Source organism: Candidatus Pantoea soli, from assembly GCF_007833795.1.
GTDB lineage: Bacteria > Pseudomonadota > Gammaproteobacteria > Enterobacterales > Enterobacteriaceae > Pantoea > Pantoea soli.
Genome location: NZ_CP032702.1, coordinates 57,672 through 115,342, shown reverse-complemented (window position 1 = coordinate 115,342; position 57,671 = coordinate 57,672). Strand labels below are relative to the sequence as shown.

At 59.8% G+C, this 57,671-nt stretch carries 43 protein-coding genes, 1 tRNA gene and 2 other RNA genes (2 of these 46 cut by a window edge); 20 read left to right on the top strand and 26 right to left on the bottom strand.

Going from position 1 to position 57,671, the window contains the following annotated elements; translation table 11 throughout:
• The 3 genes in view from bcsG to bcsE are tightly spaced (each overlapping or abutting the next) and all read right to left on the bottom strand, a layout consistent with a single transcriptional unit that may run on beyond the window.
• Positions 1–631 carry the 5' end (the start) of a cellulose biosynthesis protein BcsG gene (gene bcsG / locus D8B20_RS00500; RefSeq protein WP_145886142.1) on the bottom strand. Its footprint begins 1,007 nt before the window's first position, so the window shows 631 of its 1,638 coding nt (coding positions 1–631); its start codon is at positions 629–631; its stop codon lies beyond the left edge, outside the window.
• Positions 624–812: a cellulose biosynthesis protein BcsF gene (gene bcsF / locus D8B20_RS00495; protein ID WP_145886140.1), complete on the bottom strand. Its 189-nt coding sequence runs from the start codon at positions 810–812 to the stop codon at positions 624–626. Before bcsF ends, bcsG begins: the two co-directional genes overlap by 8 nt.
• Positions 809–2,353 (bottom strand): cellulose biosynthesis protein BcsE, encoded by a 1,545-nt coding sequence (gene bcsE / locus D8B20_RS00490; protein WP_145886138.1) that lies wholly within the window; start codon positions 2,351–2,353, stop codon positions 809–811. The genes bcsF and bcsE overlap by 4 nt, the downstream gene beginning before the upstream one ends.
• 190 nt (positions 2,354–2,543) lie before the next feature.
• On the opposite strand from bcsE, the gene bcsR reads away from it, so the two are divergent.
• The 5 genes from bcsR to bcsC are packed head-to-tail and all read left to right on the top strand — an operon-like array spanning position 2,544 to position 11,758.
• Positions 2,544–2,747, top strand: coding sequence for a cellulose biosynthesis protein BcsR (bcsR, locus tag D8B20_RS00485; protein ID WP_145886136.1), 204 nt, complete (start codon positions 2,544–2,546; stop codon positions 2,745–2,747).
• Positions 2,738–3,469: a cellulose biosynthesis protein BcsQ gene (gene bcsQ, locus D8B20_RS00480; protein WP_145886134.1), complete on the top strand. Its 732-nt coding sequence runs from the start codon at positions 2,738–2,740 to the stop codon at positions 3,467–3,469. The genes bcsR and bcsQ (D8B20_RS00480) overlap by 10 nt, the downstream gene beginning before the upstream one ends.
• Positions 3,466–6,072 carry a UDP-forming cellulose synthase catalytic subunit gene (bcsA, locus tag D8B20_RS00475; RefSeq protein WP_145886132.1) on the top strand — a complete coding sequence of 869 codons (2,607 nt, stop codon included), beginning with the start codon at positions 3,466–3,468 and terminating at the stop codon, positions 6,070–6,072. The genes bcsQ (D8B20_RS00480) and bcsA (D8B20_RS00475) overlap by 4 nt, the downstream gene beginning before the upstream one ends.
• A gap of 15 nt (positions 6,073–6,087) precedes the next feature.
• Entirely contained in the window at positions 6,088–8,385 is a 2,298-nt protein-coding gene (gene bcsB / locus D8B20_RS00470) for a cellulose biosynthesis cyclic di-GMP-binding regulatory protein BcsB (protein WP_145886130.1), read from the top strand.
• Entirely contained in the window at positions 8,378–11,758 is a 3,381-nt protein-coding gene (gene bcsC, locus D8B20_RS00465) for a cellulose synthase complex outer membrane protein BcsC (RefSeq protein WP_145886128.1), read from the top strand. The genes bcsB (D8B20_RS00470) and bcsC overlap by 8 nt, the downstream gene beginning before the upstream one ends.
• A 54-nt stretch (positions 11,759–11,812) precedes the next feature.
• Here the strand turns inward: bcsC and D8B20_RS00460 are convergent, their stop codons facing one another.
• The 18 genes from D8B20_RS00460 to D8B20_RS00375 form a co-directional block, all read right to left on the bottom strand.
• Positions 11,813–12,817, bottom strand: a complete 1,005-nt coding sequence (locus D8B20_RS00460; RefSeq protein WP_145886126.1) for a family 8 glycosyl hydrolase — start codon at positions 12,815–12,817, stop codon at positions 11,813–11,815.
• A gap of 9 nt (positions 12,818–12,826) precedes the next feature.
• A complete protein-coding gene (gene bcsD / locus D8B20_RS00455; protein ID WP_145886124.1) occupies positions 12,827–13,273 on the bottom strand; it encodes a cellulose biosynthesis protein BcsD in 447 nt (148 codons plus the stop codon).
• A complete protein-coding gene (locus D8B20_RS00450) occupies positions 13,273–17,073 on the bottom strand; it encodes a cellulose biosynthesis protein BcsC (protein WP_145886122.1) in 3,801 nt (1,266 codons plus the stop codon). Before D8B20_RS00450 ends, bcsD begins: the two co-directional genes overlap by 1 nt.
• Before the next feature lie 11 nt (positions 17,074–17,084).
• Positions 17,085–19,970 carry a cellulose biosynthesis cyclic di-GMP-binding regulatory protein BcsB gene (gene bcsB, locus D8B20_RS00445; RefSeq protein ID WP_145886120.1) on the bottom strand — a complete coding sequence of 962 codons (2,886 nt, stop codon included), beginning with the start codon at positions 19,968–19,970 and terminating at the stop codon, positions 17,085–17,087.
• A complete protein-coding gene (gene bcsA, locus D8B20_RS00440) occupies positions 19,967–22,072 on the bottom strand; it encodes a UDP-forming cellulose synthase catalytic subunit (protein WP_145886119.1) in 2,106 nt (701 codons plus the stop codon). Before bcsA (D8B20_RS00440) ends, bcsB (D8B20_RS00445) begins: the two co-directional genes overlap by 4 nt.
• Positions 22,073–22,132: 60 nt before the next feature.
• Complete coding sequence (gene bcsQ / locus D8B20_RS00435; protein WP_145886117.1) at positions 22,133–22,933, bottom strand: cellulose biosynthesis protein BcsQ; 801 nt, start codon at positions 22,931–22,933, stop codon at positions 22,133–22,135.
• Complete coding sequence (gene bcsO, locus D8B20_RS00430; protein ID WP_145886115.1) at positions 22,924–23,661, bottom strand: cellulose biosynthesis protein BcsO; 738 nt, start codon at positions 23,659–23,661, stop codon at positions 22,924–22,926. Before bcsO ends, bcsQ (D8B20_RS00435) begins: the two co-directional genes overlap by 10 nt.
• A gap of 485 nt (positions 23,662–24,146) precedes the next feature.
• Entirely contained in the window at positions 24,147–25,157 is a 1,011-nt protein-coding gene (dppF, locus tag D8B20_RS00425; RefSeq protein ID WP_145886113.1) for a dipeptide ABC transporter ATP-binding subunit DppF, read from the bottom strand.
• Entirely contained in the window at positions 25,147–26,133 is a 987-nt protein-coding gene (gene dppD / locus D8B20_RS00420) for a dipeptide ABC transporter ATP-binding protein (RefSeq protein WP_145886111.1), read from the bottom strand. Before dppD ends, dppF begins: the two co-directional genes overlap by 11 nt.
• A 12-nt stretch (positions 26,134–26,145) precedes the next feature.
• A complete protein-coding gene (gene dppC, locus D8B20_RS00415) occupies positions 26,146–27,048 on the bottom strand; it encodes a dipeptide ABC transporter permease DppC (protein ID WP_145886109.1) in 903 nt (300 codons plus the stop codon).
• Positions 27,049–27,057: 9 nt separating this feature from the next.
• Positions 27,058–28,077 (bottom strand): dipeptide ABC transporter permease DppB, encoded by a 1,020-nt coding sequence (gene dppB, locus D8B20_RS00410; RefSeq protein WP_145886107.1) that lies wholly within the window; start codon positions 28,075–28,077, stop codon positions 27,058–27,060.
• Between the two features lie 197 nt (positions 28,078–28,274).
• A complete protein-coding gene (gene dppA, locus D8B20_RS00405; RefSeq protein ID WP_145886105.1) occupies positions 28,275–29,885 on the bottom strand; it encodes a dipeptide ABC transporter periplasmic-binding protein DppA in 1,611 nt (536 codons plus the stop codon).
• Between the two features lie 831 nt (positions 29,886–30,716).
• A non-coding RNA gene (locus tag D8B20_RS00400) (RtT sRNA) lies at positions 30,717–30,845 on the bottom strand.
• A 33-nt stretch (positions 30,846–30,878) separates the two neighbouring features.
• Positions 30,879–31,007: non-coding RNA, RtT sRNA (locus D8B20_RS00395), on the bottom strand.
• A gap of 33 nt (positions 31,008–31,040) precedes the next feature.
• Positions 31,041–31,117: transfer RNA gene (locus D8B20_RS00390), tRNA-Pro, on the bottom strand.
• A gap of 122 nt (positions 31,118–31,239) precedes the next feature.
• A complete protein-coding gene (gene eptB, locus D8B20_RS00385) occupies positions 31,240–32,934 on the bottom strand; it encodes a kdo(2)-lipid A phosphoethanolamine 7''-transferase (protein ID WP_145886103.1) in 1,695 nt (564 codons plus the stop codon).
• A 263-nt stretch (positions 32,935–33,197) separates the two neighbouring features.
• On the bottom strand, positions 33,198–33,632 hold the full coding sequence (locus D8B20_RS00380) for an organic hydroperoxide resistance protein (protein WP_145886101.1): 435 nt from the start codon (positions 33,630–33,632) through the stop codon (positions 33,198–33,200).
• Between the two features lie 94 nt (positions 33,633–33,726).
• Entirely contained in the window at positions 33,727–34,191 is a 465-nt protein-coding gene (locus D8B20_RS00375) for a MarR family winged helix-turn-helix transcriptional regulator (RefSeq protein WP_145886099.1), read from the bottom strand.
• A gap of 62 nt (positions 34,192–34,253) precedes the next feature.
• Between D8B20_RS00375 and D8B20_RS00370 the strand changes: the two genes are divergently transcribed.
• Entirely contained in the window at positions 34,254–34,847 is a 594-nt protein-coding gene (locus D8B20_RS00370) for an HD domain-containing protein (RefSeq protein ID WP_145886097.1), read from the top strand.
• A 45-nt stretch (positions 34,848–34,892) separates the two neighbouring features.
• Here the strand turns inward: D8B20_RS00370 and D8B20_RS00365 are convergent, their stop codons facing one another.
• A complete protein-coding gene (locus D8B20_RS00365) occupies positions 34,893–35,189 on the bottom strand; it encodes an HTH-type transcriptional regulator (RefSeq protein ID WP_128599560.1) in 297 nt (98 codons plus the stop codon).
• A gap of 470 nt (positions 35,190–35,659) precedes the next feature.
• On the opposite strand from D8B20_RS00365, the gene D8B20_RS00360 reads away from it, so the two are divergent.
• The 6 genes from D8B20_RS00360 to D8B20_RS00335 all read left to right on the top strand — a co-directional run bounded on the left by D8B20_RS00360 (position 35,660) and on the right by D8B20_RS00335 (position 42,793).
• Entirely contained in the window at positions 35,660–37,267 is a 1,608-nt protein-coding gene (locus D8B20_RS00360) for a gamma-glutamyltransferase family protein (RefSeq protein WP_145886095.1), read from the top strand.
• A gap of 102 nt (positions 37,268–37,369) precedes the next feature.
• Positions 37,370–38,086, top strand: a complete 717-nt coding sequence (locus D8B20_RS00355; RefSeq protein ID WP_145886093.1) for a DUF3053 domain-containing protein — start codon at positions 37,370–37,372, stop codon at positions 38,084–38,086.
• Between the two features lie 434 nt (positions 38,087–38,520).
• Entirely contained in the window at positions 38,521–40,455 is a 1,935-nt protein-coding gene (locus D8B20_RS00350; RefSeq protein WP_145886091.1) for a PTS mannitol transporter subunit IICBA, read from the top strand.
• Positions 40,456–40,548: 93 nt separating this feature from the next.
• Positions 40,549–41,697: a mannitol-1-phosphate 5-dehydrogenase gene (gene mtlD / locus D8B20_RS00345; protein ID WP_145886089.1), complete on the top strand. Its 1,149-nt coding sequence runs from the start codon at positions 40,549–40,551 to the stop codon at positions 41,695–41,697.
• A gap of 65 nt (positions 41,698–41,762) precedes the next feature.
• Positions 41,763–42,308, top strand: a complete 546-nt coding sequence (gene mtlR, locus D8B20_RS00340; RefSeq protein ID WP_186454392.1) for a mannitol operon repressor MtlR — start codon at positions 41,763–41,765, stop codon at positions 42,306–42,308.
• 122 nt (positions 42,309–42,430) lie between these two features.
• A complete protein-coding gene (locus D8B20_RS00335) occupies positions 42,431–42,793 on the top strand; it encodes a YibL family ribosome-associated protein (RefSeq protein ID WP_145886087.1) in 363 nt (120 codons plus the stop codon).
• Between the two features lie 6 nt (positions 42,794–42,799).
• Here D8B20_RS00335 and D8B20_RS00330 read toward each other — a convergent pair whose 3' ends face one another.
• From D8B20_RS00330 to D8B20_RS00320, 3 genes are all read right to left on the bottom strand, one after another.
• Complete coding sequence (locus D8B20_RS00330; RefSeq protein WP_145886085.1) at positions 42,800–43,762, bottom strand: VirK/YbjX family protein; 963 nt, start codon at positions 43,760–43,762, stop codon at positions 42,800–42,802.
• A gap of 536 nt (positions 43,763–44,298) precedes the next feature.
• Complete coding sequence (sodA, locus tag D8B20_RS00325) at positions 44,299–44,916, bottom strand: superoxide dismutase [Mn] (protein ID WP_145886083.1); 618 nt, start codon at positions 44,914–44,916, stop codon at positions 44,299–44,301.
• 190 nt (positions 44,917–45,106) lie between these two features.
• The gene (locus tag D8B20_RS00320) at positions 45,107–46,447 is read right to left on the bottom strand and encodes an aspartate aminotransferase family protein (protein WP_145886081.1); all 1,341 of its coding nucleotides are present in this window, start codon (positions 46,445–46,447) and stop codon (positions 45,107–45,109) included.
• Positions 46,448–46,617: 170 nt separating this feature from the next.
• Between D8B20_RS00320 and D8B20_RS00315 the strand changes: the two genes are divergently transcribed.
• Complete coding sequence (locus D8B20_RS00315; RefSeq protein ID WP_145886079.1) at positions 46,618–47,394, top strand: DeoR/GlpR family DNA-binding transcription regulator; 777 nt, start codon at positions 46,618–46,620, stop codon at positions 47,392–47,394.
• Here D8B20_RS00315 and fdhD read toward each other — a convergent pair.
• On the bottom strand, positions 47,391–48,215 hold the full coding sequence (gene fdhD / locus D8B20_RS00310) for a formate dehydrogenase accessory sulfurtransferase FdhD (RefSeq protein WP_145886077.1): 825 nt from the start codon (positions 48,213–48,215) through the stop codon (positions 47,391–47,393). The genes D8B20_RS00315 and fdhD overlap by 4 nt on opposite strands.
• A 140-nt stretch (positions 48,216–48,355) precedes the next feature.
• Between fdhD and fdnG the strand changes: the two genes are divergently transcribed.
• The 7 genes from fdnG to selB form a co-directional block, all read left to right on the top strand.
• A complete protein-coding gene (gene fdnG / locus D8B20_RS00305; RefSeq protein ID WP_145890320.1) occupies positions 48,356–51,403 on the top strand; it encodes a formate dehydrogenase-N subunit alpha in 3,048 nt (1,015 codons plus the stop codon).
• Positions 51,404–51,415: 12 nt separating this feature from the next.
• Positions 51,416–52,315 (top strand): formate dehydrogenase subunit beta, encoded by a 900-nt coding sequence (gene fdxH / locus D8B20_RS00300; RefSeq protein ID WP_145886075.1) that lies wholly within the window; start codon positions 51,416–51,418, stop codon positions 52,313–52,315.
• Positions 52,315–52,956: a formate dehydrogenase cytochrome b556 subunit gene (gene fdoI / locus D8B20_RS00295; RefSeq protein ID WP_145886073.1), complete on the top strand. Its 642-nt coding sequence runs from the start codon at positions 52,315–52,317 to the stop codon at positions 52,954–52,956. The genes fdxH and fdoI overlap by 1 nt, the downstream gene beginning before the upstream one ends.
• Positions 52,956–53,882: a formate dehydrogenase accessory protein FdhE gene (gene fdhE / locus D8B20_RS00290; RefSeq protein ID WP_145886071.1), complete on the top strand. Its 927-nt coding sequence runs from the start codon at positions 52,956–52,958 to the stop codon at positions 53,880–53,882. The genes fdoI and fdhE overlap by 1 nt, the downstream gene beginning before the upstream one ends.
• Before the next feature lie 113 nt (positions 53,883–53,995).
• On the top strand, positions 53,996–54,607 hold the full coding sequence (locus tag D8B20_RS00285) for a glutathione S-transferase (RefSeq protein WP_145886069.1): 612 nt from the start codon (positions 53,996–53,998) through the stop codon (positions 54,605–54,607).
• Positions 54,608–54,614: 7 nt separating this feature from the next.
• On the top strand, positions 54,615–55,994 hold the full coding sequence (gene selA, locus D8B20_RS00280; protein WP_145886067.1) for an L-seryl-tRNA(Sec) selenium transferase: 1,380 nt from the start codon (positions 54,615–54,617) through the stop codon (positions 55,992–55,994).
• Positions 55,991–57,671 carry the 5' portion of a selenocysteine-specific translation elongation factor gene (gene selB, locus D8B20_RS00275; RefSeq protein ID WP_145886066.1) on the top strand. It continues 173 nt past the right edge of the window, so only the first 1,681 of its 1,854 coding nucleotides appear in the window; the start codon lies at positions 55,991–55,993; its stop codon lies off the right edge, out of view. Before selA ends, selB begins: the two co-directional genes overlap by 4 nt.

The window sequence follows — 57,671 nt, the reverse complement described above, 5'->3', positions numbered from 1 at the left end:
GGAAGTGCGTGACGCGCTGACGTTCGCTGTCATAAAAACGGTTAAGCCACGCCGTCAGGTTGGCGCTGGTGGGCGGCGCAGACTGACCCAGCCCTTCCGGCGTTTTCGTCAGTGCCGGTTGATCGTTCAGCACCACCGCTGGCGCGGCGGCTTTGCCCGGCAGCAGGTTCAGCGACGGACCGGCAAGGGTCAGCACGTTGAGCCAGATCAGCGCCAGCGAGACCAGCACGGTAACGCGAATCCACTGCGCCACAAACAGGTAGAGCACCAGCAGTACAAAAGCGGCGCCGATCATTTCCCAGTTAATAAAGCGCGCCAGCAGATCCAGCAGATAAGCCGCCGAGAAGCCAGCAAGCTGACTGCCCTGACTCAGCAGTGAATTCAGCCCCGGCAGCCAGGTATCGTGCCAGAACAGCGCAAAGCCCACGGGCAGAGAGATCCACTGCCGCACGCGGTGCAGACGCGCAGAGGGGAGTGGAAACAGCAGCCAGGCCAGAAAGACCAGATTGCTCAGAGCGTGAAAATTGAGATAGCCGTACCACAGCAGGCCAAATTTGAGCAGAAAATAGACATTCCAGCCACCCAGGCCGCGCCAGTGTGCTGCAGGCAGCCTTGCAGAATTGTTATTCATGTTTATCCGTTTTGGTCGATTGACGATGCCACAGCCCTTCGGCTTTCAGCGCGCGCGTGGGCAGCAGACGCATCAGCAGGCTGTTGCTGCGGCGCGGCAACCAGCGCAGCCACAGCGATTTGAAAAACAGCAGAATCAGCAGCAGCAGAATGGCGATTTGCACCCAGTCCATCAGGGTCATACGCGATCTCCTTCAATATCCAGACTGAAAGGCTGCGGCGTTTTCGCGACGTCGGCATGCGCGGCAGGTGCGGCTGTGGCGTCGCTGATCGGAAGCGCCGCCGTGACATCCCGCTGCGCCGCCGGCGTCAGCTGGCGCACGTTGTCCACTTCGGCCAGAATCTGGTTGTCCGCGAACCACACCATCCGGTTACTGAACAGCTCGTCGTGCGGCAGGGAAAAAATCGACTTCAGCGCAATGTCCAGATCGTTAAAGCGACAGGAAGAGAGGAACAAATAGAGGCGATCGCCCACCAGCGTGACCAAATCGCCAAAACGGCGCGGTTTGCACAGCGTAAGTACCTGTTCCGGTTTCAGCTGAGGCACCGGACGCAGCGCCACCATCAGCCCTTTATCGTTTTCCGGCAGCAAAGTATTGGCCATCAGCTGCTGCACCGCTGCGCAGAAGCGATCCAGCGCCAGCCAGCCCTTTTGCTGCAGAGGCTGCAGGGCCTGCATCAGCGCCGTCAGATCGGCCGGTACATGGCGGGTAAACTGCTGCCCCTGAATGCCTTCCAGCGTGGTCAGGAAGCGCGACAACGTGGCGCTGCCGGGTACAATGACATTGACGCCGCAGGCCAGCAGCAGGCGTTCATCGCTGTAACGCAGGCTGGTGTGCAGTTCACGCACCACGATTTTCAGCGCATTGCCGCGCGATCGCCGCAGGCTGTGGACCAGCCTGGCCAGCGCCTGAATATCCTGATTGTGGGCCAGACTAAAGATGACGGTGGCGGCGCTGGCCTGCTGGGCTCGCGTAAACACCGCTTCATTATCATTAAACAATTCCCACTGGGCGGAGAGCGGCGGTGCGCCTTCCAGCACGCCCTGCTGAGCAAGAAACTGATGCTCATCATTCAGGCTGAGTGGCGCAGTCTGCTGCTTTTCTTTTTCCGCGATAAAGTTATTTTCAATACAACTCAAACGGATAGCGCGATCCGCCAGCAAATTATCCCCGGAATACCACCAGTTAATTCGATATTGCCAGCTATCCTGCTGAAAATCTAAATGTGCCACGCCGTCAAGCTGACGAAAATAACGCGGCAGATGATTGCGCAAATGAATTATTGTCGTACCGGCGGTCATAATAAGCAGCGTCATTTGTTTTTTGATCAGCAGACGACGCAGCCCTTTAATCCACAGCGTCATCTCCTGTGGCGAGAATTTACTCCACACGGCTGCCTGCGTATAAAACAGCACCAGCCCATTGCGCTTATTCAGCACGCGCGCAAGGTCATTCTCCAGCTGCAGCAGGCTGGCTTTATCGGACGGCAGGGAAAAGAGCGGAATGCGGGCCGGGCCAGCGGCCGGATCGGGCGTAAGCAGCGCGCGCGGGGCCTCATCAGCGCTGATCAGCGTGGCGGCCTCCTGCTGGCTGATGACCTGACGCAGCAGGGTTCGCGCATCCTCAGGACGCTGGCTGGTAATCCAGTAAAACCCTGGCGATTGCAGAGTAATTAATTCCTGCTGAACCTGTTGCAGGCCAAGGGCATAGCGATTTTTCATATTTGATTCGCGATCAGGACAATCCAGGCTAGTTTAATATAGACGGCGACGATTGGAACTGCTGAAATAAAAAAAGCTTCGCCGGAACAACTCATTTCGATGTCGATGCGCCGCATCGCTCACTTCGGTTCAACCGCCGGCAAAAATAGCGTTGCGCTCCCTGGATTGTCTTTTTTGATGGCAAAACGTAATGAAAACAGAAAATGCTTTTTCGCTGATCGCTTCTGCCAGTGAAGATCAGGATGATATTAATGCGCTGAGCGCTGCCTTTGGGCTGAAAGCCTTTCGCTACATTGATATTGCGCGTGAAGCGCGGGTAAATACCCTGCTGGCGCGCTGGCCCCTGCTGCGTGAAATGCTGGACGTTGCGGAGCGCGAAGACGAATGCCGGTAATTGCGTTACAGGGACTGCGCGGCGGCTGCGGTGCGACCGCCCTCAGCGCAGCACTGGGCTGGGCGCTGCACCGGCTGCAGGCGTCCGTGCTGCTGATTGATGCCTCACCGGCGAATCAGCTGGCTGCGCACTTTAATCTGCCGCTGGATCACGCGCCGGGCTGGCTCCCTGCCCTGCTGGAACAGCAGCCGTGGCAGCACAGCGCGCAGCGCTACCAGCCGGGGCTGGATTTTCTGCCGTCAGGCCTGCTGACGCATCAGCAGCGCTTATCGTTACCGCAGGCGCCAGCCACCCTGACCGCCCCGCTGCTCAATGCCTTACCGGCCCTGAAAAAGCGCTATCAGTGGATTATTTTCGACCTGCCGGCGGAACCGCTGCCGTGCCACGCGCCGCTTTTGCAGGCAGCCGATCGCCTGCTGCAGGTGCTGACGCTGGATGCCAATTGCCAGCTGCGCCTGCACCGTCACGCCTTCAGCGCGCCGACGCTGTTCCTGATCAACCAGTTCAACGCCAACAGCCAGCTGCAGCAGGATCTGCATCAGCTGTGGCTGCGTTCCCTGACGCATCTGATTCCGCAGGTGATTCACCGCGACGAAGCGCTGGCGGAAGCGCTGATGATGAAGCAGCCGGTGGGTGAATACCGGCCGCATGCGCTGGCCAGCGAGGAGATCAACACGCTGGCGAACTGGCTGCTGCTGCACGTGGCCGGAGGTGCCGCGTGAATCCGCTGCGCTGGCTGCTGGTGCCGCCGGTCTGGCAGGCGCTGCAACAACGCGCCCGCACGGCGCGCACGCACGGTGCCGGCCGCCTTACCGTGGCGCTGCACCTCGTCTGGTGCGTGCTGGCCTGGTCGCTGCTGCGGCTGGAGTCGCCGGGCTGGCAGTCGATCCTGCAGCAGCGTCACCGCTACTATCCGCAGATTTCACCGCTGCGCCCGCGCCCGCTGGATGCCCTGCGCTATCTGTTACAGAGCCTGTGGCTGATGCTGACGCTGCCGCAGGGCAAGCGCGTGCGCAGCGGGCGTCAGCGCTTCAGCGGTCTGTTCCGCTGGCGACACCGGCTGTGGCACTGGCTTGACCGGCTGCCGGCGCGTCTTGTGGCCAGTGGCGTGCCCGATCGCGCCGAGCAGCAGCTGCAGCGCTTGCCGCTGCGCCTGCGCCAGCTGCTGTTTATTCTCACCGCGCTGGTGGCCAGCCTGCTGGCGCTGCTGTGTATCTCGCAGCCGTTCAGTATCACCACGCAGCTGGTGTTTGTGCTGTTACTGTGGGGGCTGGCCATGCTGGTGCGCCGCGTGCCGGGCCGCCTCGCCACCATGATGCTGATTGTGCTGTCACTGACCATCTCCTGCCGCTATTTGTGGTGGCGTTATACCGAAACGCTCAACTGGGACGATCCGCTCAGCCTGATCTTTGGCCTGCTGCTGATTGCTGCAGAAACCTACGCCTGGACCGTTCTGGTGCTGGGCTATTTTCAGACGCTGTGGCCGCTTAACCGGCAGCCGGTTTCCATGCCGCCCGCCATCGACAGCTGGCCGTCGGTGGACATTCTGGTGCCCACCTATAACGAACCGCTCAGCGTGGTGAAACCGACGATTTATGCCGCGCTGGGCATCGACTGGCCGCAGGATAAACTGAATATCTTTCTGCTGGATGACGGCACGCGCGCTGAGTTTCGCGAATTTGCTGCCAGCGTCGGCATTCACTATGTAGTGCGCGCCACGCATGAGCACGCCAAAGCCGGCAACATCAACCACGCGCTGAAAACCACCTGCCGCAGCGAATACGTCGCGATTTTCGACTGCGACCACGTGCCCACGCGCTCGTTCCTGCAGCTGACGCTGGGCTGGTTCCTGAAAGATCCGCGTCTGGCGATGCTGCAAACGCCGCACCACTTCTTCTCGCCCGATCCCTTTGAACGCAACCTCGGCCGTTTCCGACAGACGCCCAACGAAGGTTCGCTGTTTTATGGCCTGGTGCAGGACGGCAACGACACCTGGGACGCGGCCTTCTTCTGCGGCTCCTGCGCAGTGCTGCGCCGCACGGCGCTGGATGAAATTGGCGGTATTGCGGTGGAAACCGTCACCGAAGATGCGCATACCTCACTGCGCCTGCACCGCCGGGGCTACACCTCGGCGTATATCCGTATTCCGCAGGCCGCCGGGCTGGCCACCGAGAGCCTGTCGGCGCACATCGGCCAGCGTATCCGCTGGGCGCGCGGCATGGTGCAGATCTTCCGCCTTGATAATCCGCTGTTTGGTAAAGGGCTGAAGCTGGTGCAGCGCTTATGCTACGCCAACGCCATGCTGCACTTTCTGGCGGGCATTCCCCGCCTGATCTTCCTGCTGGCACCGCTGGCCTTTCTGCTGTTCCACGCGTACATCATTTATGCGCCGGCGCTGGCGATTGCCATCTACGTGCTGCCGCACATGGTGCATACCAGCCTGACCAACTCACGCATTCAGGGCCGCTGGCGTCACTCCTTCTGGAGCGAGGTGTACGAAACCGTGCTGGCCTGGTACATCGCCCGGCCAACCACGGTCGCGCTGTTTAATCCGCACAAAGGCAAGTTTAACGTGACGGCCAAAGGGGGACTGGTAGAGCAGCGCCATCTCGACTGGGTGATCACCAAGCCGTATATGCTGCTGGTGCTGCTGAACATCGCCGGTATTGTGATGGCCTTCTGGCGCATGGCGCACGGCCCGTCGAATGAAATTCTCACCATCTGGGTCAGCCTGGTGTGGGTGATTTACAACATGATCATTCTTGGCGGCGCCGTGGCGGTCTCGGTGGAAGCGCGGCAGATTCGTGAAGCCCACCGGGTGGAGATTGCCATGCCCGCGGCCCTCGCCCGCGGTGACGGCCACATGGTGCCCTGCACGCTGCGCGACTATTCCGATGGCGGCGTCGGCGTCGAACTGCGTGAAGCGGATGCGCTGAAGGAGAACGAAACCGTCTCGCTGCTGCTGCGCCGCGGTCAGCAGGAGTTCAGCTTCCCGTGTCAGGTGCAGCGCGTGTTTGGCCGCCGTGCCGGTATCCGCCTGCATCAGCTCACCACGCAGCAGCACATCGAGTTTATCCAGTGTACTTTTGCGCGCGCCGATACCTGGGCGCTGTGGCAGGACGGCTTCCCGGAAGACAAACCGGTGCAGAGCCTCGCCGACATTATGGTGCTGGGTTTTAAAGGTTATCTGCGACTGGCGGAGTACGGCCCTGCGCCGATGCGCCGCCTGTTCCGCGGCCTGACCGTACTGTTGCGCTGGCTGGCCACGCTGCTGCCGCAGGGCGTGAAACCGTTGCCGGCCTCCGGCAAAACCGATTTTTATTAAGTTGATGATACGACCATGACGAGAAAACTGAGCTGGTTCACTGCCCTGCTGCTGGGCACCGCTTCTCTGGCCCACGCTGCACCGCAGCCAGTGACAGCCGACACGCCGGCCGCCGCCGCGTCTGCCCCCCTCACGCTGGCGTCTCCGCCTGCGGATGCCAGCGCACCGCTGCGCGACAGCCAGCTGCTGTTCAGCCAGGTGGCACCGCCGCCCGGTAGCATCACCCTGCGCGGCACGCAGCCCGACAGCCAGATTGAATTTGGCGTACGCAGCGACGAAGTGGTGACGCGCGCGCTGCTGACGCTCAGCTACCGTCCGTCACCGGCGCTGCTGCCGGTCCAGTCACAGCTTAAGGTCTACCTTAATGATGAGCTGGTGGGGCTGGTGACGGTCAGTGCCGATCAGGCCGGAAAAGAGAACCAGACGCAGCTGCCGATTGACCCGCGCTTTATCAGCGATTTCAACCGCGTTCGCCTCGAACTGGTGGGCCACTATGCCAACGTCTGCGAAAACCCGGCCAACAGCACCATCTGGATGGACATTGGCAAAGAGAGCAGGCTGGATCTGACGCTGCAGAAGCTGCCGCTGAAAAATGATCTGTCACACTTCCCGGAGCCGTTCTTTGACGCGCGCGATACCCGTCCGCTGCAGCTGCCGATGGTATTCAGCGGCCCGCCGGATCTGACGCAGCAGCGCGCGGCGGCAATCCTTGCCTCCTGGTTTGGCAGCAAAGCGCAGTGGCGCGGCCAGTCCTTCCCGGTGCTGTATAACCAGCTGCCGTCGCAGCAGCACGCGGTGGTGTTTGCCACCAATGCGCAGCGTCCGGCCTTCCTGCAGAATTTACCGCCGGTGGATAAACCCACCGTGCAGATGATCAGCCAGCCGGATAACCCGTATCAGAAAATGCTGCTGATTACCGGCCGCGACGATAACGATCTGATTACAGCCGTTGAAGGCATCGCGCAGGGCGAACTGCTGCTGCGCGGCGAAAGCGCCACCATTGATGAGGTGAAGCTGCTGGCACCGCGCCAGGCGTACGATGCGCCGAACTGGGTGCGTACCGATCGCCGCACCACCTTCGGCGAGCTGGCGCAGTACGCGAATCAGCTGCAGGGCGATGGATTACAGCCCAATCCGATCAGTCTGACGCTGAACCTGCCGCCGGACCTGTTCCTGGTGCGCGCGCGCGGCATTGATATGGATCTGATCTACCGCTACACCTCACCGCAGCAGCAGGACGGTTCACGACTGGCGGTACACCTTAACAATCAGTTCATGCAGGACTACCCGCTGACCAGCAAAAGCACCGCCGGACAGCAGCTGATGCGCCTGCCGCTGATTCAGGGCCTGCAGGACAACAGCCGTCAGCTCACCATTCCGGCGCTGCGTCTGGGGGCGGTCAACCAGCTGCGCTTTAACTTTGATTATGCCAATACCTTTGTCGGCGGCACGGCCGATGGTCGCTGTGAGACCGTCACGCCGGTGGATCACCATGTTGTGGTCGATGATCGCTCCAGCATCGATTTCTCCGGCTATCGTCACTATATCGAAATGCCGTCGCTTGGCGCCTTTGCCAATGCCGGCTTTCCGTACAGCCGCTATGCCGATCTGGCGCAAACGCTGGTGCTGGTCGGCGTGCAGCCGGATGCCGGCGCGGTCAGTACGCTGCTGAATACCCTGGGCAATATCGGTGCCCAGACCGGCTATCCGGCCCTGCGCGTACAGATGAGCGATGACTGGAGCAAAGCCCGTGCGCAGGATGCCGATCTGCTGTTGATCGGCACACTGCCGGCGGATCTGCAGGGCAACCCGTCGATCAACCTGCTGGTGGATCGCGCCCGCAGCTGGATCAACATGCCGGCACGCCCGGTCAGCGCAGAAAGCGCCCCGCTTACCGCCAGCGATCGTCGCGTGGAAAGCCAGACCGGCATCCGTTCTAACGGTCCGCTGGGCGCGATTGTCGGCTTCCAGTCCCCGTTCAGCGATCAGCGCAGCGTTGTCGCGCTGCTGGCGGATAGCCCGCGCGGCTGGGCGCTGCTGAACAACGCACTGCTCGACAGCAGCAAGCGCGCCGCGATGTACGGCTCAGCCAGCGTGGTGCGCGAATCCGGCGTCGCCAGCGTCCGCGTCGGTGATACCTACTTTGTTGGTCACCTGCCGTGGTGGGAGCGCGTCTGGAATCAGATGGCAACGCATCCGGTGTGGCTGGCGCTGTGTGCCGTCGCCGTGGTGCTGCTGTTTGCCCTGATGGTGTGGCGTCTGATGCGGATGGTCACGCGCCGCCGCCTCTCCGGGCTGGATGAAGATGAATAAGTTACCCCTTGCGCTGCTGATCGGCGGCGCGCTGGCGGGCATTGCCAGCGCCGCCCCCGGGCCGGAGGTGGCGCCGGTGGCGTGGCTGCTGATGCAAATCCGCACCGGTGAATCGACCAATAAATATGACCTGGTGCAGCAGTCACTGTACCGGCTGGAAAAAATTGACCCGGATAATCCGCAGGTGCTGGCAGCACAAATCCGCATGGCGCTGCGCCAGGGCGATCGCGACAAAGCCCGGACGCTGCTGGATACGCTGAAACATAACGCCCCGGACGATCCGGCTACCCGCGAGTCGGAAGCCGGCCTGCGGCTGGTCAGTGATGAAGGCCGACAGCAGTTGCAGCAGGCGCGTCTGCTGGCAACCGCCGGCCGCATAGAGGAAGCCCGAACCGCGTGGGATGCACTGTTTCACGGCGTCTTTCCCGATGTGAACACCGCGCTGGAGTACTGGCGGCTGGTAGCCCGTCTGCCCGGACAGCAGCAGCTTGCCCGCCAGCAGCTGCAAAGTCTGGAGCAGCGTTATCCCGGCAACATCGGCGTAGAGCTGCAGCTGGCGCGCATGGCGTTTGAGCAAAATCAGCCGGATGACGCGCTGCGCCAGCTGCGGCAGCTGGCCAACCGCGACGGCGGACGCGACGCCGCAGCCGAACTCTGGCTGCAGCAGATCCAGAATCAGCCGGTCAGCGATGCCACCGTCGCCAGCCTGAAGCAGTATCTGCAGGTGTTTACCAGCGGCGACGCGCAGCAGCGCGGCGAGGAACTGCTGGCACAGCAGCAAAAACTGCTGGCCGATCCGGCTTACCGGCAGCGTATGCGCGGGCTGGCGCTGGTCAGTAACGGCGCCGGGGCGGAGGCCATCCCGACGCTGCAGGCGGCGCTGAAAGCCAATCCCGATGACGCCGATCTGATGGGTGCCATGGGCCAGGCTCAGGCGCGGGCGAATAACCGCGCCGCCGCCATCGACTGGCTGCAGAAAGCGATTCAGGCCGGCCAGGCCAGCACGCAGATTGGCAAATGGCAGTCGCTGTTACAGACCAATCGCTACTGGCTGGCGATAAATAACGGCGATGCGGCGCTGAAAAAAGGCGATCTGGCCGGCGCGGAAAATCAGTATCGCAGCGCCAGCGCGCTGGACAGTCAGGACAGCTGGGCACTGATCGGCCTGGGCGACGTGGCGCTGGCGCGCAAAAACGCCGCGCAGGCGACACAGTTCTGGCAGCAGGCGCTGCGTCTCGACAAAAGCAACAGCACCGCTCAGCGCCGGCTGACCGATCTGCACAACAGCGAAGTGCTGGCGCAGGCCGACGCACTGGCGCAGCAGGGAGAGTGGGCGCAGGCCGCCACGTACTATCGCCAGGCGTGGCAGAACAGCCCGGACGATGTCTGGCTGGCCTGGCGTTTCGCCGGCGCGCTGCGTAACAGCGGCGCGGCAGCGCAGGGCGCACAGCTAATGGAAACGCTGGTCCGCCAGCATCCGCAGGACCCGGCCGCGTACTATGTCCAGGCGCTGTGGCTGTCGTCAGATAATCAGGATGATGCCGCGCTGGCGGTGCTGCACCGCCTGCCGGAAGCGCGCTGGGATAACAACATGCGTGAGCTGAATCAGCGGCTGACGCAGGATAAAGTGTTTGCGCAGGCCAGTGCGCTGCGCGAGCGCGGTGACGAACCGGCGGCGCTGGCGCTGCTGCAGCAGCAGCCCGCTTCCGTGCGTCGCGACATGCTGCTGGCCGACTGGGCGCTGGAACGGGGCGATGCACGCAGTGCGCTGGCCGGTTATCAGCATATTCTGCAGCAGGATAACCGGAACAGTGACGCGGCGCTCGGGCGCATTGAAGCCCTGCTGGCGCTGCAGCGTCCGGCAGAGGCGCGCCACGCCCTGGCCACTCTGCCCGAGCCCGGAGCGCCGCAAAGCCTCAATACGGGCCGCCGCATTGCCCTCGCGTGGCAGAACAGCGGCGACCCTGTGCAGGCGCAGCAGCGGTTTACCGCGCTGAAACGTCTGGCGGAGAAGACGGCACCCTCGCAGGAGAAGGCGCTGGTGTATCGCGATGCTGCACGGCTGGAAGCGCAGCAGCAGCAGCCTGACCAGGCACAGCAGGATTACCGGCTGGCGATGGTCGCCAGCGCCATCACCCCGGCGGTGCCGGCCTCCGGTGCAGACTACACCCGTCTGACGCGCAATCAGCCAGCGGATGACTGGCTGAAACGCAGCATTCGCAGCGATGCTGCCGACCTCTATCGCCGGCAGGACACCACGGTGACGCTGGAGCAGGACTACTCCCGCGATAAAGGCAACGGCGGCACATCCGATTTTACCGCACACACCACGATGCTGCAGGCTGAGACGCCGCTGGCTGACGGGCGCGGCTTTGTCCGCGTCGATCAGGTGCAGGTCTCGGCAGGCACTTTCAGCACCACGGATAACAGCCATAGCGCGCTGTTTGGCAGCTGTAATGATGCCAGCGCCGGTGGCTGTCGCCGCGACTTTACCCAGCGCGATACCGGCACGGCGCTTGGCGTCGGCTGGCAGAACGATCGCTGGTCCGCCGATATTGGCACGACGCCGCTGGGCTTCACCGTGACCAACTGGACAGGCGGCGTGAGCTGGAAAACGGACGTTGACGATCTGGGCGTGACCTTCACCGCGTCACGCCGGCCGATCTCCAGCTCGCTGCTGGCCTTCGCCGGTGCGAGCGATCCCGCCACCAATGGCGGGAAAACCTGGGGCGGCGTGGTGGCAACCGGCGGCGGCATCGGCCTGAGCTACGACAAAGGCGGCGCACACGGCGTATGGGCGGATATCAGCGCGCATCAGATCAGCGGGGAGAACGTGGCGGATAACAGCCGTGAACGGCTGATGGCGGGGTATTACTACAAGCTGATTAACGCGGATAATCAGCGCGCCACTATCGGCCTGAACAGTATGCTGTGGCATTACCAGAAGGATTTAAGTGATTACACCTTTGGTCAGGGCGGCTATTACAGCCCGCAGCAGTATTTCTCGCTGGCGGTGCCGCTGACCTGGCGACAGCGCACGGAGAATTGGTCGTTTGACCTTGGCGGCTCCGTCTCATGGTCACGCTCGCGTACCGCCGGGCAGGCGCGCTATCCGGTCAATCCGGGCTTCACGCTGGCGTCCAACCCGGTTTCTGCCAGCAGCAGCGGCAGTGGTTTCGGTTATACCCTGCAGGCCACCGTGGAGCGGCGTATTACCCCGCACTGGTCGGTGGGGCTGGCGATGGATATTCAGCAGGCGAAAGATTACACCCCGAGCCACGGCCTGATTTATCTGCGCTACTCAATGGCGGGCTGGAACGGCGATCTCGATCTGCCGCCGCAGCCGCTGGTGCCTTACGCCAGCTTTAAATAACGCCGGAAAGCGGATCGGCGGACGTCAGCAGCCCGTCCGCCGGTGTCGCAGCGGTTAGTGCTTCTCCTGATACGCCAGCCAGGTCAGCAACTGCAGGCTGGCAGAGAAGTAGTTCTGCTGCGGGGTGAGCTGGTCGGTCAGATATCGGGTTTCATTCAGCGTCAGATCGCGCACCGCCGTCAGCCCGCCGTCCATGTTATAGGGGGCCGGCGTATTGGCGAGCACATCAAACCAGGCTGGCGTGCTCTGCCGGGGATAGCCCTGCCAGACGCGCTGGAACGGCACCAGACGCAGGCTTTGCGGATCGTACCACCAGATATTCAGCGGCACGCGAATGGCGTCATAGCTGAAGCGGTTTGAGTACCCCAGCGCCGGGGCCAGCGATCCATCGGCGTTCAGCGCCACCCAGTCCAGCGGCAGCCCGGTTTTACCAAACTGCATTTTACCCAGCAGCGTCATGCCGTCGTCGATCAGGCTGTTCCACACGCGCAGATGGCTGTGCCGGGCAAACTCGCGCCATGCGGTAAACAGGAAGTAAGAGGGATTCAGCACCACATAGCTGGTTTTGTTGAAGCCCTGCGCACCCGGCAGCATGACGGTATAGCCGGCATAGCTGATCACCGTGTGCTTCACCACCGCACGCTGAATACGATCGGACGCCTGCTGATAATCACCACCCCACTTCTGCGCCGCGCGCTGCAGTGCCCAGGCGATCAGCACGTTCCCGTCGGCGGCATCATTCTTATCGGCAACCGGATCGCTCGCGTCCGGCGTATAGCGCCACCAGAACAGATCGTTTTGTGGATTACGCAGATGCGTGCGCGTCCACTGCCACAGCCGATCAAAGGTGGCGCGATCGTTATTGGCCACCGCCAGTAACATACCGTAGCCCTGACCTTCCGTATGGCTGACATTGTTGTTTGCCGTATCGATAATGCGGCCATCGTCGCGCATAAAACGGCTTTTATAGGTACTCCAGCCGTCGGCGGCTGCCTGCGCACTAAAGCACATCACCATGAAACAGAGCATCCACTGACGCCATAAGCGCATCATTTTCATCACAGCATCCTATTGATAACGGTAGTGCAGCGCACCGCCGTCGATTTTTTCAAACGTAAGCGGCACCGTCGCGCTGCCTCCCTGTGCCCGCAGCCAGCAGGCATACAGCCCCGCCAGCACCGCGCTGAGCGCCCGCTGCCAGCGGGCCGCCGTCAGACTGCTGTCGCCCTGCGGCAGCGCATGGTGCTGCAGCAGAAGCGCATTTTCCAGCGGCTGCAGCTGCACAAAGCCCCAGTTGAAGCGCGCCAGCTGCAGGTTCATCTCCCGTTCCAGATCCTGCACGGTGCGCGCCTCAGGCAAAGGATAGCGTGCCCCCAGCAATTCACCCGTGCCGGTGAGGAAACCTTCCGCTTCCTCGCCGGCATTGTCCAGCATACTTTCAATCATCACGCTGACCAGATCAAACCAGCCTGGCTGGTGCGGATGGCTGGCACGCGCGGCCTGTTGCTCGCTCATTAGTGATCTCCAAACAGATAACGGAAGTACAGGCTGGCTGTGCTCTCGTTGTAGTCGCCAAAGGTGTCGTAGCCCAGCTGGCCGCCCACGGTCACATCTTTACTGACCTTATAATCGGCACCGGCGTGCAGGTTATAACCGATACCGTTTTTGCTGCCGCCGCTGTAGTAGGCGCTTTTCACGAAGCCGCCGTCGGCCAGCGTTTGCAGCTGGGATTGCAGCGTTGGATCGTTCGGGAAATACGCACTCTTATCCTGACTGTAGGACTGATAACCCACCGAGCCGCCGACATTGACCTTCAGATCGTCAAATTTGCGGCTGAAGTCGATCGGGAAGGAGATGGCCGCATAGTTCTGCGGGCTGAAGTAGCCGCCCTGGCCGTAGCTGAAGTAACTCAGGTTTTTCGAGAAGTCCATCCACGACAGGCTCATCCCCACCTTCAGTTCGCGATCGTCACCGTGGAACGGCCGCAGATAGGCACCCGCGGTCGCCTGCACGCTATTGTTGCTGGCAACGTTTTCGCCCTCATAGCGGTAAGCGCCACCGCCCGCGTAAAAGCCGGCGTCACCGTTGTCATAGCTCAGCAGCGCGTTCGCGCCGTTCTTCGTGACCTGACCCCACCGCTTGCCGCTGGTTTTATCTTCAGCGCCCACATAGGAGAGCAGGCTATCGGTCATGGCGCGGCGCTCACCGGTCAGGATCAGCGTAAGGAAATCGGTCAGCTTCGGCGACCACTGCACGCCTCCCACCAGCGTCGTCAGATCCTGGCCCAGCGGCGTGCTGCCGAGGTCGATACGGTAGCTGTCGCCTTTGAGTGCCATGTTCAGCTCTACGCCAGACGCCTTCTGCGCATCGGTACTGGCTGAGGGCGCATCGTTGACGCTGGCCGCGCCGGCGGCCACCACCTTGCCCTGTACCAGCGCATTGCTGCCGAAGCGCCGCCACGCATCGCCGGCGGCGCTGCCGGCGGTGAGCGATACCGGCGTCAGCGTAAAATCAAACCGCGACTCGCCAAAAGGCACGGTTGAGAATGTCAGCGGCGCTTTGGCTTCGGTCAGCTTGCTCAGGCCCGATTCGCCGTCGCGACCGCGTACCTGCATCTGCCCCTGCGCCCAGGTGCCGGTTTTTTCCTGCAGGTCAGCCATCATGCTGTCAATCTGGCGCAGCGTCTGGCTTTGTTGCACGGCTGGCGAACTGGCCGCCAGCGTGGTGTTTTCTGCGGTGTGGGCCGCCGGGGCTGTCTGCCACGGCATCACCACGCCCGCCGCGGATGGGGAAGCGGTGACCGGTGACGCACCGCGATTGATAAACGGATTGTCGGCCAGTACCAGACCACCCGCCACCGGCACACTGCCGGTCTGTGCCCCCGCCAGACCGGTGAGCTGCGCCCGCGCGGTGCGCAGATAGCGTATCGCCAGGCTGTGCTCGCCGTTGGCTTCCGCCACGCGGGCCAGCAGCAGCAGGCGGGCTGGCGTCTGCTCCTCTTTCAGGCCGCGCGTCAGGCCATTGGCTTTGCTGACATCATGCTGCGCCAGCGCCACATCGATCGCGCCAGTGCGCGCATCCTGCGTCGGCGTATCCTGCGTCATCAGGTAGTCATACACCACGCCCGCCTCTTTGTTCATCCGGCCGGACTGATACAGGCGCGCCATGGCGAACATCAGATCGCGGTTCTGCGGATCGTGCTGCAGTGCGCCCACCAGCTTGTCGTACGCGGCGGCATACTGTCTCTGCTCACGCAGGCGATCGACCTCGTTGATCAGATAACCGTTGCGGATCCCCGCCAGCTGAGCCGGCGTACTGCGTGCCTGCAGTTCCGGGCTGTTGAGAAAGCGCTGCGCGTCATCGCTCAGACCCGCCTGGTTCAGCACGGCGATCTGCGCGGCATAATCGCCGGCATTGCCCTGTACGCCGCGCTGCATATTGCTCTGCACCACCGCCACCGCGCGGGTGAGATCGCCGGCTTTTGCCAGCTTTTGGGCCAGATTGCCGGCATCGACCGGATTCGCAGGCGGCGCGGCCGCCAGCGCGCGCAGCGTGTTTGCCGCGGCGGCGTTCGCGCCCTGCGCCAGATACTGATCGGCGGTAGCCATCTGCAGATTAAAGTTGACGCGCTGTGCCAGTTCGCGCATGTCGCGGTTTTTACTGGCATCAGGAATGCGAGCCAGCAGCTGGCTGGCCTGCTGCCAGGCGCCGCTTTCGCTGGCATTCAGCGCACCGGCATACAGCTCGCTGAGGCCGGCACCGCTGCGCATCACCGGCTGCATCACCGTTGCCGCCATCATGTTATCGCCCCGGGCGCGGTAGAGGCGCGCCAGATCGAGACGCAGCCAGCCGTCAGCAGGATAACGCTGTATGGCGCTGTTCAGCGTGGCGATGGCCGCGCGGGTGTCGCCTGCCGCCAGCAGACGTTTTGCCTGCGCACGCAGCGGATCGCTGCTGCTGCCGCGCGGCGCCACGCTCTGGCGCACGCTTTGTGGCAGCGAGTCCAGCAGCGTGCTGGCTTCAGCGCTGCGGTTCTGCTGCCGCAGCACGTAGAATAAGCCTTCCCGGGCGCTGCGGTTTTCGGCGTCGCTCTGCAGGATAGCGCGATAGGTCTGCTCTGCCTGCTCAGGCTGATTGCTGCGGCGCAGGACATCGGCGCGGAACAGTTTCGCGGCCACGCCTTTTTCACCACTGGCCTGCGTCAGCGGTTCGCTCAGCGCCAGCGCACCGGCGCTGTCACCGTTTTTCAGCGCCTGCTGCGCGCTGGCCAGCTGCGCGTAAAAACGCGCATCTTCGGCCTGCTGCTGACGCGTCTGGCTCTGATCGCCGCCCATTTGCGCGGCGCGGGTCAGGTAATCCGCCGCTTCTGCATAGCGCCCGGCACGCTGCGCCACGTATCCCAGGCCGGCCAGGGCATCGGCATCCTGCGGATTCGCCTGCAGCACTTTTTCGAAGCTGGTTTGCGCGTTGCTGACATCCCCGCTGTTCAGCGCGCTGAAGCCCGCCCCTTTCTCGGCGCCGCCGACGTTTTTCCGGTAGTACTCCAGCACCGCGTTATCCTGCGGGTGACGCTGCTGCCAGGTCTGGTACAGTGCAGCATCGGCAGCCTGCGGTGCCAGCCACAGCAGCGCCTGGCGCAGGGAGCGATCCGCCTCCGGATTGCCATCCGCCATGCCCGCCAGCAGGGCAATGCCCTGACGACGGGTGGTTTCCTGATACGTCAGCGCCTTGCCCAGCGCCAGCTTTGCCCCGGTATCCTGCGGATGCGCGGCAGCGAACTGCTGTAGCGCATCCACCGCCTGCGGCAACAGCGCGCGGTCACCGGCCATGGTCAGGTAGTATTCCGCCGCCACACCGGGTGGCGGTTCGTTGCCGCTGAAGGTATTACGCCAGGTTTGCAGCGCCGCCGCGATATTGCCGCTGCGTGCCTGCTGACGCGCCAGCGCCAGCTGGGCCTGCGGGATATGCTGTATCTGCCGCGCGTTATCCAGCTCGCTGAGATGCGGATCGTTGGGTGAAGCGGCACTGAGGCGCGCACGCCACTGCGCGGCTTCTGCATTGTTGCCGCCCTGCTGCGAATAAAGCGCCAGCAGGTATAACGCCTGGGGGTTAGCGGGTTCAACCATCAGCACCTTCTGCAGCGCGGCGTTGGCCAGATCGTCATGCGCCTTCTGGTGCCAGTAGGCAGCCTGGTCGAACAGCGCCTGCAGTGCAGGGTTGCTGCTCTCTGCCGCCAGCAGTGGCGCAGTGAATGCCAGCGCGCCGCCCAGCAGCAGCGCCTGATGAATACCGGCACTTATCCGATGTTTTTTCATTATTGTTATCCTTACTTCCGGCCGGACTGACGCCGGGCGTCAGGATTGAGACGTCGCCACGCGTGGCGTTTCAGCATCACCCAGGTCGCACTGCCCGCCAGCGCCGCCAGCAGCAGGGCCGCCAGCGCCATCAGCACCGAATGCTGACTGGCGTACCACACCACCATCATGTACCACGGCATTTCGCCGCTCGGGAACTGCGGCCCCACGCGGAAGCTGCGGATGCCGTTCTCATCCGTGATGATGGCGGTATCGCCACGAATACCGGCGTTGATGCGCGCTGCGTCCAGGTCATCATGCAGGCGCAGCAGTTGCTGATCGCTGGTGGCTACGGTCATGACCACCAGCCGATCCGCGTTCCACGGTGAGCGGTAGCTGACAAAACCGCGCCACGCTTCGTTAGACGAGAAGTAGCGATCGGCATCCAGCGGCTGGCGGCTCCAGTCGCCGGTCAGCCAGGCGCGCAGTTTATCCCCGCTGCCAGGCTCTTTTACGCCCAGCGTATTGCCGCTTAACGTATAAGCGGTGTGGGCCAGCATCTGCCGGGTAAAGGCACTGTTCTGCAGGGTGCTGACCGCCAGCACATCGCTGTGCTGCAGACGCGTCAGATGGGTGCCGCCCGCCGGCAGGCCAAACAGCACCTGGTTCAGCGTCAGCGGAACGCCGGTGGCTTTACCGGCGCGTGAAGCCATATCCAGCAGCGTGGCAATCTCGGCGTCGCCGGGTTTTTCCGGCAGCAGCAGCGTGGTCTGCGAGAAGTCCGCCAGGCGCGAGAACGGGAACGAGGCCCCGACGAAATACGCCAGATTCGGCAGCAGACTGAAGTGACGCGTGTGGCTCAGATCGATCCACGCATCCTCTTCAATCCGGCTTTTGATGTTGTTGTTCAGCAGCACGCCGCATGGCGCATCCGCTTTGGGCTGGATGTTGAAGTAGAGCGCCAGTTGGTTATCGCCGTAGATCAGATACGGCTCCAGCTTCAGCGTGTACTGCTCCTGGCGCGCATCGCCACCCAGCCGGTGCCAGGCGCTCTCCAGCAGGCCCACTTTATTCACCGATAGATTACGCAGGAAAGTGCCGTTCAGGGTGACATTGAGAAACGAGCTGGACTCGTCGATCCAGCTCTCCGTCGGGAAGCGGTAGTGCAGGCTGACCGGAATGGTGTCGCCGTCCCAGAGGAACAGATCCGGCGCGGCGCGGAAGTTCACGCTGAGCGCATCGTGCCAGATGCCGGTGGTGGTCAGGCTTTGATCTTTACGCAGCAGTTCGCTCAGCCGCACCGGGCGGCTGGTATTGATCCAGCGCGGCGCGTCATACGGCTGGCGCGCCGCGATTGGCTGCGGCTGAACGTGCAGGCTGCTGGCATCGGTAGTCAGCGGCTGGGTGGTCAGCCGGTTTGCCGCCTGACGCAACTCTGCCTCATCACGCCCGACCACCAGCAGCAGTTTGTACACCGGGTTATTTGGATTATCAATCACCTGCAGCAGCGGGCCGCCGCTGTCCGGCAGCGTAACGGTGCCGATTTTCTCTCCCGGATGTCCTACCAGGATGCCGTTCTGATCCGGCAGGTCGCCACGCATCACCGGGAAACGGATACCGCGATAGTCGGACTGAATCCCCAGCCACGACGCCACCAGCGCCGCAGCGCTGACGCTGTCAGGCGTGACGTTGGCAGCGAAGCCAAAGCTGACGCTGGCTGGCGTCATGCGCTGCACGTCAATAAATGGCCGCGGGAAGTTACGCAGGCTGGTGCCGATGTTCAGCTGCTGGCCCTCAAGGCTGAGCGTGGTTTTGGGCAGAATCGTTACCTGATACTGCTGCGCGCTCTCTTTTTCACACAGCAGTTTGTCAGCATCGTTGATTTTGAAGCTGAGGTTGTTCGCCGAAACCACCATCGCCGCCGGGATATCCAGCTCATATTCGCTGACATCGCTGTCGGCCGCGCCCAGCGGCAGCGTACCGAGCGGCTGGCCGTTGAGCATCAGCTGCAGCGAGGTATTGCGCGCCGCCAGCGCTGTCGAGACGCGCAGCGCCAGGTTCAGATGGGCGTTGGTGATGACTTCATCACCCGGCAGCGTAAAGACGATGCCGGATTGCAGTTGTCCGCCGGTCAGGGTGATGCCCTGCTTCTGGCCCATCTGCGCGACGGAAATGGTGCTGCTGACCGGCTGATTCAGCGCAACGCTCTGCGCCCCGCTGTCTGCAGTGGCGACAACCGGCGCGGACAGCGCGGGCGTAGCTCCCTCACCGGCCCCGGTCAGGTCAGCGGTCGGTGCCGTCTGCGGCGATCCACCTGGCTGTATCGCCGCCGCGCCAGGCGCGCTTTCGGCGGCCGGGGCGGCAGCCGATAGGCTATTTTCCTGTGCCGGCACCGCAGGCGCGCTTCCTGCCGCCGGGGCGACAGCTGATACGCCGGTTTCCTGCGCCGGCACCGCTGGCGCGCTTTCTGCCGTGGGGGCGGCCACTGATACGCCGGTTTCCTGTGCCGGCACCGCTGGCGCGCTTTCTGCCGTGGGGGCGGCCACTGATACGCCGGTTTCCTGTGCCGGCACCGCTGGCGCGCTTTCTGCCGTGGGGGCAACCGCTGATACGCCGGTTTCCTGTGCCGGCACTACAGGCGCGCTTTCTGCCGTGGGGGCGGCCGCTGATACGCCGGTTTCCTGCGCCGGCGCCGCAGACGTGCGCGCTGGTGCGGACAGCGTTGCGGCTGGCGCATACGGCGTCGCCCCGGCGGCCTGCTGCAGCTGCGCGTCAGCGTGATTCTCCAGACCCTGTGGCGGTGGCACCTCAGAGAGCGCCGCACTGTCCTGCGTGACCGGCAGTGTTTCCGCCCGGGCGGGGGCCAGCAGCGTGCTGACCAGCGCAGCCGCCAGCCAGGTTTGCGTCAGTGCCTTCATACTGCGCGGTCCTCTTTGACGGCGGAGGCGCTGTCAGGCTTACGCTTCTCACGGCGATCTTTCCAGCTCAGCCAGAACAGCTCAAAGACGGTACGGATAATGGTGGCCAGGGAGACCAGCGGGTTATCCTGGCGATACTCCGGCGCAATCCATGCATCGGCGCGCGCCAGTACCACGCGCACCAGTTCGCGGCGACGTGCCAGCGGCATATCGCCGAAGCGCAGCCGGATGGTCTCTTCGTCACCGGAAATTTTGCTTACCGGAATGGTGATGGTGCCGGATTTCAGCAGCAGATCGATCTCTTCAATCTCATCGTGCGCGTGGCGGTTATCCGGCGCATCCAGCTGTGCCCCGCCCATCGACAGGTCGCTGGTGCGGGTGCGCGAAGAGATGCCGCTGGCATAGTGAATCACCGCCGGGATCTGGACATCTATGCGAATGGTTTTACGCACCTGCCGGGTTTCGCGCGCCACGGCAATCGCCGCCATCAGGATAATCAGGCTGAACACGGCCCAGCCGACGTTAAGGGCAATGACGTAAGGGTCGACGCCGAAATAGGTATGGGCAACCGCACGCACCACGCCCGCCACGATGCCAGCCGACAGCAGCACGGCAACGATCACATGCGGACGCACAATGTGAAAATCAAAAAAGCCCTGATCAAGCAGGCCGCCTTTGTCGGTCACGTTAAATTTGCCGTGCTTTGGCGAAAGCAGGGTCAGCAGCGTCGGGATCACCAGGTGGAAACACATCACGGTTTCGTAAATTTCACCCCAGAAGGTGTAGCGGAACCGGCCGTTCATGCGTGAGTTAACATACAGCGACAGCACCAGGTGCGGCAGGACGTAAGCAAATATCAGCGAAGCCGAAGAGTGGATGATATTCAGGTTAAACAGCAGATACGCCAGCGGCGCGGTGAGAAACGCCACGCGCGGCAGACCAAACTGGAAGTGCAGCATGGCGTTGAGATAGCACAGACGCTGCTGCCACTTCAGGCCGCGACCAAACAGCGGGTTGTCCACGCGAAAAATCTGCGTCATGCCGCGAGCCCAGCGGGTACGCTGGATAACGTGCAGGCCCAGACGCTCGGTTGCCAGCCCGGCAGCCAGCGGAATCGCCAGAAACGCCGAGCCCCAGCCGCGCCGCTGCATTTTCAGCGCGGTGTGCGCATCTTCGGTGACGGTTTCCACGGCGAAGCCGCCAATCTCTTCCAGCGCACTGCGCCGGATCACCGCACAGGAGCCGCAGAAGAACGTGGCATTCCAGTTATCGTTGCCCTGTTGCACCGGGCCGTAAAACAGTGCGCCTTCGTTGGGAATGCTGCGTGCCGCGCGCAAATTACGCTCGAACGGGTCCGGCGAGTAGAAATAGTGCGGCGTCTGCAACAGCGCCAGCGTTGAATCTTTCAGGAATGCGCCCACCGTGGCTTGCAGGAAGGTGCGGGTAGCCACGTGGTCGCAGTCAAACACGCAAATCAGCTCGCCTTTGGTCAGGGTCATCGCATGGTTGAGGTTGCCGGCTTTGGCGTGGCGGTTGTCGTCACGGGTGATGTAGCCAACGCCGACATCCGCAGCAAAGACCGCAAACTCGCTGCGCTTGCCGTCATCCAGCAGATAAATACGCAGTTTGTCACGCGGATAATCAATACACTGCGCCGCCAGCACCGTATCGCGCACCACGTCGAGGCTTTCGTTATAGGTTGGCACATAGACATCGACCGTCGGCCACAGGCTGATATCCTCCGGCAGCGGCGCAATGGTCCGTTTTAATGGCCAGGTGGTTTGCAGGAAACCCAGAATTAAAATCAGCCAGACATACAGCTCGGCCAGATATAAGCCAATACCCAGAATGGCTTCAATTTCAGAATTAAATTGCAGCGTCTCGGTGGTGCGCCACCAGATATATCGGGTCGACATCAGCGCAGAGAGAATAACCATTACCAGCGTTATTTTGCGGCTTTTGCTGAAGCCCAGTAAAAACATCATCCCGATGCTTATCAGGCCAAAAATATATTGTTTCTGGCTATCCATAGGCGTGATGACGATTACCGCCGCCACCGGTGCAAGCACCAGCAGCAGCAGGTAAAACCCGAGTTTACTCATGATTCACCCTGAAGAAGCTGCGTTGTTATTATTTCCGCCAGGCCGCAACCTGGCCGGGTATTAATATTTACTGCGAATCGGTGCCTGAACTTCGCCATTACCGACGTGAATATGCAGGATATTGGCCACGCGTTTTGCCACCAGCTCGATATCAAACGCGGCCGCTGAGGCAGGGCTGAAATCATAAACAGATTGCTGTGCCGCATTGGCTTCCGCGACGCTTTCATCACGGTGAATCACGCCCAGTAAATTTTCACCGAGACGCTGCTGCATAAATGCCGTGACTTCGCGACTGATATTGCGGCGATTATCACTCTGGTTCAGCACGAAATAGTGGCCATGCCGGGCGTTGAGCGGCTGCCCTATCATGCGGTGATTTTCAACCTGTGGCAGCAGCGACACCGATGCGGTATCGGCCAGCATCACCACCATATGCATATCGGCAAGCGCCTGCATGGCTTTAAGCGCCGGTCCCGGTCCCGGCGGGAAATCGGCAATGATCACCAGACCGGGATAATTCAGCACGGTATCCAGACCGCGCCGCAGAAAGTGCGGATCTTTTGCCAGATTCTCTTCAAAACGTTCGCGCTGCGCCTCGGTCACTTCACCATAGGGCAGCACAAAGATGTTGCCGCCGGTGGTAAGAATGGACTGGCTCCAGTCAGCCTGCTCATCAGCGCGCGCCACATACCCGCGGCCATCCTGCAATGGCACGCCAAAATGCAGGCGCAGCGCATTCTGCACGTCAAAATCGATGGCCAGCACCTTGCTCCCGGCACGCGCCAGGCTCCAGGCGAGGTTGGCCGCCAGGGTGGTTTTTCCGACTCCCCCTTTTGGCGAGCAGACACAAACTAACGGCATAACGCAATCTTCTCCAGTAGCGGTTTCAGTGGCGTGTCTTTGGATAACGGCGCCGACTCCGCCGTGCGGGAACGGAACAGTGCCCCAAACCGCGAAGGTGCCGGCGCGGCCGTCGGCTGAGGTGCCGGTGCGGCGGCTGCCAATGGAGGCGGTACGGCGGTCACTGCCGCTGCGGACACCGGCGGCGGAAATAGCGCGGTCGCCTTCTGCGGCGCAACGTGCGTGACGCTGGCGATCGGCGGTGCGGCGGCGGCAGGCAGCGTTGGTACGGCGGTCACTGCCGCTGCGGAAACCGGCGGCGGAAACAGTGAGGTCGCCGTCTGTGGCGCGACGTGTGTGACGCTGGCGATCGGCGGTGCGGCGGCTGCCGGCAGCGTTGGTATGGCGGTCACTGCCGGTGCGGACACCGGCGGCGGAAACAGCGAGGTCGCCGTCTGCGGCGCGACGTGCGAGACGCTGGCGATCGGCGGCGCGACAGTCACTGCCGGTGCCGCGGCGGGCGCGGCCGCGGCAGACGCCATAAATTCATAACCGCGAATCGGCTGGGGCTGTGGCAGATCGATACGCTGACCGCGTCCCAGCTCTGGCGCGTCGTCGCTTGCCAGCTGCCGCATGATCGCCCACTGGCTGTGCCCGACGTCCTGCGCCTGACCCGACATATCTTTAAAATCGATATCCAGCGTTTGCGTCTTTTCTTTGAATCGCTGCAGATCGTCGTAATTCTTCATGCGCGGAGCCTGCTGAAACGGGGGGTGAATTTTTCCGCGAATATATCACAGGCATTTAAAGACAGTGAGAAAATTCTGATTAAGAAAAGCACACCATCAATAAAAGTGTTTAATCATTAAGATTAAAAAAGCCCGATAGCAGCCGGACAGCAGTAATTAATATGGCTGAATTAATTAATGATAATTAACTGAAATGAGGCGGTGAGAATTACAGGCTTAAACTGCTGAATTTTAAATTAACGCAGCCAACTGACGGATTTTAAAGCGTAGCGACAGCTATCACATAATTCTGTCATGATGTCTGATTTGCCTTAACGCTTTATATCCTGGCAGGGATTAATTACCCACAGTTGCAGCAGGGTAATATTTTCCGCCACAGGTGTTATGCACGCTGGCGGTCGGTTAATTTTTTTTAACTATGCCGGGCGGGTGGCGAAAATGAAAAAGGCTCCCGAAGGAGCCTTTTTTTGCCGCAGGGGTTGCTGTCAGGGCAGTTCTGCCGGCTGATGCTCATCCTGGTCCACGGCGAAGCAGGCGATTTGCTGGTCACCGTACTGCTTCAGTTTTGGCTGCAGCTGAACACAGGTGCCGAAACGACGCCGGCAGCGGGCGTTGAACGCGCAGCCCGGCGGCGGATTCAGCGGGCTGGGCAGCTCACCGGTCAGCTTGATGCGCTCACGGCGATCGTCCGGGTTGAGGCGCGGCGTGGCAGACAGTAACGCCTGCGTATAAGGATGGCGGGGATTACTGAAAATCGCCTCTTTGCTGCCCTTTTCCACACAGCGTCCCAGATACATCACCATGACTTCATCGGCGATATGCTCCACCACCGACAGATCGTGCGAGATGAACACATAGGACAGCCCGAGATCCTGCTGCAAATCCATCATCAGGTTGAGCACCTGAGCGCGCACCGAGACGTCCAGCGCAGAAACCGGTTCATCCGCAATCAGGACATCCGGATCGAGCATCAGGCCGCGCGCGATGGCGATACGCTGGCGCTGACCGCCGGAAAACATGTGCGGGTAGCGGTCGTAATGCTCGGTTTTCAGGCCGACTTTCGCCATCATCTCCAGCGTTTTTTCACGCCGTTCCGCTTTGCTCAGCGTGGTGTTGATGATCAACGGCTCTTCCAGAATCTGACTGATTTTTTTCCGCGGATTGAGTGAGCCATACGGGTTCTGGAACACAATCTGGATTTTCTGCCGGCGCAGCTTTTGCGCCTGCGGATCGTGTTTCAGCAAATCCTGACCGTGCCAGAAAAGCTGCCCTTCGGTCGGCGTTTCAATCATGGTCAGCAGACGGCCCAGCGTGGATTTTCCGCAGCCGGATTCGCCCACCACCGCCAGCGTTTTACCGCGTTCCAGGTTGAAGGAGACGCCGTCCAGCGCTTTGACCAGACGCTCCTGGCCAAACAGGCCTTTCTTCACCGGGTAGTGTTTTTTCAGGTCAATTGCCTGCAGCAGGTACGCCTGCTTCGTGTTATCAGGATTCATAAGTCGGTCTCCCGGCATCATCCAGTGGGAAGTGACATTTGGACTGGCGGCCCGGAATATCGCGCAGCTCAGGTTCTTCAGTTCGGCAGCGATCGGTCACGTAGGGGCAGCGCGGGTTCAGCAGACAGCCGTTCGGGCGATCGTACTTGCCCGGCACCACGCCCGGCAGCGACGCCAGACGCGCTTTATCGGCTGCAAACTCCGGCAGCGCACGCAGCAGCGCCTGGGTGTAAGGGTGACGCGGCGCTTTAAAGATATCCGCCGCTTTACCGCTCTCCACAACCTGACCGGCGTACATCACGATAATGTGCTGTGCGGCTTCCGCCACCAGCGCCAGATCGTGGGTTATCAGAATCAGCGCCATGTTCTCCTGCTTCTGTAACGCCAGCAGCAGTTCAATGATCTGTGCCTGAATGGTCACATCCAGTGCGGTGGTCGGCTCATCGGCAATCAGCAGTTTGGGCTTACAGGCAATGGCCATGGCAATCATGACGCGCTGGCTCATCCCGCCGGAAAGCTGGTGCGGATACACGTCCAGACGCGAAGCCGGATCGGGAATACCCACCTGCTCCAGCAGATCGATAGCCCGCTGACGCCGCGTGCGTTTGCTGCCGCCCTGATGCACCTTTAGCGCTTCCATAATCTGGTAGCCCACGGTGTAACACGGGTTGAGGCTGGTCATCGGGTCCTGGAAGATCATCGCCACTTCCGCGCCCACCAGCTGGCGGCGCTCTTTTTCCGAAATACGCTGCAGGTCACGCTGGTTGAACTCCAGTTTGTCTGCTTTTACGCGGCCGGGATAATCAATCAGCCCCATGATCGCCAGCGAGCTGACCGATTTACCGGAGCCGGATTCCCCGACAATGCCGACAACCTGGCCCTGTTCAACCTGGTAGCTGATACGGTCTACCGCCCGGAACGGTGTTTTTTCGTCGCCGAAATGCACCGACAGTTTTTCTACATTTAATAACGCCATCTCGGTGCCTCTTTACTGCTTGAGTTTCGGGTCGAGGGCATCACGCAAACCATCGCCCATGAGGTTGAATGCCAGTACCGTCAGCAGAATGACCACGCCAGGGAAGGTGACGACCCACCAGGCGCTTTGCGCATACTGCAGCACGTCGGAGAGCATGGTGCCCCACTCCGGCGTTGGCGGCTGAGCCCCCATACCGAGAAAGCCTAACGCCGCCATATCAAGGATGGCGTTAGAGAAGCCCAGCGATGCCTGCACAATCAGCGGTGCCAGGCAGTTAGGCAGAATGTTGATGAACATCTGGCGCAGCGTACCGGCGCCCGCCACGCTGGAAGCGGTAACGTAATCACGGTTGACTTCCACCAGCACGGCGGCGCGCGTCAGGCGGATATAGTGCGGCAGCGCCACAAACGTCAGCGCCAGCGAGGCGTTGACAATCGACGGTCCGAAGATGGCAACCAGTACCAGCGCCAGCAGCAGGCTGGGCAGCGCCAGCATGATGTCTACCAGACGCATAATAGTGGCATCCACCACACCGCCGAGATAACCGGCCATCAGACCGAAAATCACGCCGAGGATCAGGGAAAGGACCACCACCAGGCACCCCACCAGCAGTGACAGGCGTGCGCCAAACATCAGACGCGACAGGATGTCACGGCCCACATCGTCTGTCCCCAGGATATAGCTCCAGCTGCCGCCTTCCTGCCATACCGGCGGATGCAGCAGCGCGTCACGGAACTGCTCGGCCGGGCCATGCGGTGCCAGCACATCGGCAAACAGCGCCACCAGCAGCATCAGAATGATGTAAACCAGGCCCGTTACGGCGCCCTTGTTGCGTTTGAAATAGTGCCAGAATTCCTGAATCGGGGTCATCGGCTTCGGTGCAGCGCTTGCGCTTACGGGATCAACAGCAGACATGATTCCCCCTTATTTCTTATGACGAATGCGCGGGTTCACCACGCCATACAACAGATCAACCAGCAGGTTGACCAGAATAATCAGGATGGCGACCAGCAGAACGCCGCCCTGCACGACCGGATAGTCACGGCGCTGCAGCGCTTCGATCAGCCAGCGACCCAGTCCCGGCCAGGAGAAAATGGTTTCGGTCAGAATCGCACCCGCCAGCAGCGTACCGACCTGCAGACCAATCACCGTTACCACCGGCAGCATGGCGTTACGCAGCGCGTGCACCACGATGACGCGCATACGCGTCAGCCCTTTGGCGCGCGCCGTGCGGATGTAATCTTCCCCCAGCACTTCCAGCATTGAAGAGCGCGTCATGCGCACAATCACCGCCAGCGGAATGGTGCCCAGCACGATGGCCGGCAGGATCATGTGCATGACGGCGTCTTTGAAGTCGCCCTCTTCCCCCCACAGCAGCGTATCAATCAGCATAAAGCCGGTGAGCGGATGGCTGTCGTCAAGGAAGATGGTGTCACTGACGCGCCCGGAGACCGGCGTCAGGTTGAGCTGCACCGACACCAGCATGATCAGCATAATGCCCCACCAGAAAATCGGCATGGAGTAGCCGGTCAGCGAGATGCCCACCGCCGTATGATCAAAAACAGAGCCGCGCTTCACTGCCGCCAGTACGCCAACCGGAATGCCCACGGCAACGGCGAAAATCATGGCGCAGATGCCCAGTTCCAGCGTGGCTTTAAAGCGCGGCACGAACTCATCCCATACCGGGATACGGCTTTTCAGTGAGATACCCAAATCGCCGTGCAGCACGCCGTTGATATAGGTGATGTACTGTTTCCACATCGGCTGATCGAGGCCAAACTGCGCCATCAGCTGCGCGTGGCGTTCAGGCGTGATGCCGCGCTCGCCTGCCATGATCAGCACCGGATCGCCGGGGATCAGATGCACAAACGCGAAGGTCAAAAGTGTGATACCGATAAACGTTGGGATGACAAGGCCCAGACGTCGGAGTATGAATTGCAGCATAAGCCGGATTCTCAGTCATTTCCCGTAGCGCGCACGCCAGGGACTCTATTGCTCACAACACGCCACCGGCGCAGCCGGACGCGGCGCAGGAAGCGCTTCAGTAAAAGACGTTAGCCGGAAAAAAGTGCGGAATGCGGGCGGCGCAGGGGCCGCCCGAGGGTCAGCAGCGCTGACCCGGACCGCGGTCATCCGAAAGGTTATTCCTGGATATCGACGTTTTCGAAGTGATGTTTACCTAATGGATCAACCACATAGCCAGAGACTTTCTTGCTCACCGGCTCGTACACCGTCGAGTGGGCAATAATCAGCGCCGGTGCCTGGTCATGCATCACAACCTGTGCCTGCTTGTAGAGCTCAATACGTTTGTTGTGATCGGATTCCGCACGCGCTGGCTGGATCAGATCTTCAAACGGCTTGTAGCACCAGCGTGAGTAGTTGGAGCCATCTTTCGCCGCCGCACAGCTGAACAGGGTAGCGAAGAAGTTATCCGGATCCCCGTTGTCACCGGTCCAGCCCATCATTACGGTCTGGTGTTCACCGGCTTTCGCGCGTTTCAGGTACTCGCCCCACTCATAGGTCACGATTTTGGCTTTCACACCAATTTTTGCCCAGTCAGCCTGCACCATCTCTGCCATACGGCGGGCGTTCGGGTTGTACGGACGCTGGACCGGCATGGCCCACAGATCGATGGAGAAACCGTCCGCCATGCCTGCTTCTTTCAGCAGCGCTTTCGCTTTCTCAGGATCGTAAGCGTAATCTTTGACGTCGTTGTTGTAACTCCACATTGTCGGTGGAATCAGGTTCTTCGCCGCCTGGCCTGCGCCCTGATAGACGGCGTCAATGATGGCCTGCTTGTTCACCGCCATGGTCAGCGCCTGACGCACTTTGACGTTATCCAGCGGTTTTTTCTCGGTGTTGAATGACAGATAACCGACGTTCAGACCAGGCTGTTCCATCAGGTTAATTTTGCTGTCTTTCTTCATGCTGGCGATGTCAGCCGGATTCGGGTACGGCATCACCTGGCATTCGCCTTTCTGCAGTTTGGCATAGCGCACCGAGGCGTCCGGCGTGATGGAGAACACCAGGCGATCGATTTTCGGTTTGGTGCCCCAGAAATCCGGGTTCGCTTTATACAGAATGCGCGAGTCTTTCTGATACTGCTGCAGCACGAACGGACCGGTGCCGACCGGATTGAGGTCCAGCTTCTCTGGCGTGCCGGCTTTCAGCATGTTGTCGGCGTACTCTTTCGACAGAATGGAGGCAAAGTCCATCCCGAGATCGGCCAGGAATGGAGCTTCGGAACGGGTCAGCGTGAAGCGAACCGTGTAATCATCCACTTTTTCGATTTTGCCGATCAGCTTCGGCATGTCCATGCCTTCGAAATATTCGTAGCTGCCGCCGGAAACACCGTGATACTTGTTGTTTTTGTCGAGTTGACGCTCAAAGGAGAACACGACGTCATCAGCGTTAAATTCGCGGGTTGGCTTGAAATCTTTTGTGGTTTGCCACTTCACGCCTTTACGCAGATGGAAGGTATAGGTTTTACCATCTTCGCTGATGTCCCATTTCTCTGCCAGACCGGGCTGCAGTTCAGTGGTGCCGGTTTTGAACTCCACCAGGCGGTTATAGATTGGCACTGAGCTGGCATCATAGGTGGTACCCGAGGTAAACAGCTGCGGGTTGAAGCCTTCCGGTGAACCTTCTGAGCAGTAGACGAGCGTTTTCGCCTGGACACCGGCAGCGACGGTCATAGCAATCAGGCTAAGGCCGACCTTCAGCATCCTGGATTTAGCCAGGGAGTTGATCATGTTTTGCTCCATTGTGATGTGATGTTGTGTGCGTCGCCCGACCTCTGATTTTTTTATGCGGTTCGGGCAGGTCAGTTATGTCATGACCAAAATGCGAGCGGTTATTGTTGTTGCACTGACACCGTAGAATCTGCCAGGCAGTGCCGTCTCTGCATCCTATTGAGGCATCAATTTGTCAACAGTTGCAATGAACGTCAATACAACCTGGTGTTATTTACACAGAGTGTGAGTAAGTGCAAGCAACGATAAAAAACAGCGATCGCGGCTTAAGCCAGGGTTTATAAAGGTCATTAAGCGCTCAGCACCGCGTGATTATCTGGCAACAAGGCATAATGACAGTGATTATCACCGCTAAAAAACATCTTAAAGTTATCGGCAAACGTTGAATATCTGAACGATTACCCGTGCGTTATCACGTTCATCCAGCGAAATATGCTGGTGAAATGGCATAAGTAATCAGCAAAAAGCACAAGCCGGTCATAAGCAGAATGTGTCGCGAATTAAGCCGGGGTGGTCTGATGCATCAAGGGATGGCGCGTGCTGGTAAAGGATAATAAGGTTTATCCCGGGGATGCGATCCGGAACGCGTAAATTGATCACTTTAGCGGCCGGTTTCAGCCTGTAAAGAGAGACCAGTTTGCTGTCCTGATGAAAACAACGACAGAACCCGACAAAGGGGGAGGATGGCAGACGGCGGCGTGGCGCGTGCGGCTGACAGACGGGACGAGACAGCGGCTTTACGGCGCCGTTGCGTATCGCAGCCTGACGGACACAGCGTGGCTTTACCACAGACGAAAAAAAACCTGTCTTTTCAGACAGGTTTTTCAAAAATGGTCGGCGAGAGAGGATGACGCTTCTCAGGAGAAGCGCCCTTCGGGCCGTTGCTGACGCAACGTTGTCTCGCTTCGCCCGGCGCAAACCTCCTTCGGAGGTGCTCATCCTCTTTACCACAGACGAAAAAAAACCTGTCTTTTCAGACAGGTTTTTCAAAGATGGTCGGCGAGAGAGGATGACGCTTCTCGGGAGAAGCGCCCTTCGGGCCGTTGCTGACGCAACGTTGTCTCGCTTCGCTCGGCGCAAACCTCCTTCGGAGGTTCTCATCCTCTTTACCCCAGACGAAAAAAAACCTGTCTTTTCAGACAGGTTTTTCAAAGATGGTCGGCGAGAGAGGATTCGAACCTCCGACCCACTGGTCCCAAACCAGTTGCGCTACCAAGCTGCGCTACTCGCCGATGGGGGCGAATATTACTGCCGCGATCGGGGAGCGTCAATCCCTTTTCCCCAAAATCCGCCCGATTGCCTGGAAAGCAAGCAGCGCCTTAGCGCCGCTGGCTCAATAAGATTCAGGCACGAATTACAGCGGCTTCGCCGTGGCAGGTTTTGCGGGTGCCTGACACCAGTTATTTGCTGCGTTGATCCCGCCATCCGGAGAGCTGTAACCCAGGCAGCCAAGAATGGTGTCAAACAGCTCCACATGACGATGGGTCTTGCCGACGCGCTGCTGCGCCTGCAGCCGCTCGAAGTTGCTGCGATTGGTTGGATCCGCCAGATACTTATCTGAAGCCCAGACCATCATCGGCACGCGGAACTGTTCCGGCGGAGCCATCTCGCGCGGGGTGCCGTGCAGGTGCATATTCTCGCTGATTGACTCGCCGTGATCGGCCGCGTAGAACACAATCGCTTTCTTATCGCGCAGCTGATCCAGCACGCTGTCCAGCATGGTATCCACATACAGCACCGAGTTATCGTAGGCGTTAATCAGCTGGGCTTTGCTGCACTTCTCATCCACGCCCAGACACTCCGGCTGATAGCGCGCAAAACTGCGCGGGTAACGCTGCGAGTAAAGGTAGTGCGACCCCTTGGTATGCAGCACCACCAGATGCTTGCCTTTCGGGAAACGCTGCAGCGAAGCCTGTAATTCCGGCACAAGCAGCATATCGTCAACCGCTTTACCCTGATTACGCTTCTCTGAGCCAATCTGCTCACGGAAGGAGAAGTTATTCACATCGGCGTTATCGTAGAACCACACCTCGCTCTGCATGGCGAACAGTTCTGAGGTAAAGCCCAGCTCTTTCATCACGGCAAAAATGTTCTGCTCTTTCAGCGTGCGGCCTGGGTTATCCATGGTGCCGCCTTCCCGCACGAACATACAGCGCAGCGACAGCTTGGTCGCGGTATCGCACGACTCACCGCGGAACGCGACAAGGTTTTTCTCTTTTGACAGCTTCGGCGTGGTATCGCGGTCATAACCCAGCATGCCCATGTGATCCCAGCGGGTGGTCTCGCCAATCACAAACACCACATAGGTATCATCAATGCCCGGAGGCGCGACGTAGGTGAACTTCTTCGCCGGATCGAACAGCTCCTGCCCGTCAATCTGCTCGTCTACTTTCGTCCAGGCAAACAGCCCCAGCGCGGCAATCCAGTTTGACGGCAGGTACGAATGTGCCACCACCCCACCGTAGCTGGGCAGATCGATATTCGTGATCTCTTCGTTGGCTTTTTGCAGCTTGTCGAAATAGCGGATCGGCAGCCAAACCAGCGCCACGCTCAGTAGCAGCACCGCTATTGGCTTCAGGCGCTGGCCTGGCGTTTTCAGCTGCTCGATTAACGTCATACGCAAATTGTTGCGCCAGATCAGCAGCAGCGGTATGGCACTGATTAGCACCATCCACAGGATGAAATGCAGGCCCACCACTTCTTTCGATAAATCGATATCCGTGGTCATCACCGACGCGACGATGCCATAGCCAATCACCACGTTGAAGAAGGTCATGTAATAAGCGGCCGCCACCGAGATCACCACCAGCAGGCTGGCAATGACGCGGTAAAACCACCTGCCGCCCAGCGAAAGCAGCCGCATCAGGAAGAATGTCAGCAGCACCGCAGCGGTCACTTCTGCCGCAGCAGAGAGCCAGTTGGTGCAGGTGGATTTCGTGAGGAAGCCGTCAAAACGGCGATAAAAAATCGGTAAATTCAGTAAGATACCGAGGTACAGCGCCAGCCACAAAGAGAGCTTCTGCTGCGTTAAGCTTTTAATATAATTCATCTAATTTTCTGTTCCCGACCTGGTGTCGATGTTGCAACCACAGGTGTGACTGTATAAAGACAGCAAGGTTCGCTTTCAGAGTGGAAAAGCGTGACGTCTCGAGCAGGATCGGGATGAATCTGAGCCGAAGTAACCGCGATGACGCATGAAGCGCAGCAGTAGAACATTTAACCAATGGTAAGACCAGAAAATTTTTTAACGCACACCGACAGGCGGTTTTGCTGAAAGGCAAAAGGCCCCCGCAGGAGCCTTTCAGCGCTTTATCAACCTTCGTTGATGATGTTCAGCGTCACATCAATATTGCCGCGCGTGGCGTTGGAGTATGGACACACGATGTGCGCCGCATCCACCAGTTTACGGGCTTCTGCCGCATCCATCGCCGGCAGATGGATGTTCAGTTTGGCTTCAATACCGAAACCGTTGGGAATCGCACCGATACCCACTTCGCCTTCAATCCAGGCCTCTTTTGGCATCGCGATTTTATCGCGGCCCGCCACAAACTTCATCGCGCCGAGGAAGCAGGCAGAGTAACCGGCAGCAAACAGCTGCTCCGGGTTAGTCACATCGCCGCCGGCACCGCCCATCTCTTTTGGCACGCCCAGTTTTACGTCCAGCACGTTGTCAGAAGAGGTGGCACGACCATCACGGCCACCGGTAGCTTTGGCTTTTGCGGTGTAAACAACTTTCTCTAAAGACATGATAACCTCACTATTCGCTATATAATCGCACGCTATTTATAAGCGCAAGGGTAAACTGCATCAACGGCTGCCACCGCGGTGACAGCCTGCTTCATTATGTCGCCTGATTCAGGCTGCTGCGTAAATCGTCCAGCTGCTGCTTCAGCGCCTGCAGGGTTGCCGGGTCGCAGGCGGTCGCACACTGAATGGCCACAGGAATACCGACCGCTTTCGCCTGCAGCGCCTGCCCTGCTTCCGTCAGCGTCACAATCACCTGACGCTCATCCTGACGGGAACGCTGACGGCGCAGCAGACCGGCGCTCTCCAGCCGCTTCAGCAGCGGGGTCAGCGTCGCCGAATCGAGAAACAGCTGCTCGCCAATCTCCGATACCGTCACCCCGTCCTGCTTCCACAGCACCAGCATCACCAGATACTGCGGATAGGTAATCTCCAGCGGAGCAAGCAGCTGGCGATAAACTTTATGCATAGCGAGGTTCGCCGAATAAAGCGCAAAACAGAGCTGCTGATCAACCGGCAGTAGCGTCTGCTGCACTTTTTTGTCATCTTGATTACTGTTCATGCGGTTCAATATAGATAGCGCGCTAGATAATTGCAACCTACTTCTCCCGGGAGAGTGAAAAAATGCGTGATTCACTGGAAGAGCAGGCGCGCCGCTATGCCACGCAGGCGCATGCCGCTGCGGGTCAGCGTCGCAAATATACCGACGAGCCCTATATCGTTCACCCGGCGGCCGTGGCCGAGCTGGTGCGCAGCGTCACTGATGATGAAGAGATGATTGCCGCCGCCTGGCTGCATGACACGGTAGAAGATACACCCAGCACCTTAACGGATATTGAACGTCATTTCGGTGCGCGCGTAGCGCAACTGGTAGATATGCTGACAGACAGCGCGCAGCCGCAGGCCAAAAACCGTGCGGCACGCAAACTGGCCCACTTTCGCCACACCGCGGATGCGTCACCGGATGCCCAGACCATCAAACTGGCCGATATCATCGATAACACCCGGGCAATTGTGCAGTTTGATCCCAACTTTGCCCGCGTCTATCTGGTGGAAAAGCAGGTGCAGATCCAGCTGCTCAGCCAGGGCAATCGCACATTATGGCAGCAGGCCGATCACATCATTGCCCAGGGCATCAGACAACTGGCGCAGCCACCGCACAGCGTGCCGGAAAGCTGGTTTGTCAAACAGGCAGCTAAATACGGTGGACTGAGCTAAAAAAAACCCGCCGTGCAGGCGGGTTCAGCGATCCGCCAGTCGCACTTATTCCAGCAGCTGACGTCCCAGATAGGGGTTCGCCTGCAGCAGTTTCATCAATTTACGCGCCGTAGCGGAGGGGCGCGTACGTTGCGCTTCCCAACTCTTCACTGACGAGACGCTCACCCCCATCACGCGGGCAAATTCATCCACCTGCATGCCGGTCATCTCACGTAAACGCTGTGGCTCGGGAACTGAAACCGTGTTAAGTGCAATTTCTGATACGGAAGGCTGTGCATCACGTGTCAAAACAATTTGCTCAAGGCTGCTGAGTAATTCGACCATTGGGTCTTTTATTTCCATAGAGAACTCCTTAAAACTCACTATGAAGCACATGAAAGTAGAGAGGTAAGCGCCACCAGGCGCTGAAAACCGGACCTTGTCAGGCTGTATCCCGCAGCGGTTTATGCGTTATGGTTATGAAACCGTTACGGGACACAGCCTGCTGCGCACTGTGAAAACATATCAGTGCAATGCAACAATTGACCGGGTTACTAAGTATGATCCAGATCCCGGACTCTGCTGCGTAAATAATGATTATTTTTTGATCTTAGTTATGCCAGAACGATCCTGCACACTTAAACCTCTGTCACCAAAGCCATTCCCTGGATCGCCACAGCGTTTAGCGTCATAGCTTACTGAGCAAAATCAGCGCCAATCTGCTATCTCTATGAAATTACTTGTTAAGCCGTAAAAGCCGCAGGTGTTGCTGTCCGCCCGTGCACAATAACGCAGCAATGTTGCACCTGGATGAAGCACACGGAGAACCCACTATGCTCAATCTGGATTACAACATCAGTTATGCTTCGCACCGGGTTCCGATGATGGGACACAACGCGGTAGCCACCTCTCAGCCGCTGGCGGCCCAGGCGGGTATACAGATGCTGCAGCAGGGCGGCAACGCCGTGGATGCCGCGATCGCCACCGCAATGGCGCTGACGGTGCTGGAGCCGACCGGCAACGGCATTGGCAGTGATGCCTTTGCGATTGTCTGGGATGGCCAGCAGCTGCACGGCCTTAATGCCTCCGGCCGCGCCCCCGCCGCGTGGAATCCGGCCCGCTTTGCCGGGCTGAGCGCAATGCCGGAGGTGGGCTGGGAGGCCGTCACGGTGCCCGGTGCCGTCTCCGCCTGGGTGACACTGGCCAAACGCTTTGCCCGCCTGCCGCTGACGCAGCTGGCGCAGCTGGCGCAGCCGGCCATTCACTACGCCAGCCGCGGATTTCCGGTATCCCCGCTTATCGCGCATCTGTGGCAGCGCGGTTATGACAAATTAAAGCATCAGCCCGGTTTCGCGGCCTGCTTTGCTCCACAGGGCCGGACGCCGCGCGCTGGCGAGTTGTTCCACAACCCGGACCAGGCGGCCACGCTGCAGAAAATCGCTGCCAGCGGCGGTGAAGCCTTTTATCGCGGCGAGCTGGCTGAAAAAATCGTGGCGTTTGCCCGGCAGCATGGCGCAGCGCTGAGCCTGGCCGACCTGCAACAGCACCGTGCCGACTGGGTTACCGTGCTGTCACGTCCGTTTGCCGGTGGCACCGTTCAGGAGCTGCCGCCTAATGGGCAGGGCATCGCCGCGCTGATTGCGCTGGGCATCCTTGAGCAGTGGGAGATTGGCCGCTATGCGCCGGATTCGGTGCCGTGGCTGCACCTGTCAATTGAGGCGATGAAGCTGGCGCTGTGCGACCTGGAACGTTATGTCAGCGATGCCGATCATCTGGAATTTCCGGCAGAGCACCTGCTGAGTGACGCCTACCTGCAGCAGCGCGCGCAGCTGATCGACCCGGAACAAGCGGGCGATTTTACTTTCGGCGCGCCCCGGCAGAGCGGCACGGTCTATCTCTCCACGGCAGATGCCAGCGGCATGATGGTCTCATTTATTCAGTCAAACTATATGGGATTTGGTTCCGGCGTGGTGGTGCCGGGCACCGGCATCAGTCTGCAAAATCGCGGCTGCGGTTTCTCGCTCGACCCGCAGCATCCTAACGTTGTGGCGGGCGGTAAACGCCCGTTCCACACCCTCATTCCAGCCTTTGCGCTGAATGGCGCAGGCCAGCCGCTGATGGCCTTTGGCGTCATGGGCGGGCCAATGCAGGCACAAGGCCACCTGCAGCTGGCGCTGCGCATTATGCAGCATAAGCAGAACCCACAGGCTGCCATCGACGCGCCGCGCTGGCGCGTCGTGCAGGGCCGTGAAGTGGTGATGGAAACCGGTATCGATCGCAACGTGCTGGCCAGGCTGCGTGCGATGGGGCATCACATCACCCTCGAGGATCCGCTGCTGGGCTACAATTTTGGCGGCGCGCAGGCGATCGTACGCGATGCGCAGGGCTTTTATATTGCTGCCAGCGAAAGCCGCAAAGACGGACAGGCACTGGTGTACTGAATCCTCCGGCCGCCCGTTGTATGCGCTCTGCCATTGCACTATTCTTTAGGACCTTTCTCACCGAAGCAAATATTGCCATTTTGTCACGACAGGAGTTGAAACATGGCGTCAGGAATTTCCCGCATCTGGATGCGTACCGGCCTGCTGATTGCCGGCGCGCTGGTCGTGCTGCAGCTCACTGCCTGTGGCGATAAAGAGGCTGACCAGCGTAAGGCCTTCAACGATTTTCTGCAGAACACCGTCATGCGCAGTGGTGAACACCTGCCCAGCCTGAGTGAAAACCAGAAGCAAACTTTCGGCAATTACGCCGGCGATTACGCCATCCTCTACAGCTTCTCTCAGCAGGTGAATCAGGCCGTGGAACAGGGCATGCGTCCGGTGGTGGATGAGCTGGCAGCGATTCGTGTGCCGCAGGATTACCTGACCCGTCGCGACAGCCTGCGTCAGGCCAGTGGCAATCTCAGCGTGCTGACCCAGCAGATTCAGAGCGCCAAAATGCAGGCTGACAGCAGCAAAGCAACGCTGAAACAACCCGACGACGTGAAAAAAGTGTACGACAGCGTGTACGCGAAGGTGGTGACTCAGCCAGCCAGCACGCTGATCCCGCTGCTGCCGAAGCTGCAGGCGCTGAGCCAGGCGGCGGTCCAGACCGGTGATTATTTGCAGTCACAGGGCCAGCGCGTCAGCTTTAACGATGGCGGCGTCCAGTTCCCGACGCAGGAACAGGCCAGCCAGTACAATGCCCTGATGACCGATCTTTCTGCCAACGCGCAGGCGCTGACCCAGGCCCAAAATGCCGTGCAGGGTGGCCTGCAGTAAACCGCATCGCGGGCCGCGATCGTGCTGCCCGCTTTTCCGCTTTTTCGTTACTTCCTTACAGCGTAGCGGCGCACCGCCGCAGAGTGTGATCAGGCGCATTTTTAACCAAAAATAGTTTGTGACCTTCGTCACATTTAATAAACAAACCGGCCCTGATTAAAGGTGATTGCCGTCACGTTTTCCCGCCGTTTTGGTCACCTTTTACGCCTTCGTTGCTTTCTTACAGGGTATTTTTGTGATCAAAGTCACTTTATATCCCCCTCTTCACCCCGCCTTAGCGTGATCTGAATCACACTTATTCCGGGCTCTACGCAGCGCAATAAACTAGTGCTAGAGTCCGCGTGCATACAGTAATGCCACGGCCCCCGCCGTAACGTCTCAACAAAAACAAACGCGCTCTCTTATTGCAGCGCGTCTCAATAAGGGGTGGGTTTATGTCCTCATCAGTCAAGGTCAAGGTTCAGAGCTTTGGTCGCTTTCTGAGTAATATGGTGATGCCTAACATCGGCGCGTTTATCGCCTGGGGTATCATCACTGCACTGTTTATTCCAACCGGATGGATTCCTAACGCGACGCTGGCAAAACTTGTCGGCCCGATGATTACCTACCTGCTGCCGCTGCTGATTGGCTTTACCGGTGGTCGTCTGGTGGGCGGCGATCGCGGTGGCGTGGTGGGTGCAATCACCACCATGGGGGTGATTGTCGGTGCTGACATGCCGATGTTCCTCGGCGCCATGCTGGCCGGTCCGCTGGGCGGCTGGGCTATCCGTTCGTTTGACCGCGCGGTTGATGGCAAGATCAAAAGCGGCTTCGAGATGCTGGTGAATAACTTCTCCGCTGGCATCATCGGTATGCTGCTGGCGCTGCTGGCTTTCCTGGCAATTGGTCCGCTGGTGGAAGGCCTGTCGCACATTCTCGCCGCAGGCGTGAACCTGATGGTGCAGAATAACCTGCTGCCGCTGACCTCCATCTTCGTGGAACCGGCAAAAATTCTATTCCTGAACAACGCGATCAACCACGGTATTTTCTCACCGCTGGGCATTCAGCAGGCCAGTGAAGCCGGTAAATCGATCTTCTTCCTGATTGAAGCCAACCCGGGCCCGGGCATGGGCGTGCTGGTGGCTTATATGATTTTTGGTCGCGGCAGCGCCAAACAGTCTGCGGGCGGTGCCGCCATCATCCACTTCCTTGGTGGTATTCATGAGATCTACTTCCCGTATGTGCTGATGGCGCCGCGCCTGCTGCTGGCGGTGATCCTCGGCGGTATGACCGGAGTCTTTACCCTGACGCTGCTAAATGGCGGCCTGGTTTCTCCGGCTTCGCCAGGTTCCATTCTGGCCGTGCTGGCGATGACGCCAAAAGGCGCGTATTTCGCTAACATTGCGGCCATCACCGCAGCCTTTGCGGTCTCCTTCGTGGTCTCCTCTATCCTGCTGAAAACCAGCAAAGTGAAAGAAGATGACGACATTGAAGCTGCCACCCAGCGCATGCGTGATATGAAAGCCCAGTCCAAAGGCCAGGCGGCTGCCGGTGCACCGGTCGTGGCCGACGCACACAGCGTGGATGTCAGCCACGTGCGCAAAATCATCGTTGCCTGTGATGCCGGTATGGGTTCCAGCGCGATGGGTGCAGGTGTGCTGCGTAAGAAAATCCAGGATGCGGGTCTGAGTTCTGTCTCCGTGACCAACAGCGCGATCAACGCCCTGCCAGGTGATGTGGACCTGGTGATCACGCACCGCGATCTCACCGAGCGCGCGATGCGTCAGGCACCTCAGGCGCAGCATATCTCACTGAACAACTTCCTCGACAGTGCGCTCTACAGCAACCTGACCGAGCGTCTGATGGCCGCTAACCGCAGCGAAGCCCACCGCGAAAGCGTGCAGTCGGCACTGGCAGACAGCTATGACGACGGCAGCGCAAACCTGTTCAGACTGGGTGCGGATAACGTCTTCCTTGGCCTGAATGCCAGCAACAAAGAGCAGGCGATCCGTTTTGCCGGCGAGCAGCTGGTGAAAGGCGGTTACGTTCAGCCGGAATATGTGGAAGCGATGCTGGCCCGTGAAAAACTGACGCCAACCTACCTCGGTGAGTCAATTGCGGTGCCGCACGGCACGGTTGAAGCCAAAGACCGCGTACTGAAAACCGGCGTGGTATTCTGCCAGTATCCGGCGGGCGTGCAGTTTGGCGACGAAGCCGATGAAGTGGCGCGGCTGGTTATCGGCATTGCGGCCCGCAATAACGAACACATTCAGGTGATCACCAGCCTGACCAACGCGCTTGACGACGACAGCGTGATTGAGAAGCTGGCAAACACCCATAACGTGCAAGATGTGCTGGACCTGCTGTCGGGCAGAGCTGTCAGCGCGTAACCGCAACGTTGTATTCCCCGGGGCGGGCAAGCCCGTCCCCACTTTCCGGGGCGGACATGCCCGCCCTTTCGTCATTTGATATGGGTCAAATTTATGAAAGCGTTACATTTTGGAGCAGGCAACATCGGCCGGGGTTTTATCGGTAAGCTGCTGGCGGATGCCGGTATTGAGCTGGTGTTTGCTGATGTCAATCAGGTGGTGCTGGACGCCCTGAACGCCCGTCATGCGTATCCGGTTCATGTGGTCGGCGAACAGGCGAAAGTGGAAACCGTCACCGGCGTCAGCGCCGTTAACAGCACCAGCGACGCTATCGTCACGCTGATTGCAGAGGTGGATCTCGTGACCACAGCGGTTGGCCCGCAAATCCTTGAACGCATTGCGGGCAGCGTGGCGCAGGGGCTGGCCAAACGCAGCGACAACGGTAATACGCGTCCGCTGAATATCATTGCCTGTGAGAACATGGTGCGCGGCACCAGCCAGCTGAAACAGCATGTAATGAAAGCACTGCCGGACGCGTATCACGCCTGGGTTGACGCGCACGTGGGCTTTGTGGATTCTGCGGTGGACCGCATTGTGCCGCCATCCGATGCCGGCAGCCACGACCCGCTGGAAGTAACCGTGGAAACCTTCAGCGAGTGGATCGTTGACCAGACCCAGTTCAAAGGCGATCGGCCGGACATTCCGGGCATGGAACTGACCGACAACCTGATGGCGTTTGTCGAGCGTAAGCTGTTCACGCTGAACACCGGCCATGCCATTACGGCTTATCTCGGCCAGCGCGCCGGACATGCCACCATTCGTGATGCCATTCTCGACCCGCGCATTCGCACGGTGGTGCAGGGAGCGATGCAGGAGAGCGGCGCGGTGCTGATCCAGCGCTACGGTTTTGAGGCCGACAAACACGCGGCCTACATTCAGAAGATCCTGACGCGTTTTGAAAACCCCTATCTGAAAGATGACGTTGAGCGCGTGGGCCGTCAGCCACTGCGTAAGCTCAGCGCCGGCGATCGTCTGATTAAACCGCTGCAGGGCACCCTGGAGTACAACCTGCCGCATGAAAACCTGGTGCAGGGCATTGCTGCAGCGATGCACTATCGCAGCGAAGCCGACCCGCAGGCGCTGGAACTGGCGACGCTGATCGCGCAGAAAGGCCCACAGGCCGCGCTGGCGGAGATCGCCGGACTGGCTGCCGATAGCGAAGTGGTCGCCTCAGTGGTGAGCGCTTACGACGCTATGGCATAATGCGCGCCTTTTAGAAGTCAGAATCGGGCACGGTTTTCAGCGTGCCCGTCGACGGTAGCTGAACGATGCAGGCAATGATGGAAGAGAAGCAGGCTTTTGAAAACCGGGTGCTTGAGCGCCTGAACGCCGGTCGTTCGGTGAGAAGCTTTCTGATCGCCGCTGTCGAACTGCTGGCTGAGGCCGTGAATCTGCTGGTTCTGCAGGTGTTCCGCAAGGACGATTACGCCGTGAAATATGCGGTTGAGCCGCTGCTGCTGGGTAACGGTCCGCTGGGTGAGCTGCCGGTACGCCTGAAGCTGATTTACGGTCTGGGCGTCATCAACCGGCACGAATACGAAGATTGTGAGCTGCTGCTGGCGCTGCGTGAAGAGCTCAATCACGACAGCAGCGAATACCGCTTTACCGATGATGAAGTGCTGGGCCCGTTTGGCGAACTGCACTGCGTGACCGCCTGGCCGCCGAGGCCGGACTTCACCCAGGATGATGAACAGCTACGCACCATGCAGCAGCAGCGCTATCTGCAGATGGTGCGCTCCACGATGGTTCTGTCACTGACGGAGCTGATCTCCCGGATTTCCCACAAGCAGGCGTTTAAAAAGCCTGCGGTCTGAACACGCCGCGCATGGCATCATCCCCGTCCGGCGGGGCAATTTGCCGACCGCAACTTCGCTCTGCTGCCAGAACAGCGCAATTTGATGTATCCTTTGCCTGTTTTCCTTAACGAGTTTCCCCGATGAAAGAACAAGAAAAAGCCGAGATTAAACGTCTCAGCGACCAGCTGGACGCCCTGAACCGCAAAGAACCCCAGCTGCTGGAAGCCGGCGACGCCGAAAAACTGGGCGCGCTGCTGAAAGAGAAAGAGAAGCTGGTGCAGGAGATTGAGCGCCTGCGCAACGTGCGCGTTGAGAAGCTGAGCAAAGAAGCCCAGCAGCTGCAAAAGCTGCCATTCAGTCGCGAAATCACCAAAAAAGAGCAGGCGAATATGGGTGCGCTGAAAAAAAGCGTGCGCGGCCTGGTGGTGGTTCACCCGATGACCGCGCTGGGGCGTGAGATGGGGCTGAAGGTGATGACCGGCTACGCGAAGCAGCCGTTTTGATCCGCTTTACGCGGCGTGCGCCACGTCGCGTTCCGCACCTGCTGCCTCCCTGACCTGGGCAATCAGCGTGTCCAGCAAGGCATAGCGACGACGGTACTCCGCACGCTTCTTGCTGGCAATCTCCTCCAGCGCTTTCCGCTCCAGGCTCAGCGGCAGTGTGAACAACTTATCGGCCCGCGCCGTGCCGCCCAGCGACAACCAGAACTCACTGTAGCTGGCAAAGAATTTATCGCCTTTGCTGTGACGATACCGCAGGCTGCGGAACACGTGGCTGTCATCGCCGACGGCGACAATCGCTTCTGCGCCACATTGCGCACCCAGGATAAACAGCGCTTCCATCAGCAGACGTTTTGGAAACAGGCCGTGCGCCGCTTTGGTCGCTTCGCGAATCACCTCTGCCGGCACCTGCTTACGCGGTCCCTGCAGTCCGCCAATCATCAGCGTGCGTTTTTGCTGCTGCCTGATAAGGGAGAACGAGAGTGAAGCGATGGTCATCTCCTGATAGCGCAAAATCAGCGTAATTTCACCTTCACGATCGTAATAGCCGGAACAGCAGTCAATAACAAACTGCTCGTCATTTTTGCCGGTAAAGCTGGCAATATGCGTGTTGGTCGGGCTTAACAGCAGCTGACGCAGCCTGTCGTCAGCAAGCTGTTCCATTAACTGATAATGATCGAGAATCGCCTGCGCACGCTGCGCCACGCTAAAGCCGGCGCACAGATACGGGCGGTGCGGTTTAGCTGGCAGCAGGCCCTGGCTGTGCAGCAGCGCCGGCAGAAACGAGAGCTGTGACAGCTGGTGAAGATAATGAAACGTCGTCACCGGAAATACCGCCGACCTTAACGCAAATTTCAGGCGAAAGCGGGCACTGTTCCACAGTTTATCCGGACGGAACTTTCCACTGATTAAAGGCAAAAACAGCGCTGCCGACGAAATGGTATTCGGCTCAGAATGTGTAATCGTAGACATAATTATTTTTTACGTTGCGGGATAACCTGAGGCCACTATATGCCCCGGATTATCAACGGCGAGTTAATCACCAATCCGCAAGGAGCCGGACTCCCGTTTCGTTTAACCTTGGTTTATATTTTTTATATTCAGGCCGGTACGAAAACAGGCGCGCATAAGCGGCGGGAGCGCGGCGGGAGACAGGCGCTGTACGGGCTGAGCCGTAGCGACACGGCCTGGCGCGGCATTATCAGAGCATAGCGCCCTGCTTTTCACCGTTAAGCGCGCAGCACGCATTCCCCGGCCGGCTAAAGAGCGCTTTTTATATCCGGCTTTATTTCAGCACGTTGATTTATTCGCTGTGAACGTTATTTGTTAATAAAAGCTGAACCGCAAAGCGTGAATATATGCCAGCGCACAAATACGCTTTAAATCAGCACTGCACGCTACGGTTATATGATCTCACTGATAAAAAAACACCCCGCCAGCTCAGCGCCAGCGGGGTGTGAATATATCGCTTTGCACCGGCATAGCGGTGAAAGCAGCGTCAGGGGTGCTTATTTTGCAGCAGCGAAACGCGCGGCCGCTTCGTCCCAGTTCACAACGTTCCAGAACGCTTTGATGTAGTCAGGACGCTTGTTCTGATACTTCAGGTAGTAAGCGTGCTCCCACACATCCAGACCCAGGATTGGGTAGCCAGATACGCCGGCGATCGCTTCGCCCATCAGCGGGTTATCCTGGTTTGCAGTAGAGACCACGGCCAGTTTGTCGCCTTTTTTCACCAGCCACGCCCAGCCGGAGCCGAAACGGGTTGCAGCCGCTTTCTCAAACTCTTCCTGGAATTTCTCGACGCTGCCAAAATCTTTTTCGATCGCGGCTTTCAGGTCGCCCTGCAGCGTGGTGCCGGTTTTCAGGCCTTTCCAGAACAGGCTGTGGTTAGCGTGGCCGCCCGCGTTGTTACGCAGTGGGCCTTTTTTGTCTGCAGGCAGCTGATCCAGCTTAGTGATCAGTTCATCAACCGGCAGATCGGCGAATTCGGTACCTTCCAGCGCCGCATTGGCGTTGTTTACGTAGGTCTGGTGATGTTTAGTGTGATGGATTTCCATCGTCTGCTTGTCGAAGTGCGGTTCCAGTGCGTCGTAGGCGTACGGCAGGGATGGCAGTGAATAACTCATGTTCTTCCTCTCCATTTAATGTTTTGCAGCACATCTTTACCGGTGTGCCGCGTAAGCAGTCGGATCATTATAGTTAAAATCATGATCCGGAAAAGGGTTATCAATGCCTTAGAAACGATAAGGATTTGATCAATCTGGCAAAAGGTGCGCACGCACGGTTACCCCTGGCCGTAGCAGCCGCGCTGTGCTGTTACCGTCCGAGTTCACTCAGCGACCGATCCAGCGCGCCCACCAGCCAGTCGATATCCTGCACCTGGAACGCCAGCGGCGGACGCAACTTCAGCACGTTGCCATAGGGACCCGCCACGGAAGTCAGCACCCGGTGCTCACGCAGCTTCTCAATCACATCCAGCGCCAGCGCTTTATCCGGCGTTTTGCTGGCGCGATCGGTTACCAGTTCAAAACCGATGAACAGCCCGGCACCGCGTACATCGCCGATGCATTCATGCCGATCCATCAGCTTCTGCAGCTCCGCCAGCAGCTGTGCGCCCACCACGCGACTATGCTCCTGCAGCCCCTCTTCCTGAATCACAGTCAGTACCGCCTGCGCCGCAGCCATCGCCACCGGATTGCCACCAAAGGTATTGAAGTAAGGAATGTCATCGCTGAACGCAGCCAGCACGTCGCTTTTGGCCAGCAGGCCGGAGACCGGAATGCCGTTGCCCATGGGTTTGCCGGTCGTCACTACATCCGGTACCACGCCGTGACGCGCAAATCCCCAGAACGCGTCTCCGGTGCGGGCAAAGCCTGGCTGGACTTCATCGGCAATAAAGATACCGCCGTTTGCGTGCACGACATCCACCGCTTTCTGCAGGAAACCCGGCGGATTGGGCAGGACGCCGTCCGAAGAGAAGATCGAATCAGCGAGGAATCCGGCGAATTTAATGCCGTGCGCTGTCAGATCGTCGATCTGCTGCTGAATCTGCCCGGCAAACCACTCCCCGAGATCCGGCGCATCAACACGGTAGGCATCCGGGGGGGGCACCAGGCGGGTGGTTGCGGCCAGCGGTTGCCCGCTGCCCAGCGCCGGTGAGGCACCGGATGTGAGATCGCTGGTGCCGTGATAGGCCTCCTGCGACACAATAATCCCGGTGCCGCCGCTCCACGCCCGCGCAACGCGAATGGCAAGGTCGTTCGCTTCCGAGCCGGTGCACATATACATAGCGCGGTCGATCGCATCCGGCGTGGTTGCCAGCAACGCTTCGGTATAATCAAGAATACGTTCATGCAGATAGCGGGTGTGGGTATTCAGCATTTTCATCTGCTGCGTCACCGCGTCAATCACCGCCGGATGGCAGTGCCCGATGCTGGCCACGTTGTTATACACATCCAGATATTTGTCGCCTGCCGCATCCCACAGATATTGGCCTTCACCCCGCACCAGGTGCACCGGCTTGCGATAAAACAGACGATACGACTCGCCCAGCACTTTGCTGCGTTTCTCCGTCAGCGCCCGCGTAGCGGCATCCAGACCGTCAGCATGTTCGGCACGAAAACTGTTGGTGTCCATGATGGTAGATCGTGTAGCCATGGTAACTCCCGTTGCGAAGGGTGGAGAGGCATAAATAGTGACCGTTATCGCTATCATGCCTGTCCGCGCAGAAAATGCAACCAAATACACAAATACAACCAAATGCACATGACGACAGGATGACACTCAGGTAAGCTCGCAGGCCAGAAACCCGTTCACAGAGAAAGGCCATGCTGCAGGAAACCCGCTTACACCGCATCCGCGCCCTGCTGACCACTCAGCATCAGGTCAGCACCGAGCGCATCATTAAAGAACTGGGCATTTCGCGCGAAACCGCGCGGCGCGACATCATTACGCTGGAAGCGCAGGGCTTAGCCCGCCGGGTGCATGGCGGTGTGGTGGCACCTGACAGCCAGCCGGAGCCGCCGCTGCAGGTTCGCCGTAATGCCCAGGCCAAAGAGAAACGCGCGATTGCGGCAGCGGCCGTGCAGCACCTGCAGCCAGGCCAGACATTATTTCTGGATGCCGGCACCACCACCACCATGCTGGCTGAAGCGCTGCGCAGCATGTCCGGCCTGACAATTATCACCAATAGCCTGCAGGCGGCGCTGGCGCTCAGTGCCGCCGAGGAACATGAAACGCTGAATAATCAGGTGTTGCTGCTGGGCGGCATGATGACCGCAGGCGCGCAGCAGACGCGCGGCGAGATGACCGTGGCCGACATATACCGCTATCGCGCCGATGTGGCGCTGCTCTCTCCGGTTGGCATTGATGCCAGTCAGGGTGCCAGCAGTTTTCATCCTCATGAAGCCGCCATTGCCCGCGCAATGGTGCAGCAGGCCGGTCGCACCATCCTGCTGGCCGATCACAGTAAGCTCGGCGTGGTAAGCCGTGTTCAGTACGCGCCGGTGGCGGAGATTGATCTGCTGATTTGTGACGGTGGGCAGGCGAGAACGGGGGCGCTCTCTGCCCTGCAGCAGGTACTGCCGCAGGTCCAGGTGGTTTAACGCAGGCGCTGCGGATGCGTATAAATCGTCGCCCGTCCCGGTTTACTGAACCCGACCAGCGTCAGGTTACAGCGTCTGGCGACATCCACGGCAAGCTGCGTGGCAGCGGAAACAGCAAACAGAATCTCTACGCCGCACATGGCCGATTTCTGTACCATTTCATAGCTGGCGCGGCTGGACACCAGCACCGCGCCCTGCTGCCAGCCGCACTGGCTGCGATAGCCCAGCAGTTTATCCAGCGCCACGTGGCGGCCCACGTCCTCACAGCCGCCCTGCAGCTCACCCTGCGGCGACATCCACGCTGCGGCGTGCGTGCAGCCGGTCAGATTGCCCACCGGCTGATAGTCGCGCAGCTGCGCTAACGCCGTATCGAGCTGTGCCAGCGCGAAGGTTTGCGTAAACGGCAGCGCAGGCACGGGTTTGCCTATCTGATCAAGCTGCTCAACGCCACACACGCCGCAGCCGGTACGCCCGGCCATCGCGCGACGCTGCGCCTTCAGCGCCATGAAGCGCCGGCTGGAGAGTTCGATCTGCACTTCAATGCCGTTGCAGCCCGGCACAATATCCATGCCGAAGATCTCCTGTGGTTGCGCAATAATGCCTTCCGAGAGCGAGAAACCGAGCGCAAACGCTTCCAGATCGTCGGGCGTTGCCATCATGACCACGTGCGAAATGCCGTTATACACCAGCGCAACCGGCACTTCCTGCGCCAGCCAGTCGCTTTCTGCTTCGGTCAGGGCGTCCCGCTGCCACACCGTTGTCTGGCTCAGACCTGCGATCTCATTCACATTCTGCTCACTTTTCTGCTGTTTCGCTTTCACTTCTCTCGTCTCGCATAACACCCACATTAAAGTAGTGGTAATATCCGGCCGATATTACCTCAATCTTTCCTGGATCGGGGCGACCCGAATCCAGCCCGCGCTAAAGATAATAATTTACAGCAATGTCGAAGGGATTAACCATGAACGTCAGCCGAAGAAAATTCTTCAAAATCTGTGCTGGCGGTATGGCAGGAACGACGGCTGCGATGCTCGGCTTTGCGCCGGACGTCGCGCTGGCGGAAACGCGGCAATACAAATTGCTGCGCGCCCGTGAAACCCGTAATACCTGTACCTACTGCTCAGTTGGTTGTGGCCTGTTGATGTACAGCCTTGGTGACGGTGCCAAAAACGCCAGAGAAACCATTTTCCATATCGAAGGGGATCCGGATCATCCGGTGAGCCGCGGCGCGCTGTGCCCGAAAGGCGCCGGCCTGCTCGATTTTGTTCACAGCGACAGTCGCCTGAAATACCCGGAATACCGTGCGCCTGGCTCGGATAAATGGCAGCGCATCAGCTGGGATGACGCCTTTGATCGCATTGCCCGGCTGATGAAAGCCGACCGCGACGCCAACTTTATTGCGCAGAACGCCGCAGGCGTGACCGTTAACCGCTGGCTCTCTACCGGTATGCTGTGTGCGTCTGCTTCCAGTAATGAAACCGGCTACTTAACCCAGAAATTTACCCGATCGCTTGGCATGTTAGCGGTCGACAACCAGGCACGCGTCTGACACGGACCAACGGTAGCAAGTCTTGCTCCAACATTTGGTCGCGGTGCGATGACCAACCACTGGGTCGACATCCGTAATGCCAACCTGATTGTTGTGATGGGCGGGAACGCCGCGGAAGCGCATCCTGTGGGATTCCGCTGGGCGATGGAAGCCAAGATTCACAACAAAGCCAAACTGATTGTTATCGATCCGCGCTTTACCCGCACGGCGTCGGTGGCAGATTTTTATACGCCGATTCGCTCCGGTACCGACATCACCTTCCTGTCGGGCGTACTGCTGTGGCTGATTCAGAATGACAAAATCCAGCATGAGTATGTGCAGGCTTATACCAACGCCAGCCTGATTGTGCGGGAAGATTTTCATTTTGAAGATGGCCTGTTCAGCGGCTATGACGCGGAAACCCGGAAATACGATAAAACCAGCTGGAACTATGAGCTGGGTGAAGACGGCTTCGCCAGACGCGACGACAGCCTGAGCCATCCGCGCTGCGTGTGGAACCTGCTGAAGCAGCACGTCAGCCGCTATACGCCAGAGATGGTTGAGCGCATCTGTGGTACGCCGAAAGCGGACTTCCTGCACGTCTGTGAACTGATTGGCGAGACCAGCGCGCGCGATCGCACCACCTCATTCCTCTATGCACTGGGCTGGACGCAGCATTCGGTTGGGGCGCAGAACATCCGCACCATGGCGATGATTCAGCTGCTGCTGGGCAATATGGGCATGGCAGGCGGTGGCGTGAATGCGCTGCGCGGCCACTCCAATATTCAGGGCCTGACCGATCTCGGCCTGCTGTCACAAAGCCTCACCGGCTACATGACGCTGCCGTCTGAAAAGCAGACCGATCTGCAAACCTATCTCACGGCCAACACGCCCAAAGCGCTGCTGCCGGGCCAGGTCAACTACTGGAGCAACTACCCGAAATTCTTCGTCAGCCTGATGAAGGCGTTTTACGGTGATAAAGCTCAGGCGGAAAACAGCTGGGGCTTCGACTGGCTGCCGAAGTGGGACAAAGGCTACGACGTCCTGCAGTACTTCGAGATGATGTCGCAGGGCAAGGTCAATGGCTACCTGTGCCAGGGCTTTAACCCGGTGGCGTCGTTCCCGAACAAGCGCAAGGTTATCGCTTCGCTGTCGAAGCTGAAGTTCCTTGTCACTATTGATCCGCTGAACACGGAAACCGCCACCTTCTGGGAAAATCACGGCGAGTTTAACGATGTGGATCCGGCGAACATTCAGACTGAAGTGTTCCGCCTGCCGTCTACCTGCTTCGCCGAAGAGAATGGTTCAATCGTTAACTCCGGCCGCTGGCTGCAGTGGCACTACAAAGGTCAGGACGCACCCGGTGAAGCGCGAAATGACGGTGAAATCCTTGCCGGTATCTATCTGCGCCTGCGTGAAATGTACGCCCGTGAAGGCGGTGCACTGCCCGATCCGGTGCTGAACATGAGCTGGAACTATCTGACGCCGGAAAACCCTGCGCCGGAAGAAGTGGCAATGGAGAGCAACGGCAAGGCGCTGACGGATATCGTGGATGACAAAGGCACCGTGCTGGTGAAAAAAGGCCAGCAGCTCAGTACCTTTGCCCATCTGAAAGATGACGGTTCCACCAGCAGCGGCTGCTGGATTTTTGCCGGCAGCTGGACGCCGGAAGGCAACCAGATGGCGCGCCGCGACAACACCGATCCTTCCGGGCTGGGCAACACCCTGAACTGGAGCTGGGCGTGGCCGCTTAACCGCCGCATTCTTTATAACCGCGCCTCCGCCGATCCGCAGGGCAACCCGTGGGATGCGCGCCGGCAGATCCTGAAATGGGATGGCAGCAAGTGGGGCGGCATGGATGTGCCGGACTACAGCGCGGCCGCGCCGGGCAGCAATGTCGGCCCGTTCATTATGCAGCCGGAAGGCATGGGTCGCCTGTTTGCGCTCGACAAAATGGCCGAAGGACCGTTCCCGGAACACTACGAACCGTTTGAAACGCCGCTTGGCACTAACCCGCTGCACCCGAACGTGGTCTCAAACCCGGCGGCGCGCGTGTTTAAGGACGATCTGGCTGCGATGGGCAAAGCGGAGCAGTTCCCGTATGTCGGCACCACCTATCGCCTTACCGAGCATTTCCACTACTGGACCAAACACGCCCGGCTGAACGCCATTGCACAGCCGGAGCAGTTTGTTGAGATCGGTGAAAAGCTGGCGCAGAAGCTGGGCATCGCCCAGGGCGATACGGTGAAAGTCAGTTCGAATCGCGGTTATATCAAAGCCAAAGCGGTGGTGACCAAGCGTATCCGTCCGCTGCAGGTGGACGGTAAGACCGTGGAAACCATCGGCATTCCGATTCACTGGGGCTATCAGGGCGTGGCGAAGAAAGGCTTTATCGCCAATACCCTGACGCCGTTTGTCGGTGATGCCAACACGCAGACGCCGGAGTTTAAGGCGTTCCTGGTTAACGTCGAGAAGGTGTAACGGAGAACGACTATGGCTTATCAATCACAGGACATTATCCGCCGCTCCGCCACCAACGGTTTCACGCCTGCCCCGCAGGCGCGTAACCATCAGCAGGAAGTGGCGAAGCTGATCGACGTGACCACCTGTATCGGCTGCAAGGCCTGTCAGGTCGCGTGTTCAGAGTGGAACGACATTCGCGATGAGGTGGGACATAACGTCGGGGTGTATGACAACCCGGCTGATCTGACCGCCAAATCCTGGACGGTGATGCGCTTTTCTGAGGTGGAGGAGAACGGCAAGCTGGAGTGGCTTATCCGCAAGGATGGCTGCATGCACTGCGCCGATCCCGGCTGCCTGAAGGCCTGCCCGTCCGAAGGCGCGATTATTCAGTATGCAAACGGCATCGTCGATTTTCAGTCAGAACAGTGCATCGGCTGCGGCTACTGCATTGCCGGCTGTCCGTTCGATGTCCCGCGTCTGAATAAAGAGGACAACCGCGTGTATAAATGCACGCTGTGCGTCGATCGTGTCAACGTCGGTCAGGAACCGGCGTGCGTAAAAACCTGCCCGACCGGGGCAATTCACTTTGGCAGTAAAAGTGATATGCAGGCGCTGGCTGCTGAGCGCGTTGCCGAACTGAATACGCGCGGTTACGCCAATGCCGGGCTGTACGATCCGGAAGGCGTGGGCGGCACACACGTGATGTATGTTCTGCATCACGCCAATAAGCCGCAGCTGTACCACGGCCTGCCGGACAACCCCAGCATCAGCCCGGCGGTGACGTTCTGGAAAGGGATCTGGAAACCGCTGGCGGCGATCGGCTTTGCGGCCACCTTTGCCGCCTCGGTGTTCCATTATGTCGGCGTGGGCCCGAACCGGGTCGATGAGGACGAGGACGAAGAGCTGCACAAAAAAGAGGAGCGCAAATAATGAAAAAGCGCGATCGTCTGGTGCGTTACAGCGCACCGGAACGCATCAATCACTGGATTGTGGCGTTCTGTTTTGTGTTTGCCGCGCTGAGCGGACTGGGTTTCTTTTTTCCGTCGTTTAACTGGCTGATGCACGTACTGGGCACGCCGCAGCTGGCGCGCATTCTGCACCCGTTTGTCGGGGTAGTGATGTTTGCCGCCTTTATCATCATGTTCTTACGCTACTGGAAACAAAACCTGATCAACCGCGAAGACCTGATGTGGGCGAAAAATATTCACAAAATTGTGCGTAACGAGGAGGTCGGCGATACCGGCAAATACAACTTCGGGCAGAAGTGTGTGTTCTGGGCTGCTATCATCAGCTTAGTTTTGCTGCTGGCGAGCGGAATTGTTATCTGGCGTCCATACTTCGCCGGTGCCTTCACTATTCCGCTGATTCGCGCCGCTCTGGTGGTGCATTCGGTCTCGGCTGTGGCCTTGATCGTGGTGATTATGGTGCACATTTATGCGGCTCTGTGGGTCAAGGGCACCATTACCGCCATGGTTGAGGGCTGGGTGCCGGCTGCGTGGGCGAAGAAACATCACCCGCGCTGGTATCGCGAGCAGCGTCAACGCCACACACAACAGGAAAAACGCCCCTGATGAGTATTCGCATCATCCCGCAGGACCAGCTGGAGAAGAGCGATAAAAGCACGGCGGAGCAGATTCCGCCGTTACTTTTTCCCCGGCTGAAAAATCTCTACAGTCGCCGGGCGGCGCGTTTGCGCGAGCTGGCGGCGAAAAATCCGCTGGGCGATTATCTGCGCTTTGCCGCCGTGATTGCCCAGGCGCAGGAGATCGTGCTGTATGACCATCCGCTGCAGCTGGATTTGCGGCCGCGTCTGGCCGAAAGCGCCGCGCAGGGCAAACCGCCGCTTGATATTCATCACTACCCGCGTGATGCGCACTGGCAGCGCCTGCTGCATTCGCTGATCGCGGAGCTGAAACCGGAGATGAGCGGTCAGGCGCTGGCAGTGCTGGAGAATCTGGAAAAAGCCTCTTCCAGCGAACTGGAAACGCTGGCCAGCGCGCTGCTGGCGGGCGAGTTTGCGCAGGTCAGCAGTGATAAAGCGCCGTTTATCTGGGCTGCGCTCTCGGTGTACTGGGCGCAGATGGCCGCCATGATCCCTGGCAAAGCGCGCGCCGAATACGGCGAGCATCGCCAGTTTTGTCCGGTGTGCGCCAGCGTGCCGGTGACCAGCGTGGTGCATATGGATATCGGCCAGCAGGGCCTGCGCTATCTGCACTGCAATCTGTGTGAAAGCGAATGGTACGTGGTGCGCAGCAAGTGCTCCAACTGCGAGCAAACACGCGATCTGCACTACTGGTCGCTGGACAGTGAAAAAGCAGCGGTCAAAGCCGAAAGCTGCGGCGATTGTGGCACCTACCTGAAGATGCTCTACCAGGAAAACGATCCGGCGATTGAACCTGTGGCGGACGACCTGGCTTCGCTGGTGCTGGATGCCCGCATGGAGCAGGAAGGATTTGCACGCAGCAGCCTGAACCCGTTTATGTTTCCCGGCGAGTAACCGCCCGGGCTGGCACGGATAAAGACGCACCCTGCCACCCCTGTGGTTACCAGGTTGCGCGGTATGGCGACGGTGACGCCCCTACACCACACTCCTTCATCACGGAGGCTCTAATGAAACTGATTGGCAGTTATACCAGCCCGTTTGTGCGAAAAATTTCAGTGATTCTGCTGGAAAAAGGCCTGGTGTTTGAGTTCGTCAACCACTCTCCGTGGAGCGAAGACAGCCCTGTCCTGCAATACAATCCGCTGGGCAAAGTGCCGGCGCTGGTCGATGATCAGCAGCTGACCTGGTTCGACTCCGCTATCATCGCGCAGGCGATTGAACTGCGCGGTGAGGCCCCTGCGATGCTGCCTGCCGATCCGCTGCAGGCGCTGCAGGTATGCCAGCTGGAAAAGCTGGCTGACGGCATCAGCGATGCGGCGCTCGTGATCGTACGTGAGCAAATGCGCCCGGGCGATCAGCAGTCAGAAGAGGTGCTGCTGCGCAACCGGGAAAAAATTCAGCGCGGCCTGGATGCGCTGGAAACCGCGGCTGCCCAGGGCGAACTGCTCGGCAGCGATACGCTGAATCTGGCCGATATCGCCACCGGCTGTATGCTGGGTTATCTCAATTTCCGTCGCGTGCTGCCCAACTGGTGCGTTAACCGTCCGGCGCTGGTCAGGCTGGCACAGAGCCTGTTCGAGCGGGAAAGCTTTGCCCGTACCGTACCGCCAGCCAGCTAAGTTGCCGATGAAGAATCTGTACAGTCAGTTACCCGCTATTGATACCCTGCTGCGCGATCCGCATCTGCAGCCGCTCATCGCCGAAACCGGCAACGCTTTTCTTACCCGCCTGCTGCGTCAGTTGCAGCAGGAAGCGCGCGAACATATTCAGCGCCAGCACGCCCTGCCCGACTGGCATGAAAACTGGCCGCAGGAGGCGATACGCCGCGCGCAGCGGCAGCAGCGCAGCGCCCTGCGCCCGGTGTTTAATCTGACCGGCACCGTGCTGCACACCAATCTTGGCCGGGCCGTGCTCAGCGACCGCGCAATCGCGGCGGTGACCGCCTGTCTGCGTCAGCCGGTGACGCTGGAGTATGCGCTGGACGACGCCGCGCGCGGCCATCGCGATCGCGCCGTCAGCGCGCTGCTGTGCGAGCTGACCGGGGCGGAGGCGGCCTGCATCGTAAACAATAACGCGGCCGCCGTGCTGCTGATGCTCGCCACACTCGCCGCGGGACGCGAAGTGGTGATGTCGCGCGGCGAGCTGGTGGAGATTGGTGGTGCATTTCGCATTCCTGACGTCATGCGCCAGGCGGGCTGCCAGCTGGTGGAAGTCGGCACCACCAATCGTACCCACCTCAAAGATTACCGTGCCGCCATCGGTGAACACACGGGCCTGCTGATGAAAGTGCACACCAGCAATTACCAGATCCAGGGCTTTACCCATGCGGTAACAGAACAGGAGCTGGTCACGCTGGGCGAGGCGCATCAGTTGCCGGTCATCAGCGATCTTGGCAGCGGCTCCTTAATCGATATGACCGCTTACGGCCTGCCCGCAGAACCGATGCCGCAGCAGCTGATTGCGGCGGGCGTAAGCCTGGTGAGTTTCTCCGGCGATAAACTGCTGGGTGGCCCGCAGGCCGGAATCATCGTGGGCAAAAAAGCGCTGATCGACCAGCTGCAGCAGCACCCGCTTAAACGCGCCCTGCGCGTTGATAAAATGACGCTGGCCGCGCTGGAAGCCACGCTGCAGCTCTACCGCCAGCCGGAGACGCTGCAGGAGGCGCTGCCCACGCTGCGCCTGCTGACGCGCCCTGCTCATGAGATTCTGCAGCAGGCAGAACGTCTGATGCCCGCACTGGAACAGGCGTGGGGTGCGCAGTTTGCTGTGGCGATCGCCCCCTGTTCATCACAGATCGGCAGCGGATCGCTGCCGGTTGACCGCCTGCCGGGCTTTGCTATTACCTTTACGCCGCACAGTGGCCACGGCAGTGAACTGCAGACACTGGCACAGCGCTGGCGCACGCTGGCACGGCCGGTGATTGGCCGTATTCAGGAGGGCAGGCTGTGGCTTGATTTACGCTGCCTTGATGACGAAGCCGCACTGATTCAGGCATTAGTACCATGATTATCGCGACCGCAGGACACGTTGACCACGGCAAGACCGCGCTGTTACAGGCGCTGACCGGCATCAATGCCGATCGGCTGCCGGAAGAGCAGCGGCGCGGCATGACTATCGATCTCGGCTATGCCTACTGGCCGCAGCCAGCCGGTCATACGCTGGGGTTTATTGACGTGCCGGGCCATGAAAAATTTCTGGCCAACATGCTCGCCGGGATCGGCGGCATTCATCACGCACTGCTGGTGGTTGCCTGCGACGACGGGATTATGCCGCAGACGCGCGAACACCTGCAGCTGCTCAGCCTTGCCGGTCAGCCCCCGCTCAGCGTGGCCTTCACCAAAGCCGATCGCGCAGAGAACGCGCGCATTGCGGAGGTGCAACAGCAGGTGGCACAGCTGACACAAGCGCTTGGCTGGCCTGACGCGCCGCAGTTTGTCACCAGCAGCCACACCGGCCAGGGCATCGACGCGCTGCGCGAGCACCTCAACGGCCTGACGCCACCGGCATACGATCGCCGTCGCCGCTTCCGTCTTGCCATCGACCGCGCGTTTACCCTGAAGGGCACCGGTCTGGTGGTAACCGGCACAGCGCTGGGCGGCGAGGTCAGCGTCGGCGATAGCCTGTGGCTCAGCCGTCTGAATGTGCCGCTGCGCGTGCGGGCGCTGCATGCCCAGAATCAGCCTGTCAGCCGGGCACAGGCCGGCCAGCGTATTGCCCTGAATATCGCCGGTGAGGTGGAAAAAGCGCAGCTTTGCCGGGGCGACTGGCTGCTGCAACAGCCGCAGCCAGAAGGCACACAGCGGCTGATTGTCGCGCTGCATCTGCTGCAGCCCCTGAAAAGCGCCTCGCAGCCGGTGCATATCCACCATGCCGCCAGTCACGTTACCGGTCGCCTGACGCTGCTGGAGGACGGGCTGGCAGAACTGGTGCTGAATGCACCGCTGTGGCTGGCAGAGCAGGACCGGCTGATTATCCGCGACAGCAATGCGCAGCACTCGCTGGGCGCCGGGCGCGTACTGCTGCTCAACAGCAAAAAGCGCGGCAAGCGGCAACCGGCTTACCTGAGCTGGCTGCGGCAGCTGGCCGCGGCCACGGACGAAGGCAGCAGCCTGCGCGCGCATCTCAGCCACCAGCCGGTGCCGTCTGCGGATTTTGCCTGGGCACACCAGCTCACCGCACCGGCGCTGGACGCGCTGCTGACGGATATCGCGCCGGTACGGCTGGGCAGCATGCTGATGGATGCCGCTCAGAGCAGCGACTGGCAGCAGCGGTTACTGGCGGCGCTGGCGCATTTTCACCAGCATCATCCGGAGCTGCCGGGTATCGGCTACGATCGCCTGCGGCGCGTGGCGCTGCCGGATCAGCCCGCCGGGCTGGTGCTGGCGCTGATCGACCAGGCGCTGGCGCAGGGTCAGCTGCAGCAGAAAAACGGCTGGCTGCATCTGCCCGACTTTGAACCGCACTTTAGCGCGCAGGAAACGGCGCTGTGGCAGCAGGTGGCGCCGCTGTTTGGTGACCAGCCGCTGTGGGTGCGGGACATTGCCACCGCGCTGCAGCAGGATGAAGAGACCATCCGCAGCCTGCTGCTGACCGCCGCGCGCCTTGGTCATCTCACCGCGATCGTGCGCGATCGCTACTACCGCAGCGAGCAGATCCAGATCTTCGCCGATCTGATACGCCAGC

Bases quoted from the DNA above. Each gene is read 5' to 3' on its own strand.
- D8B20_RS00450 (WP_145886122.1), bottom strand. From the start codon at position 17,073: ATGAAAAAACATCGGATAAGTGCCGGTATTCATCAGGCGCTGCTGCTG.
- dppD (WP_145886111.1), bottom strand. From the start codon at position 26,133: ATGGCGTTATTAAATGTAGAAAAACTGTCGGTGCATTTCGGCGACGAA.
- D8B20_RS00320 (WP_145886081.1), bottom strand. From the start codon at position 46,447: ATGGCTACACGATCTACCATCATGGACACCAACAGTTTTCGTGCCGAA.
- D8B20_RS00315 (WP_145886079.1), top strand. From the start codon at position 46,618: ATGCTGCAGGAAACCCGCTTACACCGCATCCGCGCCCTGCTGACCACT.
- D8B20_RS00350 (WP_145886091.1), top strand. From the start codon at position 38,521: ATGTCCTCATCAGTCAAGGTCAAGGTTCAGAGCTTTGGTCGCTTTCTG.
- fdoI (WP_145886073.1), top strand. From the start codon at position 52,315: ATGAAAAAGCGCGATCGTCTGGTGCGTTACAGCGCACCGGAACGCATC.
- D8B20_RS00365 (WP_128599560.1), bottom strand. From the start codon at position 35,189: ATGGAAATAAAAGACCCAATGGTCGAATTACTCAGCAGCCTTGAGCAA.
- sodA (WP_145886083.1), bottom strand. From the start codon at position 44,916: ATGAGTTATTCACTGCCATCCCTGCCGTACGCCTACGACGCACTGGAA.
- D8B20_RS00370 (WP_145886097.1), top strand. From the start codon at position 34,254: ATGCGTGATTCACTGGAAGAGCAGGCGCGCCGCTATGCCACGCAGGCG.
- bcsB (WP_145886120.1), bottom strand. From the start codon at position 19,970: ATGAAGGCACTGACGCAAACCTGGCTGGCGGCTGCGCTGGTCAGCACG.
- bcsF (WP_145886140.1), bottom strand. From the start codon at position 812: ATGACCCTGATGGACTGGGTGCAAATCGCCATTCTGCTGCTGCTGATT.
- D8B20_RS00460 (WP_145886126.1), bottom strand. From the start codon at position 12,817: ATGAAAATGATGCGCTTATGGCGTCAGTGGATGCTCTGTTTCATGGTG.
- dppB (WP_145886107.1), bottom strand. From the start codon at position 28,077: ATGCTGCAATTCATACTCCGACGTCTGGGCCTTGTCATCCCAACGTTT.
- bcsE (WP_145886138.1), bottom strand. From the start codon at position 2,353: ATGAAAAATCGCTATGCCCTTGGCCTGCAACAGGTTCAGCAGGAATTA.
- bcsA (WP_145886119.1), bottom strand. From the start codon at position 22,072: ATGAGTAAACTCGGGTTTTACCTGCTGCTGCTGGTGCTTGCACCGGTG.
- bcsC (WP_145886128.1), top strand. From the start codon at position 8,378: ATGAATAAGTTACCCCTTGCGCTGCTGATCGGCGGCGCGCTGGCGGGC.
- mtlR (WP_186454392.1), top strand. From the start codon at position 41,763: ATGCAGGCAATGATGGAAGAGAAGCAGGCTTTTGAAAACCGGGTGCTT.
- selA (WP_145886067.1), top strand. From the start codon at position 54,615: ATGAAGAATCTGTACAGTCAGTTACCCGCTATTGATACCCTGCTGCGC.
- bcsB (WP_145886130.1), top strand. From the start codon at position 6,088: ATGACGAGAAAACTGAGCTGGTTCACTGCCCTGCTGCTGGGCACCGCT.
- bcsD (WP_145886124.1), bottom strand. From the start codon at position 13,273: ATGAGCGAGCAACAGGCCGCGCGTGCCAGCCATCCGCACCAGCCAGGC.
- D8B20_RS00380 (WP_145886101.1), bottom strand. From the start codon at position 33,632: ATGTCTTTAGAGAAAGTTGTTTACACCGCAAAAGCCAAAGCTACCGGT.
- D8B20_RS00360 (WP_145886095.1), top strand. From the start codon at position 35,660: ATGCTCAATCTGGATTACAACATCAGTTATGCTTCGCACCGGGTTCCG.
- D8B20_RS00330 (WP_145886085.1), bottom strand. From the start codon at position 43,762: ATGTCTACGATTACACATTCTGAGCCGAATACCATTTCGTCGGCAGCG.
- bcsQ (WP_145886117.1), bottom strand. From the start codon at position 22,933: ATGCCGTTAGTTTGTGTCTGCTCGCCAAAAGGGGGAGTCGGAAAAACC.
- bcsQ (WP_145886134.1), top strand. From the start codon at position 2,738: ATGCCGGTAATTGCGTTACAGGGACTGCGCGGCGGCTGCGGTGCGACC.
- D8B20_RS00335 (WP_145886087.1), top strand. From the start codon at position 42,431: ATGAAAGAACAAGAAAAAGCCGAGATTAAACGTCTCAGCGACCAGCTG.
- dppA (WP_145886105.1), bottom strand. From the start codon at position 29,885: ATGATCAACTCCCTGGCTAAATCCAGGATGCTGAAGGTCGGCCTTAGC.
- D8B20_RS00285 (WP_145886069.1), top strand. From the start codon at position 53,996: ATGAAACTGATTGGCAGTTATACCAGCCCGTTTGTGCGAAAAATTTCA.
- D8B20_RS00355 (WP_145886093.1), top strand. From the start codon at position 37,370: ATGGCGTCAGGAATTTCCCGCATCTGGATGCGTACCGGCCTGCTGATT.
- bcsR (WP_145886136.1), top strand. From the start codon at position 2,544: ATGAAAACAGAAAATGCTTTTTCGCTGATCGCTTCTGCCAGTGAAGAT.
- bcsO (WP_145886115.1), bottom strand. From the start codon at position 23,661: ATGAAGAATTACGACGATCTGCAGCGATTCAAAGAAAAGACGCAAACG.
- eptB (WP_145886103.1), bottom strand. From the start codon at position 32,934: ATGAATTATATTAAAAGCTTAACGCAGCAGAAGCTCTCTTTGTGGCTG.
- dppC (WP_145886109.1), bottom strand. From the start codon at position 27,048: ATGTCTGCTGTTGATCCCGTAAGCGCAAGCGCTGCACCGAAGCCGATG.
- fdhE (WP_145886071.1), top strand. From the start codon at position 52,956: ATGAGTATTCGCATCATCCCGCAGGACCAGCTGGAGAAGAGCGATAAA.
- dppF (WP_145886113.1), bottom strand. From the start codon at position 25,157: ATGAATCCTGATAACACGAAGCAGGCGTACCTGCTGCAGGCAATTGAC.
- mtlD (WP_145886089.1), top strand. From the start codon at position 40,549: ATGAAAGCGTTACATTTTGGAGCAGGCAACATCGGCCGGGGTTTTATC.
- fdxH (WP_145886075.1), top strand. From the start codon at position 51,416: ATGGCTTATCAATCACAGGACATTATCCGCCGCTCCGCCACCAACGGT.
- D8B20_RS00375 (WP_145886099.1), bottom strand. From the start codon at position 34,191: ATGAACAGTAATCAAGATGACAAAAAAGTGCAGCAGACGCTACTGCCG.